The organism is Campylobacter concisus (assembly GCF_002913715.1).
In the GTDB taxonomy this organism is placed as follows: domain Bacteria; phylum Campylobacterota; class Campylobacteria; order Campylobacterales; family Campylobacteraceae; genus Campylobacter_A; species Campylobacter_A concisus_AG.
In genome coordinates, this window is record NZ_PPCE01000010.1 from 1 (window position 1) to 57671 (window position 57671).

54 protein-coding genes and 1 pseudogene (1 of these 55 running past the window's edge) are annotated in these 57671 nt (G+C 34.5%); 16 read left to right on the forward strand and 39 right to left on the reverse strand.

What is annotated here, in order from left to right; genetic code table 11:
- Positions 1 to 385 precede the first annotated feature (385 nt).
- The 5 genes and pseudogenes from CYO92_RS09610 to gap form a co-directional block, all read right to left on the reverse strand.
- Positions 386 to 825 (reverse strand): annotated as a pseudogene (locus CYO92_RS09610) (DUF2625 family protein).
- Positions 826 to 983: 158 nt separating this feature from the next.
- A complete protein-coding gene (gene fabI / locus CYO92_RS08375) occupies positions 984 to 1802 on the reverse strand; it encodes an enoyl-ACP reductase FabI (RefSeq protein WP_103588442.1) in 819 nt (272 codons plus the stop codon).
- Positions 1803 to 2107: 305 nt separating this feature from the next.
- A complete protein-coding gene (locus tag CYO92_RS08380) occupies positions 2108 to 2788 on the reverse strand; it encodes a triose-phosphate isomerase (protein WP_103588443.1) in 681 nt (226 codons plus the stop codon).
- Positions 2785 to 3987 carry a phosphoglycerate kinase gene (locus CYO92_RS08385; protein WP_103588444.1) on the reverse strand — a complete coding sequence of 401 codons (1203 nt, stop codon included), beginning with the start codon at positions 3985 to 3987 and terminating at the stop codon, positions 2785 to 2787. Before CYO92_RS08385 ends, CYO92_RS08380 begins: the two co-directional genes overlap by 4 nt.
- 16 nt (positions 3988 to 4003) lie before the next feature.
- On the reverse strand, positions 4004 to 5002 hold the full coding sequence (gene gap, locus CYO92_RS08390; protein ID WP_084041155.1) for a type I glyceraldehyde-3-phosphate dehydrogenase: 999 nt from the start codon (positions 5000 to 5002) through the stop codon (positions 4004 to 4006).
- A gap of 79 nt (positions 5003 to 5081) precedes the next feature.
- Here gap and nadD point away from each other — a divergent pair, with 79 nt between their 5' ends.
- Entirely contained in the window at positions 5082 to 5963 is an 882-nt protein-coding gene (nadD, locus tag CYO92_RS08395) for a nicotinate (nicotinamide) nucleotide adenylyltransferase (protein WP_103588445.1), read from the forward strand.
- Here the strand turns inward: nadD and CYO92_RS08400 are convergent.
- Complete coding sequence (locus CYO92_RS08400; RefSeq protein WP_103588446.1) at positions 5947 to 6930, reverse strand: YeiH family protein; 984 nt, start codon at positions 6928 to 6930, stop codon at positions 5947 to 5949. The genes nadD and CYO92_RS08400 overlap by 17 nt on opposite strands.
- Positions 6931 to 7033: 103 nt before the next feature.
- On the opposite strand from CYO92_RS08400, the gene CYO92_RS08405 reads away from it, so the two are divergent.
- Entirely contained in the window at positions 7034 to 7969 is a 936-nt protein-coding gene (locus tag CYO92_RS08405) for a sugar transferase (protein WP_103588447.1), read from the forward strand.
- Between the two features lie 5 nt (positions 7970 to 7974).
- Here CYO92_RS08405 and CYO92_RS08410 read toward each other — a convergent pair whose 3' ends face one another.
- Genes CYO92_RS08410 through gpmI form a run of 32 tightly spaced genes read right to left on the reverse strand, consistent with a single transcriptional unit; the run spans position 7975 to position 41891 of the window.
- Positions 7975 to 8718: a glycosyltransferase family 2 protein gene (locus CYO92_RS08410; RefSeq protein ID WP_103588448.1), complete on the reverse strand. Its 744-nt coding sequence runs from the start codon at positions 8716 to 8718 to the stop codon at positions 7975 to 7977.
- Entirely contained in the window at positions 8715 to 10373 is a 1659-nt protein-coding gene (locus CYO92_RS08415; protein WP_103588449.1) for a sulfatase-like hydrolase/transferase, read from the reverse strand. Before CYO92_RS08415 ends, CYO92_RS08410 begins: the two co-directional genes overlap by 4 nt.
- Positions 10348 to 11457, reverse strand: a complete 1110-nt coding sequence (locus CYO92_RS08420; protein WP_103588450.1) for a glycosyltransferase — start codon at positions 11455 to 11457, stop codon at positions 10348 to 10350. The genes CYO92_RS08415 and CYO92_RS08420 overlap by 26 nt, the downstream gene beginning before the upstream one ends.
- Positions 11447 to 13366: an asparagine synthase (glutamine-hydrolyzing) gene (gene asnB, locus CYO92_RS08425; RefSeq protein WP_103588451.1), complete on the reverse strand. Its 1920-nt coding sequence runs from the start codon at positions 13364 to 13366 to the stop codon at positions 11447 to 11449. The genes CYO92_RS08420 and asnB overlap by 11 nt, the downstream gene beginning before the upstream one ends.
- A 1-nt stretch (position 13367) precedes the next feature.
- Positions 13368 to 14831 carry a lipid II flippase MurJ gene (locus CYO92_RS08430; RefSeq protein ID WP_103588452.1) on the reverse strand — a complete coding sequence of 488 codons (1464 nt, stop codon included), beginning with the start codon at positions 14829 to 14831 and terminating at the stop codon, positions 13368 to 13370.
- Entirely contained in the window at positions 14831 to 16279 is a 1449-nt protein-coding gene (locus CYO92_RS08435) for a hypothetical protein (RefSeq protein ID WP_103588453.1), read from the reverse strand. The genes CYO92_RS08430 and CYO92_RS08435 overlap by 1 nt, the downstream gene beginning before the upstream one ends.
- Complete coding sequence (locus CYO92_RS08440) at positions 16272 to 17375, reverse strand: hypothetical protein (RefSeq protein WP_103588454.1); 1104 nt, start codon at positions 17373 to 17375, stop codon at positions 16272 to 16274. Before CYO92_RS08440 ends, CYO92_RS08435 begins: the two co-directional genes overlap by 8 nt.
- Positions 17362 to 18108 carry an RIO1 family regulatory kinase/ATPase gene (locus tag CYO92_RS08445; RefSeq protein WP_103588455.1) on the reverse strand — a complete coding sequence of 249 codons (747 nt, stop codon included), beginning with the start codon at positions 18106 to 18108 and terminating at the stop codon, positions 17362 to 17364. The genes CYO92_RS08440 and CYO92_RS08445 overlap by 14 nt, the downstream gene beginning before the upstream one ends.
- Positions 18109 to 18142: 34 nt before the next feature.
- A complete protein-coding gene (locus CYO92_RS08450; RefSeq protein ID WP_103606342.1) occupies positions 18143 to 19105 on the reverse strand; it encodes an acyltransferase family protein in 963 nt (320 codons plus the stop codon).
- A complete protein-coding gene (locus CYO92_RS08455; RefSeq protein WP_141089771.1) occupies positions 19098 to 20276 on the reverse strand; it encodes a glycosyltransferase family 4 protein in 1179 nt (392 codons plus the stop codon). Before CYO92_RS08455 ends, CYO92_RS08450 begins: the two co-directional genes overlap by 8 nt.
- Entirely contained in the window at positions 20273 to 21373 is a 1101-nt protein-coding gene (gene wecB / locus CYO92_RS08460; RefSeq protein WP_103588458.1) for a non-hydrolyzing UDP-N-acetylglucosamine 2-epimerase, read from the reverse strand. Before wecB ends, CYO92_RS08455 begins: the two co-directional genes overlap by 4 nt.
- A 2-nt stretch (positions 21374 to 21375) precedes the next feature.
- Entirely contained in the window at positions 21376 to 22431 is a 1056-nt protein-coding gene (locus CYO92_RS08465; RefSeq protein ID WP_103588459.1) for a GNAT family N-acetyltransferase, read from the reverse strand.
- Positions 22428 to 23198, reverse strand: a complete 771-nt coding sequence (locus CYO92_RS08470) for an oxidoreductase (RefSeq protein WP_103588460.1) — start codon at positions 23196 to 23198, stop codon at positions 22428 to 22430. Before CYO92_RS08470 ends, CYO92_RS08465 begins: the two co-directional genes overlap by 4 nt.
- A gap of 26 nt (positions 23199 to 23224) precedes the next feature.
- Positions 23225 to 24532, reverse strand: coding sequence for a glutamate-1-semialdehyde 2,1-aminomutase (locus CYO92_RS08475; RefSeq protein WP_103588461.1), 1308 nt, complete (start codon positions 24530 to 24532; stop codon positions 23225 to 23227).
- A 23-nt stretch (positions 24533 to 24555) separates the two neighbouring features.
- Positions 24556 to 26262 carry a sugar phosphate nucleotidyltransferase gene (locus CYO92_RS08480; RefSeq protein WP_103588462.1) on the reverse strand — a complete coding sequence of 569 codons (1707 nt, stop codon included), beginning with the start codon at positions 26260 to 26262 and terminating at the stop codon, positions 24556 to 24558.
- Between the two features lie 2 nt (positions 26263 to 26264).
- Positions 26265 to 27185 (reverse strand): Gfo/Idh/MocA family oxidoreductase, encoded by a 921-nt coding sequence (locus CYO92_RS08485; RefSeq protein WP_103588463.1) that lies wholly within the window; start codon positions 27183 to 27185, stop codon positions 26265 to 26267.
- Entirely contained in the window at positions 27182 to 28240 is a 1059-nt protein-coding gene (locus tag CYO92_RS08490) for an N-acetylneuraminate synthase family protein (protein WP_103588464.1), read from the reverse strand. Before CYO92_RS08490 ends, CYO92_RS08485 begins: the two co-directional genes overlap by 4 nt.
- On the reverse strand, positions 28218 to 29135 hold the full coding sequence (locus tag CYO92_RS08495) for a hypothetical protein (protein ID WP_103588465.1): 918 nt from the start codon (positions 29133 to 29135) through the stop codon (positions 28218 to 28220). The genes CYO92_RS08490 and CYO92_RS08495 overlap by 23 nt, the downstream gene beginning before the upstream one ends.
- Entirely contained in the window at positions 29132 to 29791 is a 660-nt protein-coding gene (locus tag CYO92_RS08500; RefSeq protein WP_103588466.1) for a PIG-L deacetylase family protein, read from the reverse strand. Before CYO92_RS08500 ends, CYO92_RS08495 begins: the two co-directional genes overlap by 4 nt.
- A complete protein-coding gene (locus CYO92_RS08505) occupies positions 29792 to 30991 on the reverse strand; it encodes a GNAT family N-acetyltransferase (protein ID WP_103588467.1) in 1200 nt (399 codons plus the stop codon).
- Entirely contained in the window at positions 30988 to 31989 is a 1002-nt protein-coding gene (gene neuB, locus CYO92_RS08510; RefSeq protein WP_103588468.1) for an N-acetylneuraminate synthase, read from the reverse strand. Before neuB ends, CYO92_RS08505 begins: the two co-directional genes overlap by 4 nt.
- 24 nt (positions 31990 to 32013) lie before the next feature.
- Positions 32014 to 32625, reverse strand: coding sequence for a NeuD/PglB/VioB family sugar acetyltransferase (locus tag CYO92_RS08515; RefSeq protein ID WP_103588469.1), 612 nt, complete (start codon positions 32623 to 32625; stop codon positions 32014 to 32016).
- A 2-nt stretch (positions 32626 to 32627) separates the two neighbouring features.
- Entirely contained in the window at positions 32628 to 33779 is a 1152-nt protein-coding gene (locus CYO92_RS08520) for a LegC family aminotransferase (protein ID WP_103588470.1), read from the reverse strand.
- Positions 33766 to 34953 (reverse strand): UDP-N-acetylglucosamine 4,6-dehydratase, encoded by a 1188-nt coding sequence (locus CYO92_RS08525; protein ID WP_343218558.1) that lies wholly within the window; start codon positions 34951 to 34953, stop codon positions 33766 to 33768. Before CYO92_RS08525 ends, CYO92_RS08520 begins: the two co-directional genes overlap by 14 nt.
- A complete protein-coding gene (locus CYO92_RS08530) occupies positions 34953 to 35219 on the reverse strand; it encodes a hypothetical protein (protein ID WP_103588472.1) in 267 nt (88 codons plus the stop codon). The genes CYO92_RS08525 and CYO92_RS08530 overlap by 1 nt, the downstream gene beginning before the upstream one ends.
- On the reverse strand, positions 35216 to 35683 hold the full coding sequence (locus CYO92_RS08535) for a class I SAM-dependent methyltransferase (protein WP_103588473.1): 468 nt from the start codon (positions 35681 to 35683) through the stop codon (positions 35216 to 35218). Before CYO92_RS08535 ends, CYO92_RS08530 begins: the two co-directional genes overlap by 4 nt.
- Position 35684: 1 nt before the next feature.
- The gene (argS, locus tag CYO92_RS08540) at positions 35685 to 37268 is read right to left on the reverse strand and encodes an arginine--tRNA ligase (RefSeq protein ID WP_103588474.1); all 1584 of its coding nucleotides are present in this window, start codon (positions 37266 to 37268) and stop codon (positions 35685 to 35687) included.
- A 9-nt stretch (positions 37269 to 37277) separates the two neighbouring features.
- On the reverse strand, positions 37278 to 37499 hold the full coding sequence (tatA, locus tag CYO92_RS08545; protein WP_054197075.1) for a twin-arginine translocase TatA/TatE family subunit: 222 nt from the start codon (positions 37497 to 37499) through the stop codon (positions 37278 to 37280).
- A 50-nt stretch (positions 37500 to 37549) separates the two neighbouring features.
- The gene (gene gmk, locus CYO92_RS08550; RefSeq protein WP_084041149.1) at positions 37550 to 38161 is read right to left on the reverse strand and encodes a guanylate kinase; all 612 of its coding nucleotides are present in this window, start codon (positions 38159 to 38161) and stop codon (positions 37550 to 37552) included.
- Positions 38162 to 39604, reverse strand: coding sequence for a Highly acidic protein (locus CYO92_RS08555; RefSeq protein WP_103588475.1), 1443 nt, complete (start codon positions 39602 to 39604; stop codon positions 38162 to 38164).
- 57 nt (positions 39605 to 39661) lie between these two features.
- A complete protein-coding gene (gene fliR, locus CYO92_RS08560) occupies positions 39662 to 40423 on the reverse strand; it encodes a flagellar biosynthetic protein FliR (RefSeq protein WP_103588476.1) in 762 nt (253 codons plus the stop codon).
- Positions 40424 to 40427: 4 nt separating this feature from the next.
- The gene (gpmI, locus tag CYO92_RS08565; protein ID WP_103588477.1) at positions 40428 to 41891 is read right to left on the reverse strand and encodes a 2,3-bisphosphoglycerate-independent phosphoglycerate mutase; all 1464 of its coding nucleotides are present in this window, start codon (positions 41889 to 41891) and stop codon (positions 40428 to 40430) included.
- A 79-nt stretch (positions 41892 to 41970) separates the two neighbouring features.
- Between gpmI and mraY the strand changes: the two genes are divergently transcribed.
- The 10 genes from mraY to CYO92_RS08615 all read left to right on the forward strand — a co-directional run bounded on the left by mraY (position 41971) and on the right by CYO92_RS08615 (position 52839).
- Entirely contained in the window at positions 41971 to 43035 is a 1065-nt protein-coding gene (mraY, locus tag CYO92_RS08570; protein ID WP_103588478.1) for a phospho-N-acetylmuramoyl-pentapeptide-transferase, read from the forward strand.
- A gap of 8 nt (positions 43036 to 43043) precedes the next feature.
- Positions 43044 to 44261 (forward strand): UDP-N-acetylmuramoyl-L-alanine--D-glutamate ligase, encoded by a 1218-nt coding sequence (gene murD, locus CYO92_RS08575; RefSeq protein ID WP_103588479.1) that lies wholly within the window; start codon positions 43044 to 43046, stop codon positions 44259 to 44261.
- 145 nt (positions 44262 to 44406) lie between these two features.
- Positions 44407 to 47967: a glycoside hydrolase family 19 protein gene (locus CYO92_RS08580; RefSeq protein ID WP_103588480.1), complete on the forward strand. Its 3561-nt coding sequence runs from the start codon at positions 44407 to 44409 to the stop codon at positions 47965 to 47967.
- Entirely contained in the window at positions 47960 to 48316 is a 357-nt protein-coding gene (locus CYO92_RS08585) for a hypothetical protein (RefSeq protein ID WP_103588481.1), read from the forward strand. Before CYO92_RS08580 ends, CYO92_RS08585 begins: the two co-directional genes overlap by 8 nt.
- A gap of 90 nt (positions 48317 to 48406) precedes the next feature.
- Positions 48407 to 48589, forward strand: coding sequence for a hypothetical protein (locus tag CYO92_RS08590; protein WP_021091560.1), 183 nt, complete (start codon positions 48407 to 48409; stop codon positions 48587 to 48589).
- 1253 nt (positions 48590 to 49842) lie between these two features.
- Positions 49843 to 50739: a glycoside hydrolase family 19 protein gene (locus tag CYO92_RS08595; RefSeq protein ID WP_103588482.1), complete on the forward strand. Its 897-nt coding sequence runs from the start codon at positions 49843 to 49845 to the stop codon at positions 50737 to 50739.
- 11 nt (positions 50740 to 50750) lie between these two features.
- Positions 50751 to 51548 carry a hypothetical protein gene (locus CYO92_RS08600; RefSeq protein ID WP_103588483.1) on the forward strand — a complete coding sequence of 266 codons (798 nt, stop codon included), beginning with the start codon at positions 50751 to 50753 and terminating at the stop codon, positions 51546 to 51548.
- The gene (locus tag CYO92_RS08605; RefSeq protein WP_103588484.1) at positions 51535 to 52011 is read left to right on the forward strand and encodes a hypothetical protein; all 477 of its coding nucleotides are present in this window, start codon (positions 51535 to 51537) and stop codon (positions 52009 to 52011) included. The genes CYO92_RS08600 and CYO92_RS08605 overlap by 14 nt, the downstream gene beginning before the upstream one ends.
- A gap of 2 nt (positions 52012 to 52013) precedes the next feature.
- Positions 52014 to 52310, forward strand: coding sequence for a hypothetical protein (locus tag CYO92_RS08610; protein WP_103588485.1), 297 nt, complete (start codon positions 52014 to 52016; stop codon positions 52308 to 52310).
- Positions 52282 to 52839, forward strand: coding sequence for a hypothetical protein (locus tag CYO92_RS08615; protein ID WP_103588486.1), 558 nt, complete (start codon positions 52282 to 52284; stop codon positions 52837 to 52839). Before CYO92_RS08610 ends, CYO92_RS08615 begins: the two co-directional genes overlap by 29 nt.
- Before the next feature lie 516 nt (positions 52840 to 53355).
- On the opposite strand, the gene CYO92_RS08625 is transcribed toward CYO92_RS08615, so the two are convergent.
- Positions 53356 to 54387: a 3'-5' exonuclease gene (locus CYO92_RS08625; RefSeq protein WP_103588487.1), complete on the reverse strand. Its 1032-nt coding sequence runs from the start codon at positions 54385 to 54387 to the stop codon at positions 53356 to 53358.
- Positions 54388 to 54450: 63 nt separating this feature from the next.
- Here CYO92_RS08625 and waaC point away from each other — a divergent pair, with 63 nt between their 5' ends.
- The 4 genes in view from waaC to rfaQ are tightly spaced (each overlapping or abutting the next) and all read left to right on the forward strand, a layout consistent with a single transcriptional unit that may run on beyond the window.
- Complete coding sequence (gene waaC, locus CYO92_RS08630; protein ID WP_103588488.1) at positions 54451 to 55425, forward strand: lipopolysaccharide heptosyltransferase I; 975 nt, start codon at positions 54451 to 54453, stop codon at positions 55423 to 55425.
- Positions 55418 to 56311, forward strand: coding sequence for a lipid A biosynthesis lauroyl acyltransferase (locus tag CYO92_RS08635; RefSeq protein WP_103588489.1), 894 nt, complete (start codon positions 55418 to 55420; stop codon positions 56309 to 56311). Before waaC ends, CYO92_RS08635 begins: the two co-directional genes overlap by 8 nt.
- The gene (locus tag CYO92_RS08640; protein ID WP_103588490.1) at positions 56305 to 57009 is read left to right on the forward strand and encodes a glycosyltransferase family 2 protein; all 705 of its coding nucleotides are present in this window, start codon (positions 56305 to 56307) and stop codon (positions 57007 to 57009) included. The genes CYO92_RS08635 and CYO92_RS08640 overlap by 7 nt, the downstream gene beginning before the upstream one ends.
- Positions 57006 to 57671 carry the 5' portion of a putative lipopolysaccharide heptosyltransferase III gene (gene rfaQ / locus CYO92_RS08645; protein ID WP_103588491.1) on the forward strand. 396 nt of this gene lie beyond the right edge of the window, so the window shows 666 of its 1062 coding nt (coding positions 1-666); its start codon is at positions 57006 to 57008; its stop codon lies beyond the right edge, outside the window. The genes CYO92_RS08640 and rfaQ overlap by 4 nt, the downstream gene beginning before the upstream one ends.

The window sequence follows — 57671 nt, forward strand, 5'->3', positions numbered from 1 at the left end:
ATTTTATCAAGGTAGTAAATAAGGTTAATTTTTAATAGAAAATTCTTATAAGTATAAAAAATTCTTAAATTTTATAGATAATTTTTATCAAGAAAGGCTTAAGAAATCTAAAATAAATTTTGCTTTTTAGTATTTAGAATTATTTTTATAAACACTCTTAAGTAAATTATGAAAAAATTTTATAAATTTTAAACAAGATAGAGCAAAACTCTTGGATCTAATAGAAGTGTCATATAAATTTATTAGACGCCCTTGAAGGCAAAAATGGAAAATTCATTCATGCAAATACTATCTTTTTTCATATTTTTTAGTCTTAGACTTACGTTGGTGTCTTGTCAAAGTATCGGCAGTAGTACAAATATCATCCTATCAAGGCTAAAATTTTTCACATCTTCACGCCAGCCGTCCCAGCGGTAAAGCTCGCAAAATTTAGATATATCGCCGCATAGCGCCCAGTAAAAACTACGAGTAGCCAAGCTGTGCATCTTCCCATTTGCCGCTTGTCTGGCACACAGTAAAAGACGTTGCCAGCTTTGCCACCAAAGGCACCGCCGTTTATCGCGAAAAATCCACTCAAAATATCGTTTGCTACGAGCAAATTGCTAGACATCTGTCTACCTCGCTAAAGCTTTTGCCAAGGTTAAAGCTATAAATTCCACACTTCACCTGCTCATATCCTGAGCCAAGCAGGCGCAACCAACCGCCATCTATCACTATGCCGCCACACCCATAAACAAACGCTCCCATCGGCGATCGAGTGGCTACTTGAAACCCAAAAAACTCGCTTTGTGCCCTGCTCTCATCACGCAGTAAAATTTCACCCATTTTTAGCTTATTTAGCCGTTCTTCAACCAAGCTCCCAAGCCCGGCTTATTTGTATCTATAAGCCACCCTAGAGCTCTTATTGCGTACCGTTACAATAAATTTAATGAAATTTAAAAGAAGAATTTGGCGAGTCACCCCACCAAATTTGTATTAGTAGATTATTTTGCGTCCCAAGCTAGGATCGTGTTGCCTTCGGCGTCGGTAGCCACGTCACCCATACCCATGATGTTGTAGCCGCAGTCGACGTAGTGCACCTCGCCGGTCACGCCGCTAGCAAGGTCGCTGAGTAGATACATCGCGCTTTTGCCGACGTCTTGCGTCGTGACGTTGCGTTTTAGCGGGCTGTTTACTTCGTTATAGCGTAAAATCATCCTAAAATCGCCTATTCCGCTTGCGGCAAGCGTTTTGATTGGGCCCGCGCTGATAGCGTTTACGCGGATGCCGCGCGCGCCAAGGTCGTGAGCGAGGTAGCGCACGGAGCTTTCAAGCGCTGCTTTTGCGACGCCCATAACGTTGTAGTGAGGCACGAATTTAGGTCCGCCAAGATATGTAAGAGTTAGCACCGAGCCGCCCTCTTTTAGCACCGGTAGCACCGCGCGAGTAAGGCTTAGTAGCGAATACACGCTCGTGCCCATCGCGATGTCAAAGGCCTCTTTTGTAGTGTTTACGAACTCGCCTTCAAGTGCTTCTTTTGGCGCATAGGCCACGGCATGCACGACGAAATCTATCTCGCCGAGGTCTGCTTTGATACGATCCGCAAGACCGTATAGGTGAGTGGGATTGTTTACGTCAAGCTCATAGACGAATTTGCTCCCAAACTCCTCCGCGATCGGTTCTACGCGTTTTTTTAGCGCGTCGTTTAGATAGGTAAACGCCATCTGCGCGCCCTGCTCGTGACAAGCTTCGGCGATGCCGTAAGCGATGGATTTGGCGTTAGCGACGCCGACGATGAGGCCTTTTTTGCCTTTTAAAATCATTATTTCTCCTTTAAAATTTGCTTGGCTTTTGAGCGCTTTTTGGCGATTTTGTTAAAATTTTGCTCGGCAGACCATCCGTCTAGCCTACACAAAATTTTAACTGCAAATCCTCAAAAATTACCTCAAAATCCTTCACAATTTGACTTAAAAATTGCAATTCAAATTTAACAAAACGTCAAATTTTGAATATAAATCGACAAGCGGAAATATCGCTAGGCGGATTTAAATGTTTCGCAGTAAATTTTGTCCCAAGACTAGGCACATAGCCTGTCACAGAGCGAAATTTACAAAATCATTTAAAGACGTCAGCGAGATGACGCGCTAATAAGTTCCAAGAAACCAGAAGCGTCCCAGCTTGCCGTACCTACTAGTACTCCGTCGCAGTTTTTAATACCCGCTATCTCGCCGATATTTGCGACATTTACGCTTCCGCCGTAAAGTAGCGGCGCGCTCGTCTGCTCGCGGATGAAATTTAAAACATTCTCAATTTGCTCCGCGCTAGCGCTCTTGCCCGTGCCTATCGCCCAGACGGGCTCGTAGGCGATCAGCAGCCGCTCGTAGCCAAGGTCGATATTTTTTAGCTGTTCCGCCAAAAACTCCTTCGTGCCGCCAGCTTCGTTCACGCTCAAATTTTCGCCAATGCAGTAGACGATCTGCCAGCCCGCCTTTACGGCAAAATCAAATTTAGCTCGCAAAAGCTCCTCGCTCTCGCCAAGCTCGCGTCGTTCGGAGTGCCCGATCAGCACGCTTTTTACGCCAAACTCGTCCAGCATCGCCTTACCGATCTCTCCGGTGTGAGCGCCGCTTTCGCATGGGTAGAAATTTTGCGCGCCGAGTTTAAATTTATGAGCCGCGCCATCAAGCGCGCTAAACGGGGGGAATACCGTCACGTCGTCGTTTGCGCTTAAATTTGCGTCTAAAATTTCAGCGTATTTAGCAAAGCTAGCTCTCGTGTGATTGCACTTCAAATTTGCTAAAAACCTCACTCCGCAGCCTTTCTAAGCGGTTTTATGCCAGGTAGCTCCTTGCCCTCGATAAGCTCCAAGCTAGCACCTCCGCCCGTGGAGATAAAGGTCATCTCGTCGGCGTCTCCCGCGCGCTCGACGACGTCGGCCGTATCGCCGCCGCCAACGACCGTAGTCGCGTGAGTGTCGATGATAGCGTGGCTCATTTTGATGCTACCTTTGCTAAATTTATCCATCTCAAAAACGCCCATCGGCCCGTTCCACCAGATGGTTTGCGCGTCGGCGATGACCTCTTTAAAGAGCCTAATCGACGCCGGTCCGATATCTAGCCCCATCCAGCCGCTAGGTATTTCTTGGGCAGGGACAAATTTCACGGCGCTTTCGGCCGAAAAGGTCTGAGCCGCGACGACGTCTACTGGCAGGTAAATTTTAACGCCGAGCTCCCTGCCCTTGCGTAAAATTTCGCGCGCGTCCTCGATGAGATCCTCTTCGAGCAGCGAATTTCCGATATTTTCACCCATTGATTTTAAAAACGTAAACGCCATACCGCCGCCGATTATCAGCTTATCCACGCGCGGAAGCAGGTTGTGTAGGGCTTGTAGCTTGCCGCTTACCTTACTGCCGCCAACGACCGCCACAAACGGGCGCGCAGGGTGTTTGATGAGATTTTGAGCAAAATTTATCTCTTTTTGTAGCAAAAATCCCGCCGCTTTGTGCTTCTCGTCGTAAAATTTAGTGATCGCTTCAACCGATGCGTGCGCCCTGTGGCAGACGCCAAACGCGTCGTTTATATAAAATTCACCAAATTCTGAAAGCTCTTTTGCTAAAGCTTCGTCATTTTTTGTTTCGCCCTTTTCAAAGCGCAAATTTTCAAGAAGTAAAATTTCGCCCGGTTTTAGCGCAGCGACTTTGGCTTTGGCGTCCGCGCCGACGACGTCCTCGGCAAATATCACGTCTCTATCAAGCAGCCTTGAAAGTCTCTTTGCCACACCTCGCAGCGAAAATTTCTCCTCGAAGCCGTTTTTAGGGCGCCCTAGGTGGCTAGCCAAAACCACGCTGCAGCCGTTATCTAGGCAGTAGCGGATCGTAGGGATCGCCGAGCGGATACGGCGGTCGTCGGTGATGTTTAAAAACTCGTCCATCGGCACGTTAAAATCGCACCTAACAAATACTTTCGCGCCGCCGAGCTCAAGGTCGTTTATCGATAAAATTTCACTCATTTTTCACCCTTTAAATTTACTTCGTAGCTACGATCTTAGCTAGGTCTACAAGCCTTGTCGAGTAACCCCACTCGTTGTCGTACCACGCAAAGACCTTTACCATATCATCAGCGATGACCTGCGTAGTGTCGCTAGCCACGATGCTGCTGTATGCGCTCGTGCAAAAGTCGCTACTAACCCTATAATCGTCATCGACGAATAAAATTCCCTTCAAATTCGACTCGGCAGCCGCTCTAAACGCCTCGTTTATCTCCTCTTTGCTAGCCGGCCTTTTTAAAACCGCCGTTAGATCGACCATAGAAACGTTTGCTACCGGTACGCGCACGCTTTGTCCGTGCATCTTGCCGTTTAGCTCGGGAAGTACTTTTGCGATCGCTTTTGCCGCTCCGGTGGTCGTAGGCCCGATATTTAGGGCCGCAGCGCGCGAGCGGCGGAAGTCTTTAGCCTTTACGTCTACTAGGCTCTGTCCGTTCGTATAAGCGTGGATCGTGGTCATCAGCCCTTTTACGATGCCGAATTTATCGTTTAGCACCTTTGCGACGGGCGCTAGGCCGTTTGTGGTGCAGCTTGCGTTTGAGACGATCGCTTCGCCTGCGTATTTATCATCGTTTACGCCGACTACAAACGTCGCCGTGTCGTCTTTTGCCGGAGCGCTCATGACGACTTTTTTGATGCCGCGAGCTAGATAAGGCTCGCATTTTTCAGTGGTCAAAAACTTGCCCGTACACTCCAAAACCACGTCTGCGCCGTAGTCTGCGTAGCTAAGCTCGTTTAGATCTCTTGTTGAAAAAACTCTTATCTTTTTGCCGTTTACTTCTATAAAATCGTCGCTTATCACCTTAACGTCTTGCTTAAATTCGCCGTGCACGCTGTCGTATTTGAGCAGATAGCGCGTCATGTCGCGCGTCGCCGTGTCGTTGATAGCGACAAGCTCAACGTCGTCTCGCTCTAAAATAATACGAGCAGCGCACCTGCCGATACGCCCGAAGCCGTTTATTGCTACTTTAACTGACATCTTAGCTCCTTTTGATATAATTACGCCTAATTCTACAAAAAAGAATTTTAAAACAAATATAAACAAGGCACTTTAATAGATGAAGTTAGCACTTTTTGGCGGGAGCTTTGATCCGGTTCATTTAGGACACGATAGCATTGTGAAAATGGCACTAAGTAGCCTAGATATCGACAAGCTCATCATCATGCCAACTTTTATAAGTCCCTTTAAGAGCGAATTTTCAGCTCCGCCAGAGCTTCGCCTAAAGTGGATAAGAGAAATTTGGGGCGGCCTAGAGAAGGTCGAGATCTCAGACTATGAGATAAATTTGGCTCGCCCAGTGCCTACCATAGAGACGGTTAAGTATTTGTATGAGAAATTTAAGATAGAAAAATTTTATCTCATAATAGGTGCGGACCACCTAGCCACGCTTAATAAGTGGCATGGCTACGAGGAGCTAAAAAGCTTAGTGCAGTTTGTGATCGCCAAGCGCAATCACATAGAAATTCCACGTAATCTACAAAAAATGGACGTGCACGTGGACGTTAGCTCGTCGCAGATCAGGCACCAAAAGGGGCTTGATGAGCTGCCTAGCAAGATAAAAGATGAAATTATAAATTTTTACCAAGGATTAAAGATGCAAGAGAGATCGATGCAAGAGCGCACCGAAAGTATAGTTAAGGTTTTAGATGCAAAAAAGGCTGAAGAGATACAAGTGTTTGATATGAGTGGAGATGATTATTTCGTAAAAGCCGTAGTTATCGCTACCACGCTTGGCGAGAGGCACGCTTACTCGCTGGCTGAGGATCTAAAAGAGGAGCTTAAGCCTATTGGAGAGAAATTTATAGGCACGGAGAGCTCGCCTGATTGGATCGTGATGGACCTTGGCGACATCTTGATACATCTTTTAAGCCCAGCTTACAGGGCAAAATACAACATCGAAGAGTTTTTGCAAAAGCTAAAAACTAGCAAAGAGTCTTAACAAAAACAAGCGATGAGCAAATAAGCCATAAAAATATAAAAAATGCTAGCAAAAATGGCTTTTTGCCCGTCGCTTTAAAAATGCTTCTATCTATCCCAAACCCCAAAGCACACATCGCGACGCAAAGGCAAATGCTAGCTGCTAGCTTTAAAATTTGCACCAAATTTTCAGGGAAAAATGGCAAAGATCTAACGCAGATCGCCACTAAGAAAAATAGCGCAAACCATGGTATGCTCTTTAGCTTTGAGCCGCCGCTATTTTGGCTTAAATTTAAGAAATTTAGCAAAAACAAAAATGGTACTAGCATGATGACACGAAGCATTTTTATGATGACGGCGGTGCTGCTTGCTGTGCTATCAAATGCTGCTGAGGCTGCGACTACATGGGCTACCTCATGAAGTGAGCCACCGATAAAAAAGCCGGTTTGGTGTGGCGTGAGAGCTAGAAATTTAGCGATAAATGGATAGATAAACATACCAATCGTCCCAAAGAGCACCACCGTGCAAATGGCGATAGCAAGCTTGTTTGCGTCTGCTTTTATCTCATTTTGAGTAGCCATAACAGCAGCTGCGCCGCATATGCTTGCCCCTGAGCCAATGAGCACGGCACTATCTTTGCTAAGCCCCAAAGCCTTAGCGGTAAAAAGTGCAAAACAAAAGGTCGCAAAGACCATAAAAGCTGCATATATCACGCCAAGAGTGCCGACACTTGCGATCTCGCTAAGGCTTATGTTAAAGCCAAAAAGTATGATGCCTAGCCTTAAAATTTGCTTCCCAGCGATCGCTACGACGCCACTAGATTTTAAAATTTGTGTCTGTTTGGTGAAAAGATTTGCAAAAATGGCGCCTAAAATGATAGAGATAATGAGCGGGCTGGTGTGAAATTTAGCTAAAATCGTGTTTGAGAGCGCAAAAGAAATGGCAGAGATCAGCGCTAAAACAAGCACAGCAAGAAATTTATGAGACATATTTTAACCTTAATCTATTTTTTAAAAATGCAATTAGCACGTTTGGGTATAATTGGACGAATTTTATAATGCAAATTTAAAATAAAGATAAAGGGATAGGCCTATGATCATCCTTGGCGAAAAATATACTTTTACCAGCCTAGAACTAGAAAAGCTTAGAAAGAAATTTGGTCAAGTAAATTTTTTATCCCATGAAAATAGCGACGCAAAAGCCTTGCGAAGTGCGCTAGAAAATCTAATAAAATCAGGCGATCAAAGACTGATCGTACTAAATACCGCAAAGCCAGTCGATAGTAAATTAGTTAGATTTCTCACGCTTTTGCAGTTTAAAACGAAGTATAAAAAGATAAAATTTCTAAACGTAGAGAATTTTTTAGAAATTTATCTGCACAAATGTTATATCCCAGAAAATGGGGAAAATCTTAATTTTTTAGATGAGATAAGGCCTTATGGTGCTTTTGATTACGCACTGAAGCGAATGATCGATTATACTAGCTGCTTGATACTTTTCATCTTGCTTTTTTGCCTAAAATTTTATGTAAAAAGAAAGATAGACGAGCAATCGCCTGGAAGCCTTTACTTTTTACAAAGTAGAGTTGGGCTAGACAACAAGGAATTTGAGTGCATAAAATTTCGCTCGATGATGGAAGATGCCGAGAAAGATGGGGCAAAATTTGCTAGTGAAAATGATGAGAGAGTGTTTGAGTTTGGCGAATTTATGCGAAAAACTCGTATAGACGAGGTGCCGCAGTGTATAAATGTCTTTCGAGGACAAATGCATCTGATAGGTCCAAGGCCTGAGCGAAGACACTGGATAAATTTCTTTGAAAAAGAGATCCCTTACTACAATGAACGCCACATCGTTCGCCCAGGGATAACTGGCTGGGCACAGGTAAACTACCCTTATGGCTCAAATACACACGACGCCAAACAAAAACTCATGTATGATCTTTATTACATCAAACACTGGTCACTTTGGCTGGATATAAAGATCATAGTAAAAACCATTGCAATAGTATTTGAGAAAAGGGGAGTTTAGCCTATTTATTTTTTGTATTTAGTTACCCCATTGTAGGCGTAAAATACAAAATAATATAAGCTTTTTAAAAAGCTTAGCTTCTCTATATCTCTATAAATTTTCCACTGGTATTTGGCTGCTTTTACCTTGTTTGAAGATACTGAATTTTTACGAATTCTATAGGTAGCCAGTGGCTCCGAAATACCCTTAGTCTCGCCAATAAGCTTTAATATTTTCAACCACAACCCATAATCTTGTCTTTTTAAGATCAGTGGCATATATTGTTTACCTATTTTTTTTGTGTCATATATTGCAGTTAAGCATCCCACACTGCATGTTTTTAACATATCAAAATATGAAATTTTATCTTTTGTGATAAAAACACCTAAGTGTTCATTATCCTCTCCAACAAGCCTATACGAACTATATGTAAAAGCCAGATCATTATTATGCATAAAATTTATTTGAGTTTCAAGTTTGTTTGGCAGCCACACATCATCAGAGTCTAAAAAAGCTATATATCTACCACTTGCAGCTTCTATAGCCGTATTTCTAGCCACAGCTGGACCGCTATTTTTTTGTAATTTTATTAATTTTATACGGCCATCGCTATCAACATACTTTGTTATTATCTTATTTGAATCATCTGGCGAACAATCATCTACAATTATTAGCTCCCAGTTAGAATATGTTTGCGCCAGAACGGACTCTATTGACTCTATAATAAATTTTTCAGAGTCATATGACGGCATAATAATAGTAACGCTCATTGCGCACCCTTGTCGTCAAATGCATTTTTGTATCCATTACCAAAGACATTACCAGAATAAAAAGATCTGACTTGTTCTCCGCTGACACTATCACTGAAAAAACTATAGTTGTATTTATGATAAACATCTTTGTCATACCCCATCAAGTCCAATATAGATGGAAAAATCATAAAATGGCTATATATATTTTTATCAAATTTATATTTACTAGTGATGTCTTTTGCAAAAAGCAATATAGGAACAGTTGCCGTTGTCTTTGGCGGATTTAGCTCCATTCCATAGTGCATAGTAGTGCCGCTCTCTGCTATATTGATCCCATGATCAGAAGTATAAATAATAATCGTATCATCCAAAGATATATTGCTTAATAATTCTTTAAAGAACCCATCCATACTCCATCTTAGGCTATTTACATATGTGTTTATAGCTCTATCCCTATTGCTAAATTCAACCGACTCCATGTTTTCAAGGACGGGTGAAAAGGTGGCTGAATTTTCTGGATAGTTCATCTTCCATGGAACATGAGAGCCATATTTCACGATATAAATAAAATTATGGTCATTTGATGATAGTATTGTCTTTATTTTTGGTATCAACTTTCTATCCAAATAATAAAATGGTTTTCTATCTTTAATAGTAAAATACTCATCTATGTATTCTAGATCGTAGCTAGACATAAAATTTTGTAGTTGCTGATACTCCACCTGACTATCTAGATAGTATGTGTGGAAATTTGCATTTTTTGCATATTGAAATATATTAGGGATTGCCAATGTAGCAAATTTATTATCTGGCAAATCTCGCATCTGGACACCATTTCTTATTATGTATTGAGATGGCGCAGAGTTATTGCCACCAGAAGAAGCTATGCCCAAACTAACGACATTATCATATGTATCAAGAAAAGGAGTGGTCTGCATGTTAAATCCATTGATAGATAGATAATCTCCCCTTACACTTTCATCAACAATTAAAATAATATTCTTATATTTTGCAGCACCGTCTGGACGGATAGTCAAAGCATCCCTTGCTTTAAATTTGATATCAAAATAGCCATTATGTTTAGCTGCGTATATATACATAGGTATTTTTGTAAAAAATGGATACTCATATGCTGCATACGCTGACTTATTAAAGACCATATATGACCCAACCAATGAAAGTGGCAGCATAATAATTGGAATGTAGAAAAATTTAATATCTATAAATTTTCGTATAATTTTTATTGTAAACAAGACAGTTACAGATATTAGCAGTGAAATTATTATTGCCCCAGAATAAGCCCAAAAAGCACCTAATATATGAGATGTTTCATGATAGGCAAGTACTATCTGGTGCATAGAAATTCCAGTACCATTCTTATCAATAAGATAATATACGATATCCACATTAAGTAAAATAAATAATGCAAATATCAAAATTTTAAATATCACACCATTTTTCATAAATAAGATAAATATAAGATTAGCAAATACAAACAAGTAAGATGCAACATATATTGATACTTTTAGCAACCCCTTAGGTCCATGCGGTTGATACAGCACATCCATAATATTAAAAAAAGCAAAATTACTCAATGAATTTATGCCAACAAAAACAACAAGCGAACATAAAAATAATAACAAATATTTACTCAATAATTTTTTTGTAATCATGGACCAAATCCTCTATACTATTTAAAGTTTTATGCTTTACATTTTTACTGTTTTTAGCATCCAGGATCGCTTGAGACAATCCAACTATATCACACTTTCTAACGATTTTACCATACTCATCATTACCTATCAACTCTTTTGATCCGGCCTTAAAATCAAAAGATATGATTTTAAGATTATCAAAGACCATAGCTTCAGCTAGCGCATTTGGATATCCTTCGTATAGTGATGTAAAAGCAAAAATATTGGCTCTTGATAGATATTTATATGGATTTTTCCTATATCCCAATAAAAAAACAAAATCACATAACCCCAGCTCAGAAATCAGCCTCTCCAAATACTCACGCAAGGCCCCTTCTCCAATTATCAAAAGACAGTAGTTTGATCTACTTGGTAACATTGCAAATGCCCTAATAAGATACTCTTGTCCTTTTTGTTTATCCAGTCTACCAACATTAACAATAACCTCCTTTTCAGCAAAAAGAGGAAGCAACTCTACTTCTATCTCCTCTTTTCCAAGCCTAGTAATAATTTTAGCATCATAAGCATTTTCTATAACTGTAATTTTATCTCTATCACAATTATAAAATTGAACAAGCCCTTCTTTAATATCTACAGAATTGCAAGTAATGGCATCAGCCTTATTATAAAGTACTTTTATGGCGTTATTAAAGAAATTTTTTTTAAAATCATGCTCAAAAAAATCTTTTGTATATATTCTTTCACTTATGATGCTTTTAAATTTTTTAAATAGCAACTTAGACAAACAATTTATTATGTTTGAGCGGTGTTGAAATGACAAAACAACATCTATATTTAAATTTTTAATTAAGCCTATTAGCCTAAAAACATCTAATAAAATTGTTATAAGCTTTTGGAAAACGCCAAAATTATAGCTATTTCTAAAAGAGATACATTTTATACCAGAATTTAGCTCAAACGAGATCTTGTCTTCTAATAAAACCAAATATATTTCATATCTAGGGTCTTTAACCAATTCATTGGCTAAAACCGCCATAGATCTCTCGGCTCCGCCACCATACAACCAGTCGTTTAATAATATTAGCCTAATTTTATCTTTCATTTATCATCCACTGCTTGTACCATAGCTGAAATATCAAAAAAAGCCATAATTTATATCCAGGTTTTTTTTCTTCATAAAATTCTTTTTTTAGCTTAACTACCTCTGCATGGCAAAAAATACCTTGGTCTTCAATAAAATCTTTATTAGAGCAATCATCAACAAAATTTTTTAGATCACCATTTAACCAATCCTCAAAAGGTGGAACGAAGCCCTGCTTTGGACGGTCTAGTAAATTTTTTGGGATAAAATCATGAACAATATCTTTTAATATCCCCTTGGGGCCATTTTTTAGCTTTAGACTAGATGGAACTTGTGCTAAATATTCTATTATCCGCTGATCTAAAAATGGCTCTCTAGACTCCAATGATACAGCCATGCTAGCCCTATCTACTTTCATCAAAATTTGGTACATATATGTTTGAAAGTCTACACACATTGACTCGTCGAAGTAATCTCCATTTACACATCCAAATTTATTATAAGATGTTTTGTACTCAGAGCTATAATTTTTTATGAATTTTGCGACATCTTCCTTTAAAAAATACTGACTTGAAATTTTAAAAACACTTTCCGCTTTAGCGTCAAGTATATTTATAAATTTTCTAAATTTTCCAGAAAAATTTGTCATTTTTTTCCCAGTTAGCTTTAATAAAATTTTTTCCAATATTTTTATATCTAGCAATAACAAAAACGACTTAGCTACTTTTTTAACAAAAGAGGGAACTTTTGATGATAAACGATATACCTTGTTCCCAATAAAATACTTTGGATAACCACCAAAAATTTCATCCCCACCATCGCCAGACAAAACAACCGATACATGCTCTTTTGCAAATTTTGAAACAAAATAAGTCGGTATAGAAGAGACATCACCCATTGGCTCATCATTTATAACACAAAGCTGATCCACCAAATCCAAACAATCTTTTTGAGTAACATAATACTCGTAATGCTCTGTGCTTAAAAAATTTGCTATATCTTTAGCATATGGAGCTTCATCAAAATTTTTATTATCAAAACCTATACTAAATGTTTTTAGCTTGGCACTAGAATTTGACTGCAATATCGCTGCAACAGCAGAGCTATCATATCCTCCGCTTAAAAATATCCCAACTGGCACATCAGATACCAACCTATATTTAAAAGCAGATAATAGCAATTCAGAGACTTCTTTTTTTATAACCTCATACCCTTTGTCTGTCTTTTCTTTATTATAGTATTCCTCTACGCTCCAATACTGCTTCTGGGTATACGACATCGATCTTAAATCAAATTCCAGCATATTACCAGCTGGGAGTTTATGGGTATTTTCAAAAATAGAGTATGGTGCCGGTATATAAGAATACTGAAAATATAATCCTAGAGCATTTGGATCAATTTTTTTATCTATTTCTTTAATACAAAAAAAAGATTTTAGCTCTGAGGCAAAGGCAAATAAGTCATTTTTAAAATAATAATAAAATGGTTTGACACCAGCCCTATCTATAAAAACTTTTATTTTTTGATCTTTAACATCATAGATAACTATAGAAAACATACCAATTAGTTTCTTGATAAAATCGTCGCTGTATTTGATATATAAGTATAGTATTACCTCTGTATCACTATTAGAATTAAATTTGATACCATCACCTAAGAGTTCTTCGTAAAATTCTTTAAAATTATATATTTCACCATTATAAATAATAACATATTGACCAGTTTGATCAAACATTGGTTGGTGTCCATGTTTTGATAGATCCTGTATCGATAGTCTGCGATGGCCTAGGCCTAAATTAAAATTTTCATTTTCAAAAAATTCGTACCCACTATCATTTGGACCTCTATGCCGCAAAACATCTGTCATGCTTATTAAATTATCCATATCCTGTTTTTTATTAAAATCGCAAAATCCAGCCAATCCACACATACTATCTTTTCCTTGTCATGCTATAAATTCTTATTATAAATTCATTCCTTAACAAAACTAATATTACATAGTTAAAGACAAAAAACAAAAAACTACTTATAAAAAATGGCAAACCAAGCATTCTAATCATAGCAAAAGAGGCGCCCGCTGCCAACAAATACTTCATAAACTCAAAAAGTATATTTTTATAGCTTAAATGCAAATTCTCTTTATAATGAATTATCGGCAGATTTAGGGCTATAATAACACCAGTTGAAACAAGAGTTGCCAAAGCTATACCTACTATACCATACTTACTTATCCAAAGATAATTTAATATAAAATTTATTAGCACCCCTATTAATGATAAACAAATAACATAAGTATATTTTTCCAAAGACTGATATAAACTTTGAAATAGACCATTAACAAGACTTAAAAATAACAATGGCGATAATATCACAATAATAGAACTTGTTATCTCTATGGAGTTTTTATCAAATTTTCCACCTCCATAAATTATCGAGATAAACTCTTTTGAATAAAAAAGCAAATATACAATGACAGGCAATGTTAAAAATATATAAAGCTTAATTGCAAGAGTAAACACTGCCGCCTTGTCCTCTTTTTCTGAAAATTTTGTGATATAGACATAAGCAAAGTCAAAGACAAAACCCATACCAGAAATAAGCATAGAAGCGTAAACTAACGCGCTTATTGCTCCATTATCAAGCAAGGAGGCAAATCTCTTATCCACCACCCTATATAGTTGCAGCACTAAAAACCAAAGCGAAAGTTTAGCAATATTTTTATATATATTTTTCATATATGGTGTAAAAATCGAGCCACTAAATCCAATTATTTTGATCTTAATAGCAAAATAAAGTGCAAAAAATATAGTAACAACATATGCGACACTCAAAGATAATGGAATGATGACAATATCACTACTCATAAAAATAATAAGATACGCAACAGAGAATATAGCGATTAAAAAATCTAAAAAGTTAGAAATAGAAAATAAATTTAGTGATCTAAAAAAAGATATAAGAGCAAAATATGGCAAATAAACTATATTCATGGGCAAAAAGTATTTAAAAATTTCATAAGACAAGGCACTTTTCTTATCATCGAAACCTGGCGCTAAAATAGATACTAGATCATAAAAAAATATATATTGAAAAACTATAATAATCGCTGCCAAAACTAAAGAAAAGACAAATATAGAACCACTTAGCTTTTTAAATGACGTAAAAGATTTTTTTCTAGATTTTACCAGCATAGGTATCCCAACTACAGAAAAAACATGTCCTAATACAAACATAGATACATCAAGTATCGTTAAAGCCATATTGTAAGCATCCATTTGCATGCTTGTACCAAACAAAAATGCAAACAAGAGGTATTTTCCGTACCCTATACCTTTTGAAAATATCTGGTACAACAAAGTATTGATCAAACTCTTTTCTATAGAAGAAGCAAACATTATATTAGTTCACCTTTAGAGATGCCTTTTATATAAAAAGAGATAGCTTTTAGTGTATTATCTAAATTTGCGTCCATCAATGCAACCGGTCTTGGCTGATAGTAGTATTGAGCTGGCTGCTCTATATAAAAATCAAATAGCACACTATATAAATCTGCAATAACTAAATCTATATTATTTTCTCTATCGTTGTTTATAATGGCCTTTAAATCACTTGACATGCTTCTAAAAGAGTCAAATCCAAACTGATCTTGATAAAAAAATGTTTTTCCAAACTGAAAGACTGGTTTATTGCGCAGCATTGCCTCTAGTAGTGCTGTGCCGGTCACAGAGCATACTATTATAGAGCTATCTATCAAGTCGTTACTTGATATGGCTAACGAAGAGATCTCTACACCTGGTTTACAAGAAAGAATTTTATAGAATTTTTCACTTCTCTCTCCAGCAAAAATTGGGTGCTCTTTGACAACAACCTTAATATCTGGTGTTATATTCATAAGTAATAGATCTATGACTCGCATCTGATCTACAAAGTATGGCTCTAAATTATTGATTGAAGATTCTGGGGTTACTTGTAACGGGAAATATATAAACTTCTTTGGCAACATCTCTATAGTTTTTACTGTTACATATTTTTCATAAATGTACTTTCTTGAGCGCCTATATTTATTTAGTAGGCCCAAAAACCGCATTCTAAACCTAACTATAAAAGACATATCTTCTTTTAAATAGTGTTTTTCGTAAATAAATTTATTTTTTAAAAATGATATTAGCTTTTCTAGGTTAGTTCTACCATATTTTGATATTTTATGGTCATATTCCGCTTGGTTAAATTCAAGTGTAACCTCATAGGCTTTTTTATTAGAATTTTTTATTTTTGCAATAAAGTCACTAACCCCGTCATTGTTTGTAGCGGTACTTTTATAGTACTCTTCATTAATATTTTTTGCAAAAAAAGATCCACCAATGCTTCTTGCATTGACATAGTAAAGTACCTTTATGTTTAGCTCTTTACACAAGGCAAGAAGTATCATTCCCTCCACAAATTCAACATCAGGAAATACAATGTAATCGATATCATTATTTATCAAATACTCTTTCCAAATTTTATAAATTACCGACACATTTTTCATCTGATAAGAAGATGGCTTGGTAAAATAAGCATGCTTATCTGTCAATATATCTCTATATAAGCTACCGCAATAGCTATCAAGGTTGTAGGTAAAATTTTCATCAGACATATATTCATTAAAATTTTCAAATAAATAACATATATTTTTATCGCATATATTTTTTTCCAAGTGTGACAAATATATATTTGTATTTGTCAATACAAACCAATTAACTTCATCATTTTCTATACAAAATTTATTCTTTTTAGCATAGTCAATTAGTTCATTAAAAAATATACAATAGACACCCGGAGAAAAAAGAGCTATATTAATCATATATAATCTCCAAACACTGATTTAATGCCTCATCAATTTTGCCATTATAATTATTGACTCTAAAAACAATAAATTTTGAATTTAGAATTTCATTTTGCCAACTTTCAATGTCATCAATTGACAATTCTTGTTTTCTCTTGTATATGGTAATAGGATCTGAATATATAAAAATAATCTTTTTTACTTTTGGGAAGAATTTATAAAAAATATTATATAACATCACCATCTTTGGATTTTTATTAATTTTATACTCTATAGGTGGATACCTATCAAACAAAACTATCTTACCTTTAAAAGTGGCTATGAAAACTGCTTTTAGATATCTATATATATTCTCAAAAAATTGAAACAATCTTGCTAAAAAAACACACACAAAGCCTTTGTTTAAAAGCTTATTATAAAAACCATCGAGCATAAAATCTCTACCACCAAAATAAAGGCTGGCATAAGCATCATGTTCTACCAACTTTGAAATAATATATGTTTTGCCTGCGCCATCCGCCCCAATAAGGGCAAATATTTTTCTAGAAACAAAATTATTTATAATACCTTTTATTTTTTTAAATATTAGTTTTAATATAAATTTGATTTTTAAATTACGCACAAAAAAATACTTATTATCTGTTGCCAACATTAGATTTAGATCTATTTTTTTAAAAGGATTATTTTCTAAATAGTCCAGGTAAAAATTATTACTTATAATATCTTGCCTGTTAGTCTCAAAAAAACTATAAACTTTCGACGAACCTTTTAATGATAACAAATATTTTAGTGTTCTAAACCAAATTTCATTTGTGCAAGGATCCATTATATATAGTTTCTCATATTCTCTTTTTAACGCAATATTAAGTCTATTGTCTCTAAAAAGAGTATTTGCGATCTCAATGGAAATTAATTCTTGTTCAATATATTTATTAAATTCTATATGAGATGAACTTCTAGAGGTAACAATAAAGCCGTTTTCTCTCAAAAAACATTCAACACTACTTACAATATTACTAGTAAAAAAATCATAATCATTTCCAGAAGATCTATCTCTTAGCAATATACAATTATAAGAATTAGTTAATTTTAATATTATTTCATCTAATGTCATTACAAAATCCGTCACCAAAATATTTTTTGTTTAATAAGATAAATTCTTTAATGTCAATACCTTTATCAAATAAATAATTAAATATTACAACTTTACTATTATCCCAAGCACCTCGCTTAAACTTATAAAGCTTATAACAAAAAATTGCAAAATCATATAAAACTTTTTCACACTTAGGTATATCTGATAAATACTGATATTCAAAGTCTATAAAAAGAATTCTTTCATCTGATGTATATAAAATATTGCCAAGATTTAGATCTGGATGAAAAATATCGTTGTCATGCAACAAAAATATCTTTGATAAAATCTCTAAAATTTGACCATTGTCAATATTGTCAAATTCCATAAAGGATTTTGAATAGCATACATATTCCATTAGCAAGTAATTATTAGAGTGTTCTAACGGTTCTGGTCCGAGACCAATTTTTTTTAATCTTTGTAGCATTTCAAATTCGAATTTAAATTTATCCAACGGATACTGAATTTTATCAATGTATTTTGAGCTATAATGTTCGATTGCATTTTTTTCACGCATAGAATTTTTTATTTTAACCACAAATTTACCATCTAGTATTAATGTTACCGATAGGCCATTACCAGCTCTTTGTATATTTTTACATTTAAAAACATTAAAATATCTATTTCTAATACAAAAGAATATAAAATTAATAGTAAAAAAAATTTTACCCATAATCCTACGATAAATCATTGTTAAAGATAGTTTAAACATATATTGTATCCATAATATCCGTATATTAAATATTTCATTTAACACCTTTAAAATATATACTCTCTATAAATTTATATGAAAACATGGCAATCAAAACAGATATCAAAGTAACAAAAATTATTTTGAGAGCAACGAAGTCTTCAGTAAAATTTTTTGTTATAAAATAAAACAAACTATATCCAATTGGTGCATGTACCAAATATAAAGAGTACGATATATTACCAAAAAATATCAATATACGATTTGTGCAATTAAAATAAAAACAAAAAGCAAAAATTAGAGTACACATAACAGCACTAAGGAAGGAGCTTAAGTCTCTAAAAATATATACTGAGACCAAAATAGCAAAATAACAAACCAATAAAATACCGATCTTTATTTTATTTGTCACATACTTATAAAAAAGAATACCTATAAAAAAAAGCAAAAGCCAAGTAACAAACCAGCTCCCGCTACCAGTAAAAAACAACTTAGTATAGTTGACCAGCAGCAAAAGTAGTAGCAAATACTCTATCTTTAAAAATTTAAAATGCCTAGAAAGAAGAAAAAAAACAAAAATAATAAAATAAAATCTAACCTCAACCAGTAAAGGCCAATAGACATTATTCATATAGGGAGCATTTAAAAAATCTTTGATAAAAAAAATATTTGCAAATATATCACGCATACCGTAAACTGGATAGAAATTAAAAAAAAATGGCATTATCAAGACTATAGCTATACTAAATAGATATGGCGGATAAATTCTTAGTAGTCTCTTATATAAAAAAAATGCTATGTTTTTTCCACGATCTATAGATGCGTAGATCAAATAGCCACTTAGATAAAAAAATAAAATTACTCCAGTATTTCCAAAAAAAGAGAAATTTAAAGATGTATTTCCTAGCATGGTAGTCGAATAATCATCAAAAACAACACTATTTGTTAAAAAATGAGCTGCCAAAACAAATAAAATCGCCATGCCTCTCATGGTATCAAATGATAAATTTCTATTCACCAACAATACTCGCAAATTTATTTACAACGTCATTAATGTCGTATACATTACCATACTCTTGGCTAAGACCCCAATCACTACATAGATAATCAGCTATCTTATCAGTTTCGTTTAATTCAAAATAAGCAAGTCCATTTTCTTCAGCCACTCTTTTGCTTGCTCCATCTGGGGATATGACCATAATGGGTGTTTTAGAACCAATGTAATCTACAAGCTTTGATGGAAAAAATATGCTCTTATGCTCGCTTGGAGCATCTATCAAAACCAACAAATCAGCGCCAACCATCAACTCTAAACTTTTAAGGTAACATACGCTTCCTTTAAATGATATGTACTCCGATATGTCATATTTTTTTAATAAATTTGTTATAGATCTACCAAAACCATATATCTCAAAAATAAAATCTATATTCTTTCCGTCTTCTTTTAGCTTATACATTGCCTTATATAGCGGCTCTGGTGTTCTGGCACCATAAAAACCACCGATATATCGCACTATCTTTTTACTACCAGATACATTGTCTTTTCTTGGAAATAGACTAGGATCATTTGAATGCTCCAAAAGATAGAATTTGCTAGATAGATATGGGTATTTGCTAGTATAAAATTCTCGTGTCTCTATGGAAGTAAATATGATCTTATCGGCAGCATAAAAACATTCTTTTTCTAAAGCAACATTTTTTTGATTTATGCCTTTGCTGTAGCCATTATAAATATTATCAGTCCATGGATCAGACTGATGTGCCACCCACTTACATTTAAAATATTCTTTTAATTGCCTGCCAAGTATATTTGTGGACAGAGGAAAAGAAAATGTTAGTATTAGGTCAAAATCACCACTTTTAAATTTATAAGACAAGCTTTGATATGCTTTTTTATGCCATTTTTTATATTCATCTGGTGTCTTATAGATACTTGGAATGACTTTGCTAATAAAATATTTGACGTATTTATTTTTTACCACGTCATCTACGTATATGACCTCTTTTATTTTATCAAAAATATCTGGGTATAAACTATTATCTATCAAGGCGTTCTTTAAATTTGCAGTTACTACAGTTATTTCATATTGCTCTGATAACGAAAAATACCTCAGTAATCTTCCTATTTGTATGGCTTGTGGAGAATTAAATGGGGGCAAGAAATAAGATATAAAAAGTACTTTTTTCACAAAAGAGACTCAATGATTTCATAAATTTTATTAGATGTTTTTCCGTCACCGTAAGGATTTTTTAAATTTTTAAATTTGTTATATTCATCAACATTTTCTACAAGCTTACAAACCTCATCTGCGATCCCAGTGGTGCCAACAAGCCTCACAGTTCCGGCCTCTACAGCCTCTGGTCTTTCTGTATTGTTACGCATAACTAAAACAGGCTTGCCAAAACTTGGCGCCTCCTCTTGTATGCCACCGCTATCAGTCAAAATAATATATGCCTTTGACATGAGATATACGAAGCTTTCGTATTTAAGTGGCTCTATTAAATAAACATTTTTTATATCTGATAATATTTTTTTAGCTGGCTCGCATATATTTGGATTAAGATGCAACGGATAAACAAAATCCATATCACTACTATATTTAATAGCTAATTCTTTTATTGAATTGCATATATTCAAAAAATTATCACCAAAATTTTCTCTACGATGGCCAGTTATAAGAATAAATTTTCTTTCACTTGGCGTGTAATCTAAGCAAGGAGTTGTCTTTTTTAGCTTATCTAGTGTAAAAAATAGTGCGTCTATTACACTATTGCCTACTACAAAAACATTATCCTCATCTATATTTTCTCTTAATAAATTTTGCTTAGCCAGCAAAGTCGGTGCAAAATGATACTTTGCTATTTTGGACGTTAGCTGTCTGTTGACCTCTTCAGGAAATGGAGAATAAATATCATAAGTTCTAAGTCCAGCCTCTACATGAGCCACGTCTATCTTTTTATAAAATGACGCCAACGATGCAGCAAAAGAAGTAGTTGTATCACCATGAACAAATACTAAATTTGGCATAAATTCATCTAGTATACTTGATACTCCTAGTAAAATTTTTGATGTTAGCTCGTCTAGTATTTGATTTTGCCGCATAAGGTCTAGGTCATAGTCTGCTTTAACCCCAAAAAAGGACATTACATCGTCAAGCATTTTTCTATGTTGTGCAGTTATGCATATTTTTATATCAAATTTATTATATTTCTTAAAAAAAATATATATTGGTAAGATCTTAATGGCTTCTGGTCTAGTACCAATAATAAATAATATTTTTTTCATTTTTATAATTCTCTTACCACTATTTCTCTGAAGCTATCTATATCTTTTAAGAGTAAATTTTTATCAAAGTACATTACACCTCGAAATAGTGGCACCATTTTTGTACCCATACCCCTTTTAAAATGTGCTATATTTATCTGTTTTTCGTCTAAATAATCTAAAAATCCATCCACTAAGTTATACCCTGCAGGCTGAGAGTACTCCATATGCTTAAAACCCATATCATGAAAATACTCGGTAGCTTTTTGCAAAATAGCGTGATATATAGGAATTCTCATATTTGTAAATTCTGGATCATCCGTACCGCTCATATATACAACAACTTCGCTCGTATGTAAAAAATAGCAAAGACCTATAAATTGGCCTTTATATCTTAATCCTATAATAGTAGCATTGCCATTTTGTAGCATTTCATACTGCTTGTCAAAGGTTGTTTTAGGTCTTGTTTCTCTACCTGCGGCCTTTTTGTGAAGCTCTCTATATGCCTCATGGATTTCATAGCTTGGATTTTCTTTAGATACTACAACAAAGTCATATTCACTATTTTTAAAAATTGCATTTATGGATGACTTGTATCGTTTTCTTAGCCTCGTCCACAAAGCGCTTTTTTCACCACAAAGATCAAGCACGCAGTTGCTACCAGTAGTGTCTATAAAGCCATATTTGATAAGATAGTTATATTTATTAAAAAACTCCATAACCAAAGAGTCCAAATAAAACATTATCTTGCCAACATTATAGCTTTTACTTATCTCAAAAATTTCTTTAAAAACTATGTCATAAACTCTGTCGCTTATAGCAAGCGGAGCAACCGTAAAATATCCAGACAAAGATATAGAGGCGACGCCATTTGCTTGCTCTACTGGCAAAAAACAAATTCCAACACACTTGTTGCTCTCAACAACTACAAAGCTTTCATCGCTAAGTATATCTTTGGAATAAAATTTCATATAGTCTAAGTATGAGCTTAGATATCTTGGGCTGTGAATATTTTCTGAGATATATTCCTGCCATCTAGCTTCAAAATTCTCACGATCCTCTTTATAGCGCACTATCATATGCTAAATCCATCATCAACTACGATATTTTGACCATTTACATATCTACTCATATCGCTAAGTAGATATACCAAGGTACCTTTTAAGTCACTATTGTTTAGCATGCCCTTGTTTAGGCACTGATCTTTATATTTTTCCAAAAAAGGCTCTGGCTGGTTATCAAATATACCGCCAGGACTTAGCGCATTTACCTTTATATTCATACCTTTAAAATACTTTGCCATATATTTAGTAAGGTGAATAAGTCCTGATTTTATGGCAGCATATTCAACCGGCATAGTCATTGTTGTGTTGTTATATATTTCAAATTTTGGAGCAACCACGCCATAGATCGAGCATATATTTATGATATTTCCATATCCTTGCTCTTTAAAATATCTTGCAAACTGCTGAGATGCAGCAAAATAACCACCCAAATTTAGTCCCAAATTTTCTATAAAGTCACTATACTCAACATCAAAAAAGTGCCTTCCATAGTTCTTGTTTCGAGGGTATGCATTATTTACTAGTGCATCTATCCTTTTATACTTATTATGCAAATATTTTATACAAGCCTCCAAAGAGTCTTTAGAGGTGATGTCGAGCTTCACAAAGTCTATATTTTTTGAATTTAGCTCTTTGGATAGCGCCTCTTTTGCCTCTTGCCCTATTTTTTCATTTATATCCGCGATAATAGCTATGCCGTTGTTTTCAACAATGGCTTTTATAAATTCTTTACCAATAAGTCCAGCTCCACCAGTAACGACAACTACTCTATCTTTTAACACTGCTGTTCCTTATATAAATTTTACTTTTAGTTAAATTTTCTAAACACTGGCTTGATGGGTGGCCCAACTAATAAATCATTAACTTTATTTGTTTCTATAGCCAAAGCCAACAACTTTAAAGACCTTTCAAACGCCTCAATTGTTTGAGAAATTTCACTATCTCTATGCGAAAAAGATGGATTGATTGATTGTGCTAAAACTCCATTTTTTATCATTTCTTGCTGAAAAAGTGTTCTCATAAAATTATCTTTAAAATAAAAATATGGCCTGCAATCAACTCCCATTATTTTGGCATATTCCTGAATAGAATACTTTTCTGCAATACTATTAAAACTATCTTTTATTTTTTTTCCAACATCCCAAACATACTTTGTAACCTCATAGTTGTTTTGATTTAATATTTCTATATTTTTTTGAGCAGCCCTTAAATGATGAGTTTCGCCACCATAAGTGGTAGAGAGTAGAAAAACGCGCTCTTGATCATGCTCTAGCCCACCAAGCTTCATAATATCTCGCCTACCAACCAAAGCCGAAATAGAAAAACCATTTGCTATTGCTTTACCAAAAGTAGACAAGTGCGGGGTCACTCCATATAAATATTGAGCACCTCTTGGATGGAATCTAAAACCGCTCACAACTTCGTCAAATATTAAAACGATTCCCTCTTTTTCACACAAATCCTTAACATTTTGCAAATAACCTTCTTTAGGCTCCTCTGTGGCAGCCGGCTCCAATATAACGCAAGCTATACCTGCCTTTTTATATTCATCTATTTTATTTTTTAAATCATCCAAATCATTATATTTAAAATGTTTGGTTTCAGATTTTGTTCTTTGTGTAACACCGCTAGATATTTCAGTATCACCTATAAACCAATCATCTATTGAAAAAAATGGTTGATCAAAACATCTTAATACTATTTCTTTTCCTGTATATGCCCTAGCAAGTTTTACGGCTGCAGTAGTGGCATTAGAACCATTTTTACCAAATTTAACCATTTCTGCAGATGGAATTTGATTTGATATCAACTCAGCAACTTCTGCTTCTAGAAACGAAGGTCTTATAAAATTACAACCATTGTCTAGTTCTTTTTTTACAACATCAAGTATTGGATCATACGCATGTCCTAGCAGTACAGACGTTAATCCCATTCCCCAATCAATAAACTCATTACCATCTACATCCCATATTCTTGCACCTTTGCCTTTGACAATAGAGTGCGGAGATAACTGAGGGAATTGATCATCACCCTTGCTGTAGGTATGTGCTCCTCCTGGTATTAAAAAAGAGGCCTTTTTTCTTAAAATATTTGACTTATCAAAATTGCTAATCATTTGTTATCCCTTTATCTATATTATTACTGAAACATGCAAGCAAAATCTTGATGGGCTTTATAAAAATCATCTGGTTTTCCTATGTCTAGCCAATACCCATTAATTTTATAAGTTCCTATTTTTTTACCATCTTTTATTAATTCATCAAAAAGGCTAGTTATATCATATTTTTCATTATCGGGAACATATTTTAAAACATTTGGGCTTAAAACATATATACCTGCACTAGTTTCATATGTTTTTATCGGTTTTTCTATTATATCACGCACAGTATTGTCTTCTTTTGATATAACTCCATAAGGTATTTGAATGTTATATGATATTGTGGCAATTGTTACATCGTATTTATTTGTTTCATGAAAATTTAAAATATCTTCAAAATTTACATTAGTCAATATATCACCATTCATTAAAATAAATGGCTCACTAATACTATCCTTGTCAAGCATACAAAGACACCCAGCTGTTCCTAATTTTTGCTTTTCAACTAAATACTTTATATTAACATCCAATGTATTTCCATTATTAAAAAAGTCAATGATTTGGTCAGCCATATAGTTAACACTTATATAAAAATTAGAAAACATATATGTTTTAAATTGTTCTATGATAGTTTGAAGTATTGGCTTTCCACCAATGCTTAACATTGGCTTAGGTATTTTTTCTGTAATTTTACCAAGTCTACTGCCTAAACCACCAGCCATCAAAACAACTATGTTGTTTTTGGTTAGCATTTGCTTAACACTCTTAAACTCTATAAATTCAAAATCCTCATTTAATACTGGTAAAATACCATATCTAAGTAGTTTCAGTAGCTCATCTTTGCTATACTGTTTCAAATATTCCAAATAATGAAAATTCTTATTTATTACCTTTATGACTTGATCATTATTGGTTACATCACCATATATCAAAGCCCTTCTAATATCACTTGTCGATAAAGTACCAATTATTTTTTTATTACTTATTACATACAAGGAATCTATATCATCATTAACAATTTCCTCAAGTTTTTTCATGGCATATCGAATAGTCTGATTTGAGTCTATTAAAAATTTTTTATTTTCTGTTGTTATAGACAAAAGCTCTTTCCAACCAAAATTTAAATTCTTTTTTGATTCATAAAAGTGCTTAAAAAAATAAAAATCCTCCAAAGTATCCAATGTCCATCTTATGTATGAGTAGTCTATATCATTCTTATAATTGGCCAACTTATATTCATTTTTGTGCCCATGTATGTATTTAGTAACATGTTCAAGATCTTCTGGATCTTTTGCTTTATGATATATACTTTCCAAAACATTAAAATTAAAAACCTCAACGTCTAAACCATCTGGGAAAGTTCTCTCTAGTGTATTTGATGTATAGTCAGAATTACTATTTTGATGCAAAGATATTACTTCATCTATAACATTAAAATCAGTAACTGGACAGTCACCAGTCAATCTAACAACAATATCAGCTTTAAATAATTTAGCACATTTATAATATCTGTCCAAAACATTTTTTAGGTCGCCCCTAAAACATTCAATATCATTTTCTTTACAAAGTAGTTCAATATCATTATCTTCTACATTTACGGACGTTGCAACAACTAATTTATCTATTTTACTAGATTTTTTGATTCTCTCTATTTGATAATACAAAATTGGTTTATCGTTTACTTTCTTTAAAACTTTGCCTGGCAACCTAGAAGAACTCATTCTTGCTTGAAGTATGGCTAAAATCATTTTTATATCCCTAGACTATCAATTTCTACAATACTTTTAGTTTTTTGTGCCATTTTACCAGCTATTAAAACCTTCATTAAATTTATTGTCAAGATACTGCCATTGTCCACCAGTCCTCTTTCTATTCTAAAAATAAAATTTGAAAGCAATCTTTTAAAAGAAAGGAATGCATCAAGAGTATCTGCCCTATAATACTTTATATCACTAAAGAACTCGATTCTGAGTGTTAGTTCACTGCTACCAAGAGCATCTATTTGGATTATACTGCCATCATGATTGTAAAGAGTAAAAGATTCGTGATTTGAATTATTATACTGCACTGATTTAACATTAAAAGGAACAACGGAAAAAATTCCATCCAGTATATGAATTGCGTATTTTTCCCAACTTTTTACAGTTGTGCCTCTAGTAAGCTTTATTTTGCCAAATTCATTAATATCTCTTCTTATTTTATCTAACTCCGGCGCATATCTTATCCCTGAACAACTTGCAAGTTGTCCGGACTCCAAAAATGGCTTAAAATAAATTAAGTCGTTAATATCCAGAGAGAGAGGTTTATCAATAAATACATATTTGCCAGCATCCAAGAAAGATTTTGCGATTTTTATATGTGATTCATAGTCGTCTCTTGCAATAATAATAGCATCCACATCCTTGATCATATCTTCGTAATTATCTACTACATTATTAATTTTTGAAGCTTTGGCTATTTTTATACTTTCATCTAAATTTTGAGTCCAAACATGAGTAACTTTTGCATCAGATATCCCAAAATCAGAAAAATCTCTTTCTTTTAGATACATATAAATATTATTCCAACCGCTCATACTCATATTTTTATCATCGTAGCCATTTATAATTGCAGAAAATGAATATGGGTGTCCATTTCCTTCACTTGTGCCTATTATTCCTATTTTTATCATGAAAAATCACTTTCGAATATAGTTTTATCTTTTTCTATATCTTTAACAAGTTTTTTTCCTATAAAAAACATTGCCTTATCTGGAGATATCCCAGTTCCTGGCCTTTTATAAACAAAATCGTCTTTTGTTAATATATGTCCACTCCCTAAGTCACACCTAGCAACCATGCTTCTTCTAAATTTTTTTCTTTTTTCTTTTTCATCTTCTGATAAGATTTTATATTTACTTCCCAATGATCTAAACACCTTGCTCCCTTCTCTGCAAATAATGCTTAAATCATTTTCATCCGCTGAAACCATATGATCCCAGCCTGGCATATTTTTATCTAGTGTAAAATGTTTTTCTATAATTTTACAACCTTTTGCTATAGCTGCAATTGGTAAAGAAAACCCCAAAGAATGATCAGAATAGCCTATTTCACAATCGTATACACTTTTTAAAGTATCTATGAAATTTAAATTTACAATCTCATCTCTTGGGGGATATATTGAAACACAATGCAATATCGAAAAATTTGAGTATTCTCTTTGCAAAAAAAGATTATAAATCTTATCTATATCTTGCAAAGTTGCCATTCCTGTTGAAATAATTATGGGCAAATTTGTATCTATACAAGCATCTATTATTTCCAAATTATTTGCATCCATCGAAGAAATTTTTATAAAATCACTTTTTATACTTGATAGAAATTTAACTCCATCTACGTCTACAGGCGTACATCCAAAGTCTATCTTTATTTCATTGCAATAATTTCTAAAAATCAATAATTGTTTTTCACTATTTGTAAATGCACTAATTTGCTCTCTTATATTAGTTAATCCTAGTTCTTTATCTTCCCATTTATCAACATTTTCTAATTTAACTTTACCAGAATCTAGCTCATCTAAATAATCATTTGTAAATAAATTATCTTTTGTAAAATATTGAAATTTAACAGCATCTGCTCCACAATCTTTTACGGCCTTTATCATTTTTAAACCAATATTTGTGTCACCATTATGATTACATCCAATTTCGGCTATTACATATGGTTTATCTAGCTTTTTTAATATCATATTTTAAATCCCTTTTTGTTTTTATATTTTCCCACCAGCAAAATTTATTTGTATCAAAATTTGTATTAATAAAATTAATATATGCGTCCGCTCCACAATTTTGAATATACTCTTTTAATTCAATTACGTCATCATATAAATTACTAAATATATTATTATACTTCATTAATATACTATAATGCGCCAATTTAGCAGCAATACCTTGATTTAATTTTTTTTTATCTAATTTAAAATCAAATCCAACTAATGAATTATTATGCTGCCTATAATTCGCATATGTATTATATAGTGCAATTCCACTATATCCACTTATTAAAACCCTTGTAACTAGATACCAGTCAAGAGCTATAATCTCTTTAGGGAATTTTATTTTTTTATAGTCAAAAAATTTTAAATTAAGCGCAAGACTTCCGAGTCCTATAAAATTAAATTTTAAGATATCTTTATAGCTAACTACTTTAGGTATTTTCCTTGTAGTAAAAAAACTTTTCTCAGCCAGTCTATTTAAATTTTGATCCACGATATAAAAGTCATTAAACGCAAATGCATATTCATCGATATATTTAGAAACTTCTTCAACCCTGTTATAAGTTACATTTTCATCAAAATCAGAAAGGACTAGAACGTCATACCCAAAACTATAAGCTAAGTCAATTTGTTTTTTTCTTAGTTCTATTGGTGTATGATCTTTAAAATTTTGTATAAATATATTTTTTTTATTTTTATTATATCTTACAATATATTCCTTTATTGCTTCAACTATCAAATCATCCAATACTAGTAGAAGGTCAAAATTTTGATCTGTTTGGTTAAAAACAGACACCAAATAATCTTTCATGAATATATCAAAATTATCAGATTGATAAATAACTGCACTGTATAAAATTTTGTTCATTGTATCTCTTTTAGTAGCACAAAGCTTTCAGCATATTCACATCCAGCAGTTGCTCCTCTTAAGGTTGCCAATGACTTTAAATTTCTCTCACTTCTTGGAAAAGGATGCATAGAAATTTCGCTTTTAAAAATTTTCATTATTTCTATTTTTTTTTCAAAATATGCACTTACGTCCACAAATGTATTTGGTATAAAGCTATCTTCTTTAGTACTTGGCGCAAATTCTGTTTCACTTAGGGTTTCCATCATATATATCTTTTTGATAAATGGATATCTAAATGCCTTTGTGCAACTATAGCTTGCTTCAAAAATTTTTCTATGGTCGCTGTGAACATCTCCCTTAAAAGGAAGATATATAATATTTGGTTTAATTGTATTAATAACATTAGAAATTTTGTCTATGAGGCTACTCATTCCATATTCATCGACTTGCATAGTTTTTAATCTTAAATTATTAACGCTATTAAATTTGTAAGCATCTGCAACTCTTTTTAATTCATCTTCTCTTGTTTTATAATAACTATTTGTTTTATCAATAGTTGTACAAATAAGCCAATGCACTTCATCGCCACTCGTCTTATGTTTAAGCAGTGTTCCGCCGCAACCTAATGTTTCATCATCTGGATGTACCGCTACAACTAATACTACATTTTTCATTTAAAATATATCCGACATAATTAAATCTTTTTTAAAATCAACACCATTTAAAGAAAAATCAAATAACTTGTATCCAAAAATATAATCAAACTCTTTATTCCCGATAGTAAAGCCAATAGGCAACAATAAGTTGTATCTCCCATTACGGTCTAGTGTTGAAAAATTTGTGCCACTAAAAACGATATCAACTTTATCATCAAATTTTTTTAATATATTAGAACCATTTCTAAAATAGCTACAACCTGGCTTATTTAATCGCCAATTTAAGTTATCCTCATCTTCAATGTCAAACGATATTAAGCTTGAGTGCTCTTTTGTTTTTATTTGTTGCAAATCATCATAAGATAGGCTAGACACGCACATACCATCATCAATTATCCATTCTAGCCTTTTTTTAAAGCCAGGAGCCGACTTTTTATTTGGAAAACCATATACAAATTTATAGCCCATTTCGGCTGCTTTATCGTAAACATCATTTGCCTGTTCTACAAAAATACCATATTTTCTATAGCTAGCATCAACCATTGTTGTCATAGAAAGAACCGCATCTATTGTTTTTTGATTGTGCGTAAATTTGATAGGTATCACAGCATAATGCCCAACAAGTTTACTATTGTCAAAATAAAGAGAAACTATTGGATTACCATTTGGATTATCCACATAAGCCCAATTCCAAAGATTTTCGTCTATCTCATGACCAAAAGAGTGTAAAAATAACTCTAAAATCTGTTCTTTATATTTCAATAATTCATTTTTGTCATTAATAAGAATCTTACCAAATTCAACTGGGATATAAAGCTCTGCTTCCCCATCAATCGCAAGCTTGCCATCAACTTTACAAATAGTCTCAAAAACAACTCTTCTTTTTTCTAAATCAATACTACTTACAGTAACTACGGCTTCAACTGTGTCATTTATATATATAGGTCTTTTAAAATTCAATGACTGCCTGGTATACACACAGCCTTCTCCTGGGATTTTGGTACCAAATAGTGCAGAGAAAAAAGAAGCGCTTATCATACCATGTGCTATTCTTTTTTTAAATCTAGATTTTTTTGCATAATCTTCGTCCATATGAACAGGATTCCTATCACCAGAAAGGCCTGCAAAAAATTTAACGTCTGCATCGGTTATAGTTTGTGTGTAGGTAGCACTCATTCCGATTTTTATTTCTTCAATTGGTAATTTATTAAAACTCATATCAACTCATCTTGTTTATAGTCTTTTTGTGAAATTTGTCCGATCACCTCATCCCACCTCATAGGATTTAAGCCATCTCCTGGGCGTTTTACGCAGATATTTTGCTCGCTAAAAATTTCACCCTTTTTTATATCTCGTTTTGCCACGATAGACTTTCTAGCTATTTTGATATTTTCGCTCTCGCTTTTGCTAAAGTGCTTTAGTCCGTCTCCAAGTGCTAGCTCGATATTTCTAATAGCCCTAACCATAGCCGCTAGCTCATCTGGCTCAAGGCTAGCCTTATGATCAGGTCCGGGCAGGCTCTTATCAAGCGTAAAGTGCTTTTCTATGATCTTTGCACACATGGCAACTGCTGCGATATCAACCTCGATGCCAAGCGTATGATCGCTATATCCGACATCAAGACCAAAGGCATTTTTAAGAGTTATCATCGCCTTTAAATTTACATCCTCCATTGGCGTTGGATACTGCGTATTTGCATGAAGAAGGCTTATGTTTTCACGTTTCGTGCCACTTTTTACAAGTGCTTCTATCGCAGCTTCCACCTCGCCTAAATTTGCCATGCCGGTTGAGAGAATGATCTTTTTATTAAGCTCACCTATCTGCCTAAGATAAGGCAAATTCGTTATCTCGCCACTTGGGATCTTAAATGTGCTAAGCCCCAGCTCATCAAGGAGCTTTATGCTGTCACTATCAAAAGGTGTTGAGAGAAAAGTGATATTTTTTTGCTTGCAGTAGGCTATGAGCTCTTTATGCGTGTTCTCATCTAGTTCAAGCTTTTTTATCATCTCAAACTGGCTTTCATTTTTATCGGTAGTTTCTTTTTGATAGCTAGCCTTTTGCGCGTTTTTTGAAACAAGATTTTGAGCCTTAAAGGTTTGAAATTTCACTGCATCAGCGCCAGCTTTGGCTGCCACGTCGATCAGTTTTTTAGCTAAATTTATATCGCCATTGTGATTAACCCCAGCCTCAGCTATGATAAAAACCCTATTTGACATCAAATTTCCTTTAAAATGCTAGTTTTACGCCTTTACAAAAGCGTTTTTCTCCAAGTTTCTCATCACGCTAGTTCCGCCGCCTATGATAGAATTTTCGCCTATCACTATATACTCTTTGCTGGTTGCATTGCTGCCAAAGAATGCCCCATCTTGCACAACAACGCCGCCATTTACCACACTTGCTGTTGAGATATGGCAATGATCGCCGATAGTTGCGTCATGCTCCACAAGCGCCTTTGTATTTATGATGCAGTTTTTGCCGACACTTGCACCAGCGTTGATCAAGGCATGATGCATCACCACGCTTCCCTCAGCTACACATGCATGCTTTGAGATATACGCAAGTGGTGAGATGATGGTTGGAAGTATGAAACCTATTTCTTTTAGCAGTGTAAACAGTCTTTTTCTAGGCTCACTGCTTTTTATCTGACCAACCGTCACCACAGCATTTTTGCATAACTTAAAAACCTCAGCCAAATCATCATCACTTCCAATAATCTCATAACCAAGTACCTTTTTGCCAATATTTTCTGCCGTATCTATGATACCAATTATATTAAATTTAGCTTCGCTCTCGATGACATCTATCACACTTTTGCAGTGCCCGCCACCACCTACTAAAACTATATCTTGCACGTCTAAACTCTTGCGCTACTTGGGATATTTACTATCCTATCACTTAGAAATCTAGCATTTTTTAGCTCATCTCTTTGGCAGTCTTTAAACATATCAAGCTCGTTCATGAGCTGCCAGATAGGGCGCGTAAAAACACCATTTTCATTACTAAATTTCAAAAACTCATCTCGCTTTTCACGGCTTTCAAAAAGCACCGCATTTAGCCAAAAATTTGACCTAGCATCTGCTGGCTCATCTATAAATTTCACATCATCAAATTTAGAAAAATACTCTTTATAGATCATCGCAAGCTCGCGTTTGCTTTTTAAAAATAGCTCCAAATTTTCAAGCTGTGCCACAAGCAGAGCTGCATTTAAATTTGGCAAGCGATAGTTGTAGCCGATCTCGCTGTGGCGATACTCAAAAGGATGTGGCACCTTGGCCGTTGTGGTGATAAATTTAGCGTGCTTTGCTATCTGCTCGTCGTTTGTGATGATAGCTCCGCCACCTCCACTTGTGACGATCTTATTGCCATTAAAGCTCATCGCTGCAAGCTTGCCAAAATTCCCCGTATGAGTGCCTTTGTAGTAGCTGCCAAGGCTCTCGGCACAGTCTTCTACTAAAGCGATGTTCCAACGCTTACAAATTTCAGCTATATCATCTATCTTGCAAGGCAGTCCAAAAGTGTGCATAGGTACGCAGGCTCGCAATATCCTGCCACTAGTTTTATTTACACATTTGCCGCCTTTTAGCTCGCAGTTTTTCTCTAAAAACGCACTAAGTGACGCTGGCGACATACCGAGTGTGCCAAGATCAACGTCCACAAAAACCGGCTTTGCAAAAAGGTAACTAATGGCGTTGCAAGTGGCTATAAAAGTAACTGGCTGGGTGATCACTTCGTCATTTTGCTCTACGCCAGCTAGTTTTAGGCAGATGTGAAGCGCAGAGGTGCCATTTGTCGTGGCGACTGCAAATTTAGCACCTACCATTTTAGCTAGCTTGCTCTCAAACTCATCGACAAATTTGCCGACACTTGAGACAAAGCTAGAGTCGATGCACTCAAGTAGATATTTTTTCTCATTGCCTATAAATTTAGGCTCGTGAAGTGGGACTTTGCCCTTGCCAAAGGTGCTTTTTATAAATTTCAAAACCTCGTCAAAATCACATCTTTTCATCGAGATATTTTCCTGTTTCTTTATGCATAAAATTTGGTATGAGTTCGAAGACCTCGCGCAAAACGTCCTCTTTGCTCCATGCTAAGCTTGATTTTAAATTTAAGATATTGTTTTTAAAAATTTCTAGCTTTTTGCTGTCAAAATTTGCATCATTTTTGACTATGCCGATATTTTGAAGTCTTTGCATGTCAAGTCTTTCGCCGTCAACGAAAAACTCCTCATAGTCCTTCTCTCCAGTCGTGTCACTAGGTGCAAAAAGGCAAGGGTAAAAGCCATCTTTTGGAAGCTCTTTTGCAAGCTTTCTGGCCTCCTCCTCATTTTCACATAAAAATGGCTCGTATCCTAAATTAGCCAAGTAGCGCTTGGCTATCTCGCTAAATGTTATAAGGTCTAAATTTTCATCTAGTTTTGGGAAAAATATATCTCTATTTTCACCAAAAATGGTACTTAAAAGACAAAGCTCGCCGCTCTCTTTTGGCGTTAGGAAGTAGCGCCTGACGTCGTTTGGGGCGACTATAGGCTGAAATTTTTCTATGCGCTTTTGAAATCCAAAAAGAAGTGAGCCGTCGCTAAATGCCACGTTTGCAAACCTAGCCATTGAGACGTCGATATTTAAAGAGTGCCTAAACGCAAACATCTCCATGATGCGCTTGCTAGCTCCCATTAAATTTACAGGATTTGCGGCCTTATCGGTGCTAACGCAAAAGTATTTTTTTGACTTCATACTAAAGGCTTGAGCCAGCGTTTTGTCAGTGTTAAGGATATTTGTTTCAAGCATCCTCATGAGTGTAAATGGATCTTTTTCACTTCTAACATGCTTTAGCGCTGATAAATTTAACACGTAGTCAAATCCACCACTTTGTGCCAAAAGTGCGTCAAACTCGGCACTTGCAACATCTATGGCAAAAGTTTTAAAGTCACCATTTATATATCCAAACTCACTTCTTATGTCACGCACTAGCTCAACAAGGTTGTTTTCAGAGATATCAACGACGTAGAGTTTTTCGGGGTCTCTTATAAAGATCTCTTTTGTCACAGCAGAGCCTATAGAGCCAGCCCCACCGATAACTAGAAAGCTTGAGCTTGAAACTATCTCTTTTAAGTCTTTATCAAGTGCATTTATGTCATCTTCAAAGAGATTTTTCGTACGTCCTATTAAGCTTAAGATATCCATTATTGCTTCACTATCAGAACATCTTCTCTTGTATTATTCATAGGAAGACCACTAAGTTGTTCAAGCAAATAAGACTCACAACCCATAGAACGATACCTTTGAAGTATGGAAAAAACTACACTATCATCTATACAAAGTGGTTCTAGCTTATTCCAACAAACATTTGGAAAAGTTTTAGATAATGACCACTTCATATGAAAGTTGCGACCAGCCTCTGATGATAAAAAACGTTTCTTTTTGCTTATATTAGGAATATCACCAATCAATAGTCTCCCCCCCCACTCTTTAAGAGCTCTACGCAAGTATCTAAAAATTTTAAATAGTTAGCATGATATACGACATGATGCAAAACAGAGTAAACAATAATATAGTCCACTTTTGAATATAAGCCTTCGTAATCGTAATCACATGGAAATTCATGAGTAATTTTAATAATAAATGGCTCATTTGGCAAATTATCCAACATCTCTTTTGAGTCAATTAAATATAAAGTAAAATTATTTTGTCTAGCATATTCTATAAGTGATTTTACAGGACCGGAGCAACCACACCCTATATCCATTATAATTTTAGTTTTTTCATTGTCTGGTTTAATGTTTAACTTTTTTAAAATATCTGGAAATATATTTTCTTCAGTTCCTTTTCTATATATATCAGGAAAGCCAACCTTTTCATTATCATTTAATGAATTGTCCAAAGCCATATTCTTAAAATCCTCAAAACTAAGCATTTTACATCCTATCTTTAGCCGTAATTCCCATTATATTAAATGCTGTTTTTATCGAGATAGCGACAACTGCAAAAACTTTTAGCAAGCTATCTTCGTTTTTATTTCCAACCACACGGTTTTCATTATAAAATTTATGAAAGCTAGCAGCCAGCGATTTCAAATAGTCTGGTATCTTTTGAAGCTGCCTTGATATAAAAGCATCCTCTAAAATTTCAGGTAAGATTAGCGCCTCAAAAAGTAAATTTTTAGCATTTTCATCTAGACATTCAAAGTCAGCATTGATTACATCTTGAACATTTTTCCCAGCCTTGGCGAAGACTTGATTTATCCTAGCATGAGCGTAGTTTATATAAAAAATAGGATTTGAGCTATCCTCTTTTTTAAGCTCATCTACATCAAATTCCAAACTGCTCGTATTTGCCTTGCTTATAAAAATAAATCTAAGCGCCTCAGCACCGATCTCACTTACTATATCGCTCATTAGCACAGCATTACCAGCGCGCTTGCTCATCTTGTACGGCTTGCCATCTTTTAGCAAACTAACCATCTGCATAAGTATCACTTCAAGCTTGTTTTCATCGTATCCAAGGAAATTTATCGCAGCCTTTAGCCTTGCGATATATCCGTGATGGTCAGCACCCCAAATGTTTATGTAGTGGTCGAAATTTTTCTCAAATTTAGCGTTATGATAGATGATGTCGCCAGCTAGATATGTTGGTCTGCCGTCATTTCTAACCACAACCCTATCGTTATCATCGCCAAGCGTGGTTGAAGCGATATAAGTAGCGCCCTCTTTTTCATACATTTGATTTGAACGTTTTAGCTTGTTTATAGTTGGCTCTAGTCCGTCATAAAGAGCCTTCTCGCTAGCCCAGCTCTCTATAAATATCCCAACGTCAGCCAAGTCTTTTTTAATAATCTCAAGTACTATATCCTTGCCAAACTCGGCAAGCTCGAGGTTTCTACTCTCATCATAAAAAATTTCCCTACCAAATTTCTCATTTGCAAGCTTAGCAATATCTAAAATATAATCCCCGCGGTAGTATTTCTCTGGATAGACGACACTTTCGTTAAAAAGCTGCTCTTTTGCCGCAAGCGATATCGAAGTGCCAAGTAGATCAATTTGATTACCAGCGTCGTTTATGTAGTATTCTGTTGAGATAGCGTAGCCAAGTCTTTTGCCAAGTCTTGCCAAAGTATCGCCATAAACTGCGCCTCTAACGTGTCCGATGTGAAGTGGTCCAGTTGGATTTGCACTGATGTATTCTATTAAATAGCTATCTTTTTTCACATCTTCTTTTGCAAAATTTTCGCTGTCTAGCAAAATTTGCTTTGAAATTTCATCTAAAAACTTGCTTTTTAGCTTGAAATTTAAGTAGCCATTTACTGCACTAGCTTCAACTATTTTGCTATCACTAAATTTATCGGCAAACTCGCTAGCTATCATGGCTGGCGACTTTTTTAGCTCCTTTGCAAGGCCAAAAAGTGGCGTAGCATAGTGGGCTAAATTTTTATCCTTTGGCTTTTCAAGCACAAATTCACGCTCTAAAACCTTTGAAATTTCAGCTTTTATTTTATTTTTCAACTCTAAAACCTATGCGTTTTTAGTTGTTTCTTCTATTTTTTGACTATTGGCATTCTCTTCTTTATGCTCGACTTTTTCGCTCTTTTCAGGGGTTGTGTCCTCCATCTCAGCCTTAAAAGTCTTTATGCCTTTGCCTAGTCCTTTTGCAAGTTCTGGGATCTTCTTTGCTCCAAAAAGTAAAACAATAATCGCTAAAACAACTAGCCAGTGACCAATACTAAAAGAACCCATTTTTTCTCCTCAATAAATTTTTCAAAATGTTATCATAAATTCCTGAATTTCTAGCAATCTATCCACTCATCAATAACGCGTCTTAAGTCTATTTTCGTGCTTTTTAGCCTCATCGCTCTAAGAATTGATTTTAGGCCTTTATAACTCTTTTCAATGTCATCATTTACCAAAAAATAATCATATTCTAAGATGTGCTCCATCTCACCAACTGCGTTCATTAGGCGATTTTCTATCGTTTCATCACTATCAGTTCCGCGGTTTTTCAAGCGTTTTTTAAGCTCTTTTTTATTTGCAGTCGTGATAAAAACTGAAGTTATGTAGCTTTTAAATTTTTCAAGTGCGATATGAAAGCCTTGCACATCAATATCAAATATAACTATCTTCCCAGCCTCAAGTGCTGCCAAAACAGGCTTTAGGCTCGTGCCATAATAGTTTTTATGCACCTGCGCCCATTCTAAAAATTCGCCCTTTTCTATGCCGCTTTTAAACTCATCTTCTTTTATAAAATAGTAATCCACTCCATCGACTTCGCCTTCTCTTTTTGCCCTTGTCGTGCTTGAAATAGAAAAATAAAGATCCTTCTCTTCCTTTAAAAGACGGCCCAAAAGCGTACTTTTCCCACTTCCACTAGGCCCAGAAACTACTAAAATTTGTCCTTGCAACTACTTTTCCTCAAAACTTATATTTATCTTTATGTTCATATCTTTTAGCACATCTCTTAGCGAGCTTTCATTTAACGACTCATGGACGTGTTTTGTGATCTTTTTGGTTAGCTCTTCTTTATAGTCAGCATCTATTTTTGTTTCATCGCATGAGCTAGTTTGTGGAGCAATATTTAATCCAAATGCTGCTTGCATCGTATTTTCATCTATTTCTTCAATAGACGCTACATCAAAATTTAGGCTATCTAACGTCTCTTCTTTAAAATTTTCTTCCTCAAATACCTCATCTACCATACCTAGACCTTCTTGGGCAAGGACTTCTTCAGAAATTTCTTCATGATCTTCTTTAGCTGGCTCTTTTTCAAGGTCTATATCTTCATCCAAAGAAATATCCTCTGCTTCTTTGGTAGATTCTTCATCTATATCTTCCTCTAAATTTTGACTAGCTTCATCTATCAAATTTGCCTCGCTGCTTTCAGGCTCAAATTTTTCATCACTACCAAAATCAGTCTCTAGCTCATCAAAATTTTCACTATCTTCGCTAGCTTCTTCGTTTAGCTCTTTATCCAAAGATTCGATCTCGCTGAGCTCTTTTTTACTTTGGCTTATATCATCTACAAAATCTTCATTAAGCTCGGCAGTTTCTAAATTTTGAGAATTTTGCTCAACCATTTTATCAAGCTCGTTTTTAGCCTCTTCATCCGCCAAGTCGCTCTCGCCCATATCATCTATCTCATCTACAAGCGAACTAAGCTCATCAAAGTTATCACTATGCTCTTCTTTTGTCACAGGTGGCTCATTATTTTGTTCTAAGGATTTATCCAGATCTTCTGAATCAGCCATATATTTGCTAGCTATGTCATTTATCATATCATCATCTATGAGTTCAGTGTCTGTTTCATCAAAACTGATATCTTTATCCTTTAAATCCTCGGTCTCCAGTTCACTTAGCTGCTCTTTTAAAAACTCATCGTCTAAAGCCTCATTATCAAAATTCTCTGCTTCATCATCTTCTTTTGCTAAATTTTCAAGACCCATATCAATTTCTGGAAGCTCAAAATTTTCTAAATTATCAAAGTTTTTATTGCTTTCGTCAAAGTCATTAAAATTTGCAGACTCATCTAGTCCAAGCTCAAGTTCTTTATCATTGTCAGTATCTTTGTTTTGTTCAAACAAACTAATAAATTCTGTTGGTAAAAAGGGCTTTTCAAGCATAACATCAGCAAAATCAGGCTTTTCGCCGCCTCTAGGTGCTAGATACATTATCTTTTGATTTAAATTAACATCGCTGCTATCCATATCACTATCGATGATAATATAATCAAATTGATCGCCAACACTATTAACATCGTCAAATTCACTATATTCTATGCCTAGTTTATTTAAACTTAACGTTATAAGGCGAGAAACTGCTGGGTTTTTGTTTACAAGTGCAACTTTCATGATCCCTCCTTGAAGAGCTTGAGGCTGTATTCTATGATAAATTTCATTGCTATTTACTTAAAAAAATAGTGCTGGCATATCGTTTAAAATCTGCACCATCATATCAGTTATGATTTTTATAATGCCGGCTAAAATAGCTATCAAAACCGAAAAGCTAATACTTACCTTAATAGGATAGCCAACGACTAATAGGTTAAATTGTGGCATAGTTTTCATAAGCATGCCAAAAATAGTATCTGAAAGTATAGAAAGCGCGATAATAGGAAAAGCCAGAATAAATCCAAACATAAAAAGACTACCAAAGAGCTTTAGGGTGTAGCTCATCACACCGCTTCTTGGATAAAAATCTCCAAGCGGTATAGCTGAAAGTGAAGTGGAATAAAACTGCAATATTAAATGGTGCCCATCAAGCATCAAAAATGCGAGAAGTGCGATGAAATTTAGAATATTTGCAATTACTGGCGAATTTGTACCAGTTTGCGGATCAAGCACTGAAGCCATCGAAAAACCCATAATCATTGAGATCTGCTCGCCCGCCATTTGAAGTATGGCAAAAACGATATTTAGCAAAAGCCCAGCACAAAGTCCGAGCATAGCCTCACTTAAAATTTCCATGATCAAAAAATTTATAGCATGCTCATGGGCATGTGAGAGCGGGAAAAGCACGATACAAAGGGCGAAAACTAGTAAAGTTTTTACGCTAAGCGGGATTTGATTGTGAGAAAAGAATGGAAAAAATACAATAAGCCCACTAAGACGTGCAAAAAGGAGCATGAAGGTTATGACTTTATCCGCTCCGAAAAACTCGACTAGCTCCATTATTTTATATTAACGCCTCGTCCATCTCAGCTGGAATTTCAAGCCCCATGATCTTTAAAACACTAGGAGCGATATTATTTAGACCGCCGTTTTTTACTTTTTTTACGCCATCAGCCATCACAAAACAAAAGACATCATAAGTCGTGTGGTTTGTCAGTAGCTCACCGCTGCTATCGCGCATCTCTTCGCAGTTTCCGTGATCGCTCGTGATGATCATCGCATAGTTTTTCTCTTTTACTTTAGCGTAAATTTCTCCAAGAGCCGTATCTACTGCCTCTACTGCTTTTATAGCGGCCTCATAGTTGCCAGTGTGCCCTACCATATCGCCATTTGCGAAATTTACCACTATGAAGTCTTGCTCGTCATCCATGCCTTTTATCACGGCTTTGCAAACCTCTGCAGCGCTCATCTCTGGCTTTTCGTCATAGGTCTTTACCTTTGGGCTAGGGATAAGCACCCTTGTTTCATTGCTAGCTAACTCCTCGACGCCACCATTAAAGAAAAATGTTACGTGGGCGTATTTTTCAGTCTCAGCCGTGTGAAGCTGCCTTAGCCCAGCCGCTGCTATGACCTCGCTTAACGTGTTTTTTATTTTTTCATTTTTAAAGAGCACTTCAAATTTAAAATTTGCGTCGTATTCGGTCATGGTGATTAGATTTTTGATAGCAAAAGGTCGCTCAAACTCGCTAAATTTCTCCTCACCTAGAGCCTGGCAAATTTCTCTTGCCCTATCATTTCTAAAATTTATAAAGATCACGCCGTCATCTTCGCCCATGCCACTAAAGCCATTAAAGCTTGCTGGCTTTACAAACTCGTCTGTCACGCCCTCGTCGTAGCTTTTTTGTAGATACTCACTTGGCGTTAAGCTGCTTAAATTTGCTCCATTTACCAAGCTATCATAGGCCTCTTTTACACGCTCCCAGCGTTTATCTCTATCCATCGCGTAAAATCTCCCACAAAGAGTCGCCACCTTAAATTTAGCCTCCAAGCTTTTTATGAAATTTAGACCGCTATTTGGGCTAACGTCGCGTCCATCGGTGATAGCGTGTGCAAAAACCTCGCAGCCATTTTTGCTAGCAAGCTCGCACATACCATCAAAATGCTCCATATGTGAGTGCACGCCGCCATCGCTATAAAGCCCTATGACGTGGATCTTTTTACACTTTTTAAAAAGAGTTTTTAGTGCTTCATTTTCTGCTATAGAGCCGTCAGCAAAAGCACGTGAAATTTTGACCAAATTTTGATACAAAACTCGCCCACTTCCTATGCACATGTGCCCTACTTCGCTGTTTCCCATCTGCCCTTCAGGTAGTCCCACAGCGTTTCCAGAGGTTTTTATGAGCGAGTTTGGAATTTCTTTAAAAAATTTCTCGTAATTTGGCTTTTTAGCCGCCTCAAATGCGTTAAATTTACCGCTTTTATTAAATCCAATACCATCAGTTATTATTAAAATAGTTTTTTGACTCATTTTGAAAATTTATCCTTAATTTTAGATAATTTTTAAGGCCATTATACTAAAATTGCTTTTTTTAAAAATAAAGGCTCTCATGTTTTACTATATCTATGAAATTTTAAATTTTAATATCTTTCAATACATCACCGTTCGTGCTAGTATCGCTTTTTTCATCGCTTTTGCACTCACAACTTATTTGATGCCCAAATTTATCGCTTGGGCAAAGGCAAAAAACGCCGCCCAGCCTATCTACGAACTTGCCCCACAAACTCACCAAAAAAAGGCCAAAACGCCAACCATGGGCGGACTTGTTTTTGTCTTCACAGCCGTACTTTCCACGATAATTTGCGCAAGGCTTGATAACACATTTGTCTTAACATCTCTCTTTTGCCTAGTTTGCTTTACACTGCTTGGCTACAAGGACGATTACAGTAAAATTTTAGGAGCAAAAAATCACGCCGGCCTAAGCCCAAAAGCAAAGCTCTTTTTTCAGTTTTTAATAGCCTTTGTAATTTCTGTTTTTTTATATGCAAGTCACGAGCTTAGCACCGAGTTTTATCTACCTTTTTTTAAGCAACCTATTTTAGATTTAAAAATTTTTGCCATTTTCTTTTGGACACTGGTCATAGTCGCTGCTTCAAATTCAGTAAATTTAACAGACGGGCTTGACGGACTAGCTACTGTGCCATCGATATTTTCACTTTTAACACTTGGCGTTTTTGCCTACATCTGCGGACACGCGGTCTTTAGCTCATATTTACTCTTGCCAAAGATCATAGGTGTTGGTGAAAGCGTTGTTGTCTCTTCAGCCCTAATTGGCTCATTGATGGGCTTTTTATGGTTTAACTGCCATCCAGCTGAAGTCTTTATGGGCGATAGCGGTAGCTTGAGCGTTGGAGCATATATCGGTTTTATGGGCGTTGCGACCAAAAATGAAATCTTACTCATCATCATCGGCCTCATATTTGTGGTTGAAACCCTAAGCGTCATCTTGCAAGTGGGAAGCTTTAAAATTTTCAAACGCAGAATTTTTCTTATGGCGCCTATACATCACCATTTTGAGATAAAAGGCTGGGCGGAAAATAAGATCATCGTTCGCTTTTGGATCATCGCACTTTTAGCAAATCTAATCGCACTAACTGCGCTAAAGATCAGATAAGGAAAGTCATGAGAAAATCGCTATTTGGCTACGGTGGCACGATAAAGGCGATCGCAAAGAATTTCACAAAAGACGGTCTTTGGAATATCTATGATGATAAATTTAGTGAAATCTCAAAAGATGAGTTTGGCAATGCTCTTTTGCCAGTTAGCGAATTTGACCCAGCAAAAAGCAGCCTAGAGATACCAAGCCCAGGTATCCCGCCTCATCACGAGCTTATTAAAAAAGCTAAGAATTTAGTTAGCGAGTATGACTATTTTTATGAAATTTATAAAGAAAATCTGCCATTTAACATCTGGATAAGCGGCACAAACGGCAAGACTACGACTACAAAGATGACGCAGCACCTACTAGAGAGCAAGGGCTCAGTCATGGGCGGAAACGTCGGCATCGCACTAGCAAATTTAGACCCAAACGCTAAAATTTGGATACTTGAGACTAGCTCATTTACCCTTCACTACACAAATCACGCCACACCAGGCATTTACGTGCTTTTGCCGATCACTCCAGATCATCTAAGCTGGCATGGAGACATGAGCGAATACGAAAAGGCTAAGCTAAAGCCGCTTGCTAGTATGAGCGAAAGTAGCGTGGCGATCGTGCCTAAAATTTATGCCAGCACGCCAACAAAGGCAAAAGTGATTGCTTACAAAGACGAGAGCGATCTGGCTAAATTTTGCGGTGTAAGCGTAGATGATATAAATTTCAAAACGCCATTTTTACTTGACGCGCTGCTAGCACTTGCGGTAGAGAAAATTTTATTTGACCGCTGCGATGTCGCACTTTTAAATACCTTCGTCATCGAGGCAAACAAGCTTGAAGAATTTAGCGATAAAAATGGCAGAATCTGGGTCAATGACACAAAAGCTACTAACATAGATGCGAGCATACAAGCCGTAAAACGCTACAAAGATCATTTCATACATCTAATACTTGGTGGCGATGATAAGGGTGTTGATATGACGCCACTTTTTGAAGACTTGAAGAATTTAAGAGTAAAAATTTACGCCATCGGCTCAAATAGTGACAAACTCATGAAATTAGCGACTAAATTTGGCATACCGGCTTTAAAATGCGATTTTTTACAAAATGCCGTAAATGAGATAAATAAAGAGCTAAAGACCAGCGAGATAGCGCTTCTAAGCCCGGCAGCTGCGAGCCTTGATCAGTTTAAGAGCTATGCCGAGCGAGGCGATAAATTTAAAGAGTTTATAAAGGCGCTTTAAAATTTACAAGCCATTTTAAGTAGTCTAACCAAAAACAAAAATATGCAAATTCATGTTTTTGACATAAATTTTTACTATAAAGTTTTATTGTTGAATACTTTTTAAGTTTGTGCTAATATTTAGCAAAAATTTCCAAGGAAGTTTAATGCCTCTAACGCCCAGAAATGATGTAAATTTTAAAAGAAATTTAATAGATATCATAAAATTTTCATATGACAATGACATAAGCAGACCATTTATATCTAACAACAAACTACTTATTGGATATGGCTTTAGCCTAAAAGATGATATAGAACTTATTTGTGCTCAAATTTATAAAAACAACAAAGACAAAGTCATAAAAGATGTCAAGCGAGCTATTGCTAACACCACTAGTACGACTACCATAGAAAAGATAGACACAGATGAACTTTTTAAAAAGATAAATGACGCCACAAAAGAGGCTTATGCAAAGTCTGGAGGTGCCGATACTTTACCTGAGTTTGAATTTAGCTCGGAAGATCAGCTAAATGCCATCTTGGAGCAAAAGCTTACGCCGCTAATCCAAGAGATAAATCAAAAATTAAACAACTCTTCACTTAAAAATTTACAAGCCGTTTCACTTACTTCAGATACACAAAACAGCCAAATTTCAAGAGAGCATGTCGCACTTTTAGCACTTCTTTATATCAGCAAGAAAAGTAATATTGATCCATCCCTAGCAAGCTATATCAAAAGCAAAAATCGTTTTAAGGCCTGGTTCTGGCTAGCATATGAAAGCTTTAGTGATGAGGCAAGCAATAAAACATCTATTTTACGAGAAAAAATTTCAAATCAGTTTGGGCTTTATGAAAGTAATGAACAAAATGTTAATTTTACCGAGTGTATAGATGTTTTTAGCCATTTAAATATTTCTAAAGCAAAATATAAATCAAAAAATCAAAACAATAAAGAGATCATCCAAAACGTCACTCATTTAGAATTTATGAAACTTCAAGAAAATGGATCAAATTTAAATGCATCAGATACATCAAAATGTGAGGCTTTATTTCAGCCATTTGTTACAAAGATAAATTCTTTATTAAGCACTCAAAGTACAAAAACCTTTAACCTTGAAAATATATACTGCGTAAATTTAATCAGCTCAAATGCTTCAAATACTTCAAGAATAAATAAGCTCTTAAGGCAAAGAGAGGAGGAATTTTATAAACAAGAAAACATACTCTTGCTATGCCCAAGAAAGATGACAACTCCTATTAGAGTCTTTCAACCTAAAAAGAGCGAATTTACCGTTGTGCTAGCTAGTCAGACTCCATTTGATTGCAGTGAGCTAAACCCAAAAGAGCTAAATTCTAGTAGGCCAAACTATGGCAAGGCAAATTTATGTGAGCTAATACTTACTGACTTTAAATTTGACTCTTATGAAGATAGTAAAAATGAAGAGATAAAATTTAAAAATGCAAAGAGCAAAGATACGGTAATACTTTATCAAGAAAACAAAAATGAAGAAGATAAGATAAATGGTGCTACCTTTACTAGCATAAAGCAAAATAGTGATGATATAGAGTATAAACTAGAAGATGACGCTATAAGTATGAAGTACTTTGAAGACCAAACGTCCAAAAACAAACACCTAAATTTCTCTTTATTAAATTTTGCTAAAGAGAATAACTTTACCCTAAGAGATGATAAAGACTCAGCTATGTTTGATATAAAGCTTCGTCTAGCTCATGGCAATAATATAGTACCTACATCAGCATCAAGTTCAGGTCTTACTCTTACAATAAACAATCTCATCATTGAAAACGAAGATGGTAAGGCAAGTGAAGATATAGATAAGATATATCTTCATCACTGCTTTGATAAAAGTATATATGAGAGTATATCTTTAGTAAAAAATGAAGACTCGGATATCAAAAACTCATATACAGCTACATTTAATATCCCAATAGACAAAGAGAATAAAGGAGATACTAAATTTATACTTTATTCAAGTGATCTAAGTAAAGTTTATAGCACTAAAGATATTCATGCTCACACTGATACAGCTGTAATATCTTTAGGATATCAAGATAAGAGTAGTTCTAACTTTTGCTATAGCAATAAGGTCTCGTTAAGAGATATAACAGATCATATAACAAATGTAATCTCTGATAGTGAGTATCCATTTAAGACAAATGAGCCAATAAGCTTAAAGGCTATATATAAACAAGAAAAAGGTAGTAAGAGATATAAAGAGATACTTTGGGGATATAAGGTAATAAATAGTAAAGAGTATGATGAACTATCCAAATCAAATCCAAAAGATGTAGTAGGCTTAAAAGATCAAAAGGGTAAAGAGATAACATTTAAAATTTCAGATGTTATACAAAAAGATGATCTAGATAAACTAAAACAAGGTGGTCATACTATAGTATTTTTTGCATATCTTGAAGGTGATAAGGATAAATTTAAGTTTTTTACAAGATATGGCAAAAATCATATAAGAATAGATATAAAGATACCTCTATATATTAAATTTAAAGACGATAAGCTAGTTATATATGAGTTTGAGCATGCTATAAAAGAGAAGACATTTGATGCTAAATTAAAGCTTAGTGATAATAAAGACGATACTTTAATAAAAAATGATAATTACTTATATATAAGTAAAGATATCTCTTCAAATGAGATAAATATATATGAAGACGACAAACTAAGCAAAGAGCTAAAAAGTGATGAGAATACAAATAAGAGCTATCAAATTTATGCAAAAGAAGAGAGCCCTAATAATCAGTCTAATGCAGATAAAGATGATAAGCTTGGTATAAATTTATTAAATAAAGAGAATATGGATAAATTTATTAACTCTTTTAATGAATCAAAGAGTTTAACTAGAGTAAATAAAGGTATATGGGAAGATGGAGATGAGGGGGTTGGAGTAAAGATGAGAGAAAGCTGTCTTTGTGGCAGAAATATATCAAAAGAAGAATTAATTAAATTGGGGGTCAGTGAAGACAACACAAATATTTTTTTAAACTACATTAATTCTACTATGAAAGAATATAATATTAACACTTGCAAAAGAAAAATACACTTCCTAGCACAAATAAGACATGAGTCTGGAGAATTTGTATACTTAAAGGAAATCGCGGACGGTTCAGCATATGAAGGTAGAAAGGATTTGGGAAATACTCAGCCAGGAGATGGAAAACGCTTCAAAGGTAGAGGATTAATTCAAATTACTGGAAGAAAAAATTATACCGCATATGGTTCTTACAAGGGTATTAATTTCACAGATGGAAGCAATAATACTAAGTTAGAAGAAAAACAATATGCTGTAGATTCAGCTGGATGGTATTGGGCTAAACACCTAAATGTTAATTTGAATAATATGGCTGACGATGATGATTTAATTTATATTACATATAGAATAAATGGAGGTTTTAATGGATTTAGTGATAGGAAAAATAAGTTACTCAAAATGCATTCAACAATTGAATGTTTGAGGGATAGTTTTAATAATCTAGAAGACAATAACTACTCTATTAAAAGCAGTAAAGTATGGAATATTCACGATGCTGTTTATAAATATGCCAATTTAAATAACTCTGAATCAAATGAGTGTCGCTTAAGATACCTTGAGCTAACAAAAGATTATTTAAAATTACCAAACGGAAAAGCGAAAGACATCATTATAAAAAGAAGAAAAAAAATTAATACAATTTTAGGAGTAGAAAATGAATAAAATACGATTTTTAGTAATGCTGTTATTTATAGTATGCAGCACCTACGCAAAAGATATAAATTTAACTGGGTTTTACAAGAATGAGCCTTGTAATATTTCAATAGAAATAACGAAAAATACTAATAAGGCAAAGTATTTTTACAAGATAGTTGATAATAATCAGACAAAATCACAAGGCTATATATCAAGCATAAAAAGCAATGGCGAAGGTGGATTTTATATAAAATTTAAAAAGATTGACGGGATGTATGAAAATGGTAGCATAGTCATACAAAACTACGGAAACTCTATGAACGAGTATAATCATTTTGAAGATTGTGATAGTAAATACTTAAAATTTGATAAATAGGGCTAGCGTGCATGATTTTGTAATTACTTTTTTTAAAGCCGAAGAAATAGAATATTACTATGAAAATGAAAAATTTTAATAGCTATTGCTATGTTCGAATGTGAGGGTGACATACATTGTACAAATGGTGGTTATTTTTGGGTAAATAAAAGAAATACCAAAAGTTTAGAAATTTTATCAAAATCAACACCAATAAAAAATAATGTAAATGAGCGCTTGATGGGAATAAATTTAAAAATTCAAACTACATATATGAAATTTATGGCGACATAATGTCTCGTAGAAAAATGTATTTGAACATTTTTAAGCAAGAAAAAACTATTTTTAAAAGCGATGATTTACAACAGATAGAACAATAAGAATTCCTATTCAAAACTTAAAGAAATAGATAGTGGACTGCCTGCGAGTTTTGATAAATTTTATAAGAAATCGAAGAATAAATATCAATAATAGTCTATAAAAATATAGAGATTATAACAATAAACAATCTCATCATTGAAAACGAAGATGGTAAGGCAAGTGAAGATATAGATAAGATATATCTTCATCACTGCTTTGATAAAAGTATATATGAGAGTATATCTTTAGTAAAAAATGAAGACTCGGATATCAAAAACTCATATACAGCTACATTTAATATCCCAATAGACAAAGAGAATAAAGGAGATACTAAATTTATACTTTATTCAAGTGATCTAAGTAAAGTTTATAGCACTAAAGATATTCATGCTCACACTGATACAGCTGTAATATCTTTAGGATATCAAGATAAGAGTAGTTCTAACTTTTGCTATAGCAATAAGGTCTCGTTAAGAGATATAACAGATCATATAACAAATGTAATCTCTGATAGTGAGTATCCATTTAAGACAAATGAGCCAATAAGCTTAAAGGCTATATATAAACAAGAAAAAGGTAGTAAGAGATATAAAGAGATACTTTGGGGATATAAGGTAATAAATAGTAAAGAGTATGATGAGCTATCCAAATCAAATCCAAAAGATGTAGTAGGCTTAAAAGATCAAAAGGGTAAAGAGATAACATTTAAAATTTCAGATGTTATACAAAAAGATGATCTAGATAAACTAAAACAAGGTGGTCATACTATAGTATTTTTTGCATATCTTGAAGGTGATAAGGATAAATTTAAGTTTTTTACAAGATATGGCAAAAATCATATAAGAATAGATATAAAGATACCTCTATATATTAAATTTAAAGACGATAAGCTAGTTATATATGAGTTTGAGCATGCTATAAAAGAGAAGACATTTGATGCTAAATTAAAGCTTAGTGATAATAAAGACGATACTTTAATAAAAAATGATAATTACTTATATATAAGTAAAGATATCTCTTCAAATGAGATAAATATATATGAAGACGACAAACTAAGCAAAGAGCTAAAAAGTGATGAGAATACAAATAAGAGCTATCAAATTTATGCAAAAGAAGAGAGCCCTAATAATCAGTCTAATGCAGATAAAGATGATAAGCTTGGTATAAATTTATTAAATAAAGAGAATATGGATAAATTTATTAACTCTTTTAATGAATCAAAGAGTTTAACTAGAGTAAATAAAGGTATATGGGAAGATGGAGATGAGGGGATAAATGTTTTAATAGAGATTAAAGATTATCCTTTTACGCTAAGTATGCTAAAACAAGTATTTACTAATATAAAAACAAACCAAGAATATATCTTACAAGAAATGGTAGATGAACTAAATAGAAGAGATGATGAAGATGGAATTCAAATGTATGTAAAATATAAGCTTAATACTAGAAATAGATTGGAGCATTTTTTTGGGCAATGTGCAGTAGAGGTGGAAAGTAGCTTCCCAAAACTGACAGAGAGTTTAGATTATAGTGTGGAAGGTCTTGTGAGATCCAATATTGGTTATTTTAAAAATAATTATGATAGAAGTAAAGATGTAGGAAGAATAAAAGATACAAAAGGAAAAATAATTCAAAAAGCCGATCAAGAAGCTATAGCCAATCGAGGATATGCTGATGAAAATAGACCTAAAGACTTGCGACTTGGCAATACCGAAGAAGGCGACGGCTGGAAATATAGAGGTAGAGGGATAATACAAATAACTGGTAGAGAAATATATACCGAATTTAATACATTTGCACACGAAGTTAAATTGGTAGGAGATGAAATAAGCTTTGTAGATAATCCAGAACTAGTAACTGAAAATAAAACCTATGCTTTTGTGTCAGCTGCATTTTTCTGGATACATAAATATAGAATGATATATAAAATAGCAGATGAAAGTAAAGTGGACTCAGAAAATGAAGATGTGGTAAACAAAATAACAAAAAAAGTAAATGGTGGTACAGATGAAAAAAGCAGAACAAAAAGAATAAACTCTTATAAACGTATAAGAGAAGCAAATATATTTAAGAAATTTAAATAAAAGGATAAGAGATGAAACCTAAATCTATATTATTAATGAGTTTGATAATAGTCTTAAATTTATATGCTTTTGAGCCTATGATGCCAGGTAAGGCTACCAAAAAAGCTAGTGATGATTATGGGCAGGTTGATGGTGGAGCTTTTTGTGATGCAGACTATGGTACCGACTTTATTACTCCTAGCTTTAAATGCTATGACGATAAAGAGAAATATAAATTTAAAGAGTTCTCTTTAGAGGACTTCATATGTCAGTCAAGAAGCACTGCTTTTAGAGACAACTACTTTGCTGATCTTTACAATCTAATCATAAAAGAAAATCCTAAGCTAAAAGATAAAGCTCAAAAGATAGCTAGAGAGAGGATAGCTAAAACTCAAAAAGAGTGTATAGTTCCACGCTCTAAAAAATTTAAACAAAATTGTAAACTAACATTTAGTATATCTGGTGCTATTCATTGCTCTAGGTCATATTATAGAAGCTATACGGCAAAAATAGCACTGATGCTTTATAAGAGCGATAAAGAGTTATTTAAAAGAATTTATGGTGAAGACTATGAGAAATTTAAAGAGGTTTTTGAAGATACTTTAAAGTATGTGCCGATACTTTATTCAGAAGTAGAGCTAAATGGTATTAAAAAGACAGATAATAAGCCTTATGCCGAGTTTTTAAGAAAATATGATGAATATACTGGTGATTTTGATAGATACAAAATACATGACCTAATTTACATAGTATTAATCCAATACTCCTTAATAGACAAAAATGGTCATTTGATTTTGCCTGAGAATAGAAAAATTGATGATAAAAACTAGATTTTTATACTTATTGCTACTTTTAGCTATATTTTCTAATGCTCAAAACTTAAGTATAGAAACGTACAGCAAGGACGACAAATGCTCCATAAGTATAAATGATGAAAAAATTTATAGCAGAGAGTGCGAGTATGAGCTTGAACCAAATTTAATATTTTACACCAAATTGAATCGCAGCGAAGTATGGATATTTCAAGACATACAAAACTATGCTGCTTGCAATGGACACGGGCCTTTGAGAATTTTTGAAAAAAAAGAGGACAATAATGTTAAATTTCAAGGCAAGATAGATTGGTGCGCGAGTATACCATTTTTCGAAGTCACTAATGAAAGCATCTTAATAATAGACAAACCACACAAAAATACACTAACCAACAATGGTGAGCCAAATTTTAAAAGTAGCGGAAAACTATCAGACGAAAGAAAATATAAATTTGAGAATGGAAAAATCAAAAAGATATAGTTTTGCATTTTTTTAATAACTATATTAATAAAAATTTTAATACTGAAGATAATATAGTAGAAAATCCAACTTTAGTAGCCGAATATGAAAAGTACGCGATAATGAGTGCTGCATGGTTTTGGCTTTCTAATAATCTGCATAAAATAGCAGATGAGAGTAAAAATGACTCAAATAATGAAAATGTAGTGGATAAAATAACTTATGTTATTAATAGGGGGACCGACAACCAAAGCAAAAGAGATAAAAAAGAAAATTACACAAGGATTAGAAATGCTGAAATTTTTCAAATTTTTAAATAGTGCATTTTTATTAGTATCATTGCTGGCTTGCAATGGTATGGGAAAAGATGAAATACCAAATTTTAAATACAAAGACGTATCTAACTATTATTTTAAAATAGGCAGTGATAGCTATTCTGTAAAGATTTTACGTAATTATAATGAGGATAACCTGGGGCAGGCAATAGAAATAAAAGAGTGCGCCATTATTTATAAAGAGAAAATGAAAAAATGGAGTTTTTGTTATGACGATATGTCTATGTGGAGCGTTACAGCTAATGGTAATATAATTGAGTTTAAAGGCGGAACCCAAGACAGAGATCGAAATATAGTGGACTTTTATATACTTTTTAAAAAATTAGCCTCGGAATTTTATTTGTATGAGTACACTTGGAAATTTGGATATATAGATGAAACTACAAACGATGAAAAAATTAATAAAGCAGAAAATTACTACGTAGATCATGGTAAAAAGAATAGACTTTATATAAATCAAATCACTCCAAAAATTCTTAATGACATGAGAAAAAACTTTTATAAAAATAAGTAGTAATTAGGTAATTTGAGTAACGTATTTAAAAGTAAATATATTTATAGGACAAAATTTATATGCTTATAAACTCTTAATGTCTAGCAAAGCTACTATAAAATATTGAACTAAGCATTTGAACAAACAGAATATAGTGGGGTAAAGGTAACTTAGCAGTCATAGATGACCCAATTAGCATCAGAAATATTTTACAAAAGTAAATATAATAAAAATTTTTACTACAAATTCTGGCATCAAACTTGGTGACAAACAAGACCAAATTTTAAAGAAGCTAGGCAAGCCAAACGATCTACAAGAAGAAAACGCCACCTCTATTGTCACCTACATCACTGAGCAAAATAAAAGCAAACTCTTACAAGAATTTGATATGCCACTCTACTACGAGAAATTCATCTTTTCTAATGGAGTTTTAAAAGAGTATGAATTTGGATTTGAGTATCTGTGATATTCCGCGGATCAGGATATTAATTCCATAGAGTAGCAAAAGATATTTTACGGCCTAAAAGCGTAGAATTTCTACTCTTCGTCCAAATTTATTTCAGGTAGTTTCTCTTCGGCAAAACTCTTATCTTTTTTGGCAGCTGACGCAACCTCACTCGCTTTTTTTAAAAGCCCGTCAAGCCCTTGTCTTGCCAAACGCTCATTTAGCTGCTCTGGCGTATCTTTTGTGCCGTCAAGATCACTAAAATCATCAAATTCTTCATCGTCTTCTTTTTGGATCTTTATCTCATAATCAAGCTTGCCATTAAGTCTAGCCAGCTCATCACTTATCGCAGTGCAAAAGACCTCAGTGTATCCTCTGTGAGCGCAGTTTTTGGCTAGAAATTCACTCATCACGTTTAGGTGATTTATATAGTCATCTTGCAAGATATTTGCCTGTAAAAGCTCAAATTTTAAAAAGAGCCAGTAGGTGTTAAGTACGTCGCTTTCGCAGTATTCGTTGATCTTATCAAGCTCACCTGCATAGTAGAGCTCAAGCACCTGATCACCGTGCACATCGTACTTGCCAGGTAAATTTAAGCTAGCGCAAAGTGTGTCAAGTTTTAGTCCTCTTACGCTTCCAAAATCGCTTATAAAATCAAGCAAATCAAGATGAAATTTGGGTGAATATCTAGCTCTATAGTTTTCCCATTTATTTTTATTTAGCTCTTTGTTTTCGCTCTCGTAATACGCCGCCGCGTTTAGGTTGTAGCGCATCGCACGCACCATTAGCATCGGTAGGTCAAAGCCACGGCCATTAAAGCTAACAAGCCTTGGGTTATAATCATTTATAAATTTTAAAAATTTAGCGATGATCTCACACTCGTCTTTGCCCTCCATCGTGCTAACTTTTAAAAATTTGCCATACTCATCAGCCATAACAGCAGAGATAGCCACGACTCTATGAAACATCACAGGCAAAAACTCACTACCACTGGCCTCTTTTTGCAGCGTCATCGCTTGCACGCTCACATCTTCATCGCTCCCATCAATGCCATAAATTTTTCTTATCAAATTTGCATCAGGTATCGTTTCACAGTCAAAGACACAGATGTAACTTTTCGCCATTTTAGCCCTTTTTTAAGCATTTTTTTTTAAAATCATACCAAAAATTTATATCTAAAGTGATCAATGCAAAACAAAAATCAACTAAAAATAGCCATCGTCAAACTCTCCGCTCTTGGGGATATCGTGCATGCAGCTATTGTGCTTCAGTTTATCAAAAAGCACTATCCAAATGCCCATATCACTTGGCTAGTTGATGCTCGTTTTGCAAGCCTTTTAAAAGATCATCCGCTTATCGACGAGCTAGTCGTTTTACCGCTTAAACAAAGCTTTAAACAAAGCTACAAGATACTAAAAACCCTTGGTAAATTTGACAAAGTGATCGATCTGCAAGGACTTTTTAAATCAGCCGTCGTAGCAAAAATAATAGGCAAGCAAACTTATGGCTTTAGCAGAGAGAGTGTCAAAGAAAAGATCGCAGCCAGGCTTTACAAGCATAAATTTAAAATTGATTACAACGAAAATATAATCATTAGAAATTTATCGCTTGTAGCTTTTGCTCTAAATTTTAGCTTTGAAGCAAGTGAAATTTTAGAAAAAGTACCTTGCTTTGAAGCAAGTGAAATTTATAAAAACGAAAGTGGTAAAAAACGCGTTTTGATCGCTGCCTTTGCAAGCGAAGAGAGCAAAATTTATAACAAATTTAAAGATGTGATCAGGCTACTTGATGGATGCGAAATTTGCCTTTGCTACGGAAGTGAGAGCGAGAAAGTAAGGGCTGAGGCGATCATCTCAGGTACCTCGGCAAAGCTACTTGAAAAACTTAGCATAAAAGAGATGATAAGCTTCATTACAAGATGTGATTTAGTAATTGGCAACGATAGTGGCCTAACACACCTTGCTTGGGCGATGAATAGGCCTTCTATCACACTTTTTGGCAACCGTCCCAGCCACAGAAATGCTTACATCACGGATAAAAATTTAGTTATAGATATGGGCAAGCAAATAGATGCCAGAAGTATCGATAAAAACGACTTTTGCATAAGAGAAATTTTTCCAGAAACGATTGCAAATTTTGCAAAAAGGCTGCTAAATGGATAGGCTCTATCTGGCTAGCTTTTATACTTTAAAATTTTTTATATTTTTACTGCCTAGCTCACTTAGAGATTTACTTGCTAAATTTTTAGCGTTTGCGTTTATGAAACTTAAAAAAAAGAGATTTCATATCGTTATGACAAATTTAAATCTTGCATTTGGTGAGTCAAAAACCAAGGAAGAGAAGCTAGAGATCGCTAAAAAATGTTACTACAACTTTGCAAAATATCTTGGTATAAATTTTATCCTCAATCAAAACACGACAAAGCAAAAAGTGCTTGAAAAAGTTAGTTTTAAAAATGAGCATAATCTGCTTGAAGCGCTTAAGCTTGATCGTCCGATTATCGTGACGACCGCGCATTTTGGGCAGTGGGAGCTTTTTAGCTTAGCAATGGCTGCTCGTTTTGGTGCAGTCTCAGTACTTGGTAGAAAGCTTGATAGTGGCGTCATGAATGAAATTTTAAAGGCGAACAGATCGCAGTTTGACGTGGAGCTCATTGACAAAGATGGCGGTGCAAAAGATATTTTAAAAGCGCTAAAAGCTAGGCGAATAGTGGGAATTTTAGTCGATCAAAATACCGCTCCAAAAGATGGCATAAAGGTGAAATTTTTTGACAAGGATGTGCTTCACACACCAGCTGCAAGCGTGTTAGCTCAAAAAACAAACGCACTAATAATTAATGCATTTATCTATCAAAAAGATGAAAATATAAGTGAAATTTGCTTTTCGCCAGCCATTGATATAAATAAATTTGACAAAGAAGAGGCGGTGCAAAAAGTAACGCAAATGCAGTGCAGCGCGTGCGAAGAGGTGGTTAGAGCAAGGCCTGAGGAGTACTTTTGGTTTCACCAAAGATTTAAGAGATTTTACGAAAAAGAGTATGAATGCTAAGCGTTGTCATCTTAACTTTTAACAGCGAAAAATACCTAAAAGAGGTGTTAGATAGCGCTAAATTTGCTGATGAGGTCATCGTGGTTGATAGCGGCTCAAAAGATAACACAAGGCAAATTTGTGATGGCTTTAGCAACGTGGAATTTCACGAGCAAGCTTGGCTTGGATTTGGCGCGCAAAAGCAAAAGGGTGTGGATCTAGCCAAAAACGAGTGGATCTTTGTGCTTGATAGTGATGAGGTGATCACGGATGAACTTAAAAACGAGATCATAGATACGCTAAAAGAGCCAAAATTTATGGCCTACAACGTAGCTAGGCTAAATTTTTTCTTTGGCAAAGCGATCAAAAATATGGGGCTCTATCCAGACTACACAGTGAGGCTTTTTAACAAAAATTTTGCCAAATTTGATGGCAGAGCTGTGCATGAAAAGGTCGTTTTAAATGACGGCTCACAAAGGCTTGGCGCGCTTAAAAATCACTTCTTACACTATGCATATGAGAGCATCGAGCAGTTTATAGCTAAGCAAAATCGCTACTCAAGCATGGGCGCAAAAAGAAATTTACTAAAGGCGCTTACAAGCCCAGCGTGGACATTTTTTAAGCTTTATGTGCTAAAAGGTGGCTTTAAAGAGGGCTTTGCCGGCTACATCATAGCTAGACTTTACGCTCAGTACACATTTTGGAAATATATAAAATGAAAATACTTATAATTAAATTTAGGAACATCGGCGACGTGCTTTTGACTACGCCTCTTATTGAAAATTTGCACCACTACTACCCAGACGCGACCATCGACTTTGCCTTAAACAAAGGCACAGAAGCGATGATAGAAGGAAATCCTTACATAAATAAAATTCACATTTACGATAGGCAAAGTGCAAATTCTGGCTTTTTTAAAAAGCTAATTACTGAAATAAAATTTATAAAAGCCATCAAAAAAGAAAAATACGATATGGCTGTGCAAACGACCACTGGAGACCGCGGCGTCATAATCTCAAAGTATGCCAAGATCAAAAAGATAGTCGGCTTTTTAGGCAAGCACAAGGCGATAAACAAGCTTTTGAGCGTAAAGGCAAAATACTATGAAAATTTCTCCCACACGGTTGATCTAAATTTAAATGCGCTAAGAGCTTTGGGCTTTGAGTCAGTGAGTAAAAAGGTGAGTGTATTTTCGGACGAGAGCGTGGAGCATCTAAATTTACCAAAACGCTTTGTGCATATGCATCTAACAAGCCGCTGGATGTTTAAATGTGCAAACGATGATAGCATGGCAGATCTCATTGACTACTGCGAAAATGAGCTTGGTGTAAAGGTCGTGCTAACAAGTGATAATAAAGAAAATGAACTTGAAAAGCTAGCA

Bases quoted from the DNA above. Each gene is read 5' to 3' on its own strand.
- fabI (WP_103588442.1), bottom strand. From the start codon at position 1,802: ATGATTTTAAAAGGCAAAAAAGGCCTCATCGTCGGCGTCGCTAACGCC.
- CYO92_RS08385 (WP_103588444.1), bottom strand. From the start codon at position 3,987: ATGAGTGAAATTTTATCGATAAACGACCTTGAGCTCGGCGGCGCGAAA.
- gap (WP_084041155.1), bottom strand. From the start codon at position 5,002: ATGTCAGTTAAAGTAGCAATAAACGGCTTCGGGCGTATCGGCAGGTGC.
- nadD (WP_103588445.1), top strand. From the start codon at position 5,082: ATGAAGTTAGCACTTTTTGGCGGGAGCTTTGATCCGGTTCATTTAGGA.
- CYO92_RS08400 (WP_103588446.1), bottom strand. From the start codon at position 6,930: ATGTCTCATAAATTTCTTGCTGTGCTTGTTTTAGCGCTGATCTCTGCC.
- CYO92_RS08405 (WP_103588447.1), top strand. From the start codon at position 7,034: ATGATCATCCTTGGCGAAAAATATACTTTTACCAGCCTAGAACTAGAA.
- CYO92_RS08410 (WP_103588448.1), bottom strand. From the start codon at position 8,718: ATGAGCGTTACTATTATTATGCCGTCATATGACTCTGAAAAATTTATT.
- CYO92_RS08415 (WP_103588449.1), bottom strand. From the start codon at position 10,373: ATGATTACAAAAAAATTATTGAGTAAATATTTGTTATTATTTTTATGT.
- CYO92_RS08420 (WP_103588450.1), bottom strand. From the start codon at position 11,457: ATGAAAGATAAAATTAGGCTAATATTATTAAACGACTGGTTGTATGGT.
- asnB (WP_103588451.1), bottom strand. From the start codon at position 13,366: ATGTGTGGATTGGCTGGATTTTGCGATTTTAATAAAAAACAGGATATG.
- CYO92_RS08430 (WP_103588452.1), bottom strand. From the start codon at position 14,831: ATGTTTGCTTCTTCTATAGAAAAGAGTTTGATCAATACTTTGTTGTAC.
- CYO92_RS08435 (WP_103588453.1), bottom strand. From the start codon at position 16,279: ATGATTAATATAGCTCTTTTTTCTCCGGGTGTCTATTGTATATTTTTT.
- CYO92_RS08440 (WP_103588454.1), bottom strand. From the start codon at position 17,375: ATGACATTAGATGAAATAATATTAAAATTAACTAATTCTTATAATTGT.
- CYO92_RS08445 (WP_103588455.1), bottom strand. From the start codon at position 18,108: ATGTTTAAACTATCTTTAACAATGATTTATCGTAGGATTATGGGTAAA.
- wecB (WP_103588458.1), bottom strand. From the start codon at position 21,373: ATGAAAAAAATATTATTTATTATTGGTACTAGACCAGAAGCCATTAAG.
- CYO92_RS08465 (WP_103588459.1), bottom strand. From the start codon at position 22,431: ATGATAGTGCGCTATAAAGAGGATCGTGAGAATTTTGAAGCTAGATGG.
- CYO92_RS08475 (WP_103588461.1), bottom strand. From the start codon at position 24,532: ATGATTAGCAATTTTGATAAGTCAAATATTTTAAGAAAAAAGGCCTCT.
- CYO92_RS08480 (WP_103588462.1), bottom strand. From the start codon at position 26,262: ATGATTTTAGCCATACTTCAAGCAAGAATGAGTTCTTCTAGGTTGCCA.
- CYO92_RS08485 (WP_103588463.1), bottom strand. From the start codon at position 27,185: ATGATAAAAATAGGAATAATAGGCACAAGTGAAGGAAATGGACACCCA.
- CYO92_RS08490 (WP_103588464.1), bottom strand. From the start codon at position 28,240: ATGATATTAAAAAAGCTAGATAAACCATATGTAATAGCCGAAATTGGA.
- CYO92_RS08495 (WP_103588465.1), bottom strand. From the start codon at position 29,135: ATGAACAAAATTTTATACAGTGCAGTTATTTATCAATCTGATAATTTT.
- CYO92_RS08500 (WP_103588466.1), bottom strand. From the start codon at position 29,791: ATGAAAAATGTAGTATTAGTTGTAGCGGTACATCCAGATGATGAAACA.
- CYO92_RS08505 (WP_103588467.1), bottom strand. From the start codon at position 30,991: ATGAGTTTTAATAAATTACCAATTGAAGAAATAAAAATCGGAATGAGT.
- neuB (WP_103588468.1), bottom strand. From the start codon at position 31,989: ATGTCAAATAGGGTTTTTATCATAGCTGAGGCTGGGGTTAATCACAAT.
- CYO92_RS08520 (WP_103588470.1), bottom strand. From the start codon at position 33,779: ATGAAAAGATGTGATTTTGACGAGGTTTTGAAATTTATAAAAAGCACC.
- CYO92_RS08525 (WP_343218558.1), bottom strand. From the start codon at position 34,953: ATGGATATCTTAAGCTTAATAGGACGTACGAAAAATCTCTTTGAAGAT.
- CYO92_RS08535 (WP_103588473.1), bottom strand. From the start codon at position 35,683: ATGCTTAGTTTTGAGGATTTTAAGAATATGGCTTTGGACAATTCATTA.
- tatA (WP_054197075.1), bottom strand. From the start codon at position 37,499: ATGGGTTCTTTTAGTATTGGTCACTGGCTAGTTGTTTTAGCGATTATT.
- CYO92_RS08555 (WP_103588475.1), bottom strand. From the start codon at position 39,604: ATGAAAGTTGCACTTGTAAACAAAAACCCAGCAGTTTCTCGCCTTATA.
- fliR (WP_103588476.1), bottom strand. From the start codon at position 40,423: ATGGAGCTAGTCGAGTTTTTCGGAGCGGATAAAGTCATAACCTTCATG.
- gpmI (WP_103588477.1), bottom strand. From the start codon at position 41,891: ATGAGTCAAAAAACTATTTTAATAATAACTGATGGTATTGGATTTAAT.
- mraY (WP_103588478.1), top strand. From the start codon at position 41,971: ATGTTTTACTATATCTATGAAATTTTAAATTTTAATATCTTTCAATAC.
- murD (WP_103588479.1), top strand. From the start codon at position 43,044: ATGAGAAAATCGCTATTTGGCTACGGTGGCACGATAAAGGCGATCGCA.
- CYO92_RS08580 (WP_103588480.1), top strand. From the start codon at position 44,407: ATGCCTCTAACGCCCAGAAATGATGTAAATTTTAAAAGAAATTTAATA.
- CYO92_RS08585 (WP_103588481.1), top strand. From the start codon at position 47,960: ATGAATAAAATACGATTTTTAGTAATGCTGTTATTTATAGTATGCAGC.
- CYO92_RS08590 (WP_021091560.1), top strand. From the start codon at position 48,407: ATGTTCGAATGTGAGGGTGACATACATTGTACAAATGGTGGTTATTTT.
- CYO92_RS08595 (WP_103588482.1), top strand. From the start codon at position 49,843: ATGGATAAATTTATTAACTCTTTTAATGAATCAAAGAGTTTAACTAGA.
- CYO92_RS08600 (WP_103588483.1), top strand. From the start codon at position 50,751: ATGAAACCTAAATCTATATTATTAATGAGTTTGATAATAGTCTTAAAT.
- CYO92_RS08605 (WP_103588484.1), top strand. From the start codon at position 51,535: ATGATAAAAACTAGATTTTTATACTTATTGCTACTTTTAGCTATATTT.
- CYO92_RS08615 (WP_103588486.1), top strand. From the start codon at position 52,282: ATGCTGAAATTTTTCAAATTTTTAAATAGTGCATTTTTATTAGTATCA.
- CYO92_RS08625 (WP_103588487.1), bottom strand. From the start codon at position 54,387: ATGGCGAAAAGTTACATCTGTGTCTTTGACTGTGAAACGATACCTGAT.
- waaC (WP_103588488.1), top strand. From the start codon at position 54,451: ATGCAAAACAAAAATCAACTAAAAATAGCCATCGTCAAACTCTCCGCT.
- CYO92_RS08635 (WP_103588489.1), top strand. From the start codon at position 55,418: ATGGATAGGCTCTATCTGGCTAGCTTTTATACTTTAAAATTTTTTATA.
- CYO92_RS08640 (WP_103588490.1), top strand. From the start codon at position 56,305: ATGCTAAGCGTTGTCATCTTAACTTTTAACAGCGAAAAATACCTAAAA.